The following is a 55642-nucleotide window of genomic DNA, read 5'->3' on the forward strand; positions in this document are numbered from 1 at the left end:
TCGACGCTCTTGCGATCTGCCGAGCCGAGCGGCCCGCCCGCGCCGGCGACCACCGGCGCCTCGCCCCGCGCCGTCTTGACGGCCACCTGCACGGCGGACTCGTGTTCGGCCTCCGACAGGGCGGGGAACTCGCCGGTGCCGCACGCCACGAACACCCCGCCCGGCCGGTGCGCGAGCCCGCGCCTGATGTGCTCGGCCAGCACCTCCTCGGCCAGGCGCCCGGCCGCGTCGAACGGCGTTACCGGGAAGAAGAGGATCCCGCTGAGGTTCATCCGATCTCCAGTTCGGTTCGCCAGTCGCGCTTGGGGGTCCAGCCCAGCAGCCGCTCGGCCTTGGCCGAGGTGAAGGCGGGGGCGGTGCCGGTCAGCGCGGCGGCGGTGGCCGCGGTGGCGGGGTTGACGGCGGGCAGCAGCTCCGCCAGGGGCTCACGGGCGAGGGCGTCGGCGGCTCCGGCGAAGAACACCTCGCCGTTCGGGATGTCCCACATCCGGTCGATCAGGACGGAGAGCATGTCCGAGGCGTCGCGCGCGTCGATGTAGTTGAACAGCGACACCCCGGCGATCTCCGGCCGGTCCAGCCGCTCCGCGATGGTGTGGCCGGACTGGGTCGGCGCGCCGGCCCACTCCTCCGGTGCCACCACGAAGCACGGCCGCACGGCCGCGAACCTCGTCTCGGAGTCGCGCGCGAAGGCGGCCATGGTCTGCTCGGCCACCAGCTTCGACAGGCTGTAGGCGTTCCACGGCTCGGCCGGGTGCTCCTCGTCGATCGGCAGGTAGCGCGGCGCCCAGCCGCGGGGCGCGCCGTAGCCGATGACGGTCGGGCTGCTGGCGATGACCACACGGCCCACCCCGGTGTTGCTCGCCGCCTCGCAGACGTTGAAGGCGAGCTGGGTGTTGGTCCGGTAGATGACGCCCTCGGGCCGGCTGAACGGGGTGGCGATGGCGGCCAGGTGGACCACCACGTCCGGGCGGAAGCGGGCGAGCACGTCGTACGCCTGGCCGAGGTCGGTCAGGTCGGCGGGCAGGGTGGACGCCGCCTCCGGCGGGGTGCCCGGCACGACGTCGACGCCGATCACCTCGTGACCGGCCTGCGCCAATGTGGCGACCACGCTGCGCCCTAGCCGGCCGGCGCTCCCGGTCACCAGTGTTCGTGTCATCGGATCTTTCACCACTCCTGGGGTTCGCGTTCGGCAACCGGTTGCAAAAAGTATTGAGGTTTCGTTCCGGCAACGTCAAGCGGCGGAGGCGCGCCCTCCCCTCCCACTTGGGGGAACATAGGGGATAGGGTGGTGCGCCGGCGGTCCCTCCCGGGCGGCGACGACGCATTGACAGCGATACAAACGCTTGCACTAAAGTACAAGCTGTGGTCGGAGGAGGCCAGGCGTGGCGGTGACGATTCGCGACGTGGCACGCGCTTCCGGCGTCCACGTCTCCACGGTGTCACGTTCCTTCTCCGCGCCCCACCTGGTCAACCCGGAGACCCGCACCCGCGTGCTGGCCGTCGCCGAGGACCTGGGCTACCGGCCCAACCGCGCCGCCCGCGCGCTGACCACCGGCCGCACCCACAACCTCGGCCTCATCGTGGCCGACATCGCCAACCCCTTCTTCCCGCCGCTCATCAAGGCCGCCCAGGCCCAGGCACGGCTGCGCGACTACCACGTGTTCGTGGCCGACACCGACGAGGATCCCAAGGCGGAGGAGGATCTGATCCAGACCCTCACCAAGCAGGTGGACGGCGTCCTGCTGTGTAGCCCGCGGTTGACCAACAGGACGATAGAGCGCCTGCGCGAGGAGATCCCCTTCGTCCTGGTCAACCGGCGCGTCCGGGGCATGCCCACGGTGCTCATGGACGTGGGGCGCGGGGCCCGGCTCGCCGTCGAGCACCTGACGGAGCTGGGGCACCGCCGCCTGGCCGTCGTCACCGGTCCCAGCGGCTCCTGGACCAGCAAGGAGATGCAGGAGGCGGCCGCCGCGATGAGCGAGGTGGACGTCGTCTTCCTCGGCCCCAACCCGCCGACCGAGCTGGGTGGCCTGGCCGCCGCCGCCGACGTGCTGGCCTCGGGCGCCACCGGCGTCCTCGCCTACAACGACCTGGTCGCCATCGGCCTGATCGAGGGGCTGTCCGAGCGCGGGGCCGAGGTGCCGCGCGACATCAGCGTGATCGGCGTGGACGACATCGTGGCCGGCCGGCTCGGCCGTCCCAAGCTCACCACCATCGCCATGCCCACCGCCGCCGCCGGGCGAATCGCCGTCGACATGCTGCTGCAGTCGGTCGACTCCGAGGGGGCCACGGGTGTCACGATGCTGGAGACCACCCTGATCGTCCGAGAGTCCACGGGAGAGGCACACACATGATGTTCGGAACACTGCCGTCGGGCGAGCGCGTCGAGCGCTTCGAGCTGACCTCGGGGCGGCTGCGCGCGGCCGTGCTCAGCTACGGCGCCGTGCTCCAGTCCTTGGAGGTGTCCGGCGTCAACGTGGTGCTCGGACTCGACACGCTCGAGGACTACCTGACCCGCAGCCGCTACTTCGGCGCGGTCGTCGGCAGGTACGGCAACCGCATCGCCGGCGCCGCGTTCACCCTCGACGGGGTCGCCTACACCCTGCCCCGCAACAACGGGCCCAGCAGCCTGCACGGCGGCGTCGAGGGCTTCGACCGCAAGGTGTGGACGGTCGCCGAGGCCACCGGCTCCTCCGTGACGCTCACCCTGACCAGCCCCGACGGCGACCAGGGCTACCCGGGCACGCTCACCGCCTCCGTCACCTACACCGCCGACGGCGACGCGCTGCGCATCGACTACACCGCCGAGACCGACGCGCCCACGGTGCTCAACCTCACCAACCACTCCTACTTCAACCTGGCCGGCGCCGGCCGGGGCGACGTCCTCGGCCACGAGATCGAGATCGGCGCCGAGCACTACCTGCCGGTCGACGACGACAAGATCCCGACCGGTGACCTCGCCCCGGTCAAGGGCACGCCGTTCGACTTCACCACGCCCCACGCCATCGGCGCCCGCCTCGACGGCGCCTACGACCACTGCTTCGTGCTGGACGGATCCGGCGGCATGCGCGTCGTCGAGCCGGCCGGCGGCCTGACCATGGAGGTCACCACCACGGAGCCGGGCGTGCAGTTCTACGCCGGCGGCATGCTCGACGGCGTCGCCACCCCCTTCGGGCCGCACGCGGGCTTCTGCCTGGAGACCCAGCACTTCCCCGACTCGCCCAACCAGCCGCAGTTCCCCTCCACGGTGCTGCGGCCGGGGGAGCGCTTCACCTCCAGCACGACCTACCGCTTCCCGGCCTGACGCCCGGCTTACACCCGTTCGCGAACGGCATCGGCGAGCCTGAGTGCGTTCGCCACCGTCTCGGAAGTACCTTTGGCATCATGGCCACCCGTACGCCGAAAAGCGCATCGAAGGGGCCGGCGAAGCGGTCGACCACGCCGCGCCCGGCCCCCGCGAAGCGGGGATCCACGCCGTCGGGGCGCCCGAGGGCCAGGGGATCATCGTCGGCCCGCAAGGCGTCCCTGACCCATCAGGACCCGATCACCTGGGTCTTCACGATGATCGGCAAGCTCGTCGTCGGGCTGTGGATGCTCGTGGCCAACGGCATCGGCGGCGCGGCGCGGGCGCTCGGCAAGAACGCCCGCGAGCTCGACCCGGCGCACCGGCGCGACGGCGTGGGCCTCGCGGTCCTGGCCGGCGCCATCGTGCTGGCCGCGATGACCTGGCGCGCCTCCGAGGGCACGGTCGCCACCGTGGTCAACGTGGTCGTGCGCGCGATGTTCGGCTCGCTGGCGTGGGCGCTGCCGCTGCTGTTCGGCCTGCTGGCCTGGCGGTACCTGCGCCACCCCGACCAGAACGCCGACACCGGCCGCATGGTGATCGGCTGGAGCGCGCTGCTGATCGGCGTGCTCGGCGTCATCCACGTGGCCAACGACGTGCCCTACCCCAACCCCGCGGGCACCGCCAACGACGGCATGGACCGGGTCTCCCAGGCGGGCGGCCTCATCGGGTTCATCGTCTCGGCCCCGCCCATGAGCATCCTGCCCTCCTGGATCACGATCCCCCTGCTGCTCATGCTGTCCGGCTTCGGGGTGCTCGTGATCACGGCCACGCCGGTCCACCGCATCCCCGAGCGGCTGTCGGAGCTGCGGCACCTGCTGTTCGAGCAGCGGGGCACCGCCCCGGCCGGCGCCTCCAGGCCCGAGGTCCGCCGACAGCGGCGGGTCCGCAAGCCCGCCGAGCCCGGCGCCGAGCGCGAGGGCGAGCCGCCGTACGACACGCCTGTCCTGTCCGACCAGGACAAGCGGGCCGACCACGCGCCGGAGATCGTGCCGGGTCTGGTGGACGAGGAGCCGCCCGCGCCCGAGCCGGCCAGACGGCCCGAGCCGCCGGAGCCGACGCCCGCGCCGCGCAAGGTCGAGCAGCTCGTGCTCTCGCCGCAGGCCGGCCCGTACAGCCTGCCGGACCTGCAGTTCCTCAAGCCCGGCAGCCTGCCCAAGCCGCAGACCAAGGCCAACACCACCGTGGTCAACGCGCTGACCAGCGTGCTGGAGCAGTTCGCCATCGACGCGCAGGTGATCGGCTTCACCCGCGGCCCGACCGTCACCCGCTACGAGATCGAGCTCGGGCCCGCCGTGAAGGTGGAGAAGGTCACCGCGCTCACCAAGAACATCGCGTACGCGGTGAAGTCCGCCGACGTCCGCATCCTGTCGCCCATCCCCGGCAAGTCGGCCATCGGGGTGGAGATCCCGAACGCCGACAAGGACCTGGTGGCGCTCGGCGACGTGCTGCGCTCGCAGGTGGCCCAGGCCGACCACCACCCGATGATCGTGGGGCTGGGCAAGGACGTCGAGGGCCGCACGATCGTGGCCAACCTCGCCAAGATGCCCCATCTGCTCATCGCGGGCGCCACCGGCGCGGGCAAGTCCGTCTGCGTCAACGGCCTCATCACCTCGATCCTCATGCGCGCCACCCCCGACGAGGTGCGCATGGTGCTCGTCGACCCCAAGCGGGTGGAGCTCTCGGTGTACGAGGGCATCCCGCACCTGATCACGCCCATCATCACCAACCCCAAGAAGGCCGCCGAGGCCCTCGAATGGGTCGTGGGGGAGATGGACCGCCGCTACGACGACCTGGCGGCCTCCGGGTTCCGGCACGTGGACGAGTTCAACAAGGCGGTGCGGGCCGGCAAGCTCCAGCCGCCGCCGGGCAGCGAGCGGGTCTACCAGCCGTACCCGTACCTGCTGGTGATCGTGGACGAGCTGGCCGACCTCATGATGGTGGCCCCGCGCGACGTCGAGGACTCGATCGTGCGCATCACGCAGCTCGCCCGCGCCGCCGGCATCCACCTGGTCATCGCCACCCAGCGGCCCTCCGTGGACGTCGTCACCGGTCTCATCAAGGCCAACGTGCCGTCCCGGCTGGCGTTCGCCGTCTCCTCGCTCACCGACTCGCGGGTCATCCTCGACCAGCCCGGCGCCGACAAGCTGGTCGGCCAGGGCGACGCGCTGTTCCTGCCGATGGGCGCGAGCAAGCCCATCCGCATCCAGAACGCGTTCGTCTCGGAGAAGGAGATCGCCGAGATCGTCGCGCACTGCAAGACGCAGATGCAGGCCGAGTACCGCGACGACGTGGCCGCCGCGCCCGTCAGGCGGGAGATCGACGAGGACATCGGCGACGACCTGGAGCTGCTGATCCAGGCGGCCGAGCTGATCGTGACGACCCAGTTCGGCTCCACCTCGATGCTCCAGCGCAAGCTGCGCGTCGGGTTCGCCAAGGCCGGGCGGCTGATGGACCTGCTGGAGAGCCGCTCCGTGGTGGGCCCCAGCGAGGGTTCCAAGGCCCGTGAGGTGCTCGTCAAGCCCGACGATCTGGCGGCTCTGCTGGCCGACCTGCGCGGCGGGTGACCCCGGTGTGCACTCCCTGACGATTACTGGTTGAATAGGACTGATTACGGTTCGTCAGGGGCTGGGAGGCGTGCGCCGTGGAGGACCAGAACGCACAAGAGCAGGACGCGCCGGTACAGGACGCGGACAGGCAGAGCGTCGGAGCCATGCTGTCCACTGCGAGACGGTCGGCGGGCATGACGGTCGAGCAGCTCAGCGCGGTCACCCGCGTTCGCGAGGCGATCATCAACGCCTTCGAGCGTGACGAGTTCGCGCAGTGCGGCGGCGACTTCTACGAGCGGGGGCACATCAGGGCGCTCTCCAGAGCACTCGGCCTCGATCCCGAGGCCATGGTCCAGCGCTACGACGAGTTCAACGGCGGGCGCCCGCCCGCGCTGCAGATGGCCGGCGTCTTTCGGACCGACCGCGTGCTGCGGGCGGCCGAGCGGCGCGGTCCCACCTGGTCGATGGGGCTGGGCGTCGTGCTCAGCCTCGTCGTGATCTTCGGCGTGGTCCGCGTCATGGGCGGAGGGACGCACCCGGCCGCGGTGGAGGACATCCCCGCCGGCCAGGGCGCGCCGGCCGCCGAGCTGCACCAGCGCGCCAAGCCGGCGCCGCCCAGGGCGAGCGCGACCGTCGCCAAAGAGGTGGTCGTCCAGGTCAAGGCCAAGCGCTCGTCCTACGTCAACGTCCTCGACGCCCAGGGGCGCAGGCTGTTCGCCGGGACGATGCAGCCCGGCATGACATCCACCTGGCGGGCTCCGAACCGGGTCGACCTTGAGGTCAGCGACGCCGACGCGGTGTCGGTGCAGGTCAACGGCAAGAAGGTCGGCAAGCTCGGGTCGCGCGGCGAGACGGTGCGCCGCTCGTTCGGGCCGCCGGCGCCACCGGCGAGGTAGCCCGTGCATCGGGTGGTGGCCAACTCCCGATACCGTAGTGTTCACCATGTCATCCCGCCGAACCGCATCGCTGATCACCCTGGGCTGCGCGCGCAACGAGGTCGACTCCGAGGAGCTCGCCGCGCGACTTGAGGCTGCCGGCTGGCAGCTGGGCGACGACGACCCAGACGTCGTCGTCGTCAACACGTGTGGCTTCATCGACTCGGCGAAGAAGGACTCCATCGACACGCTGCTGGCCGCGGCGGACTCCGGCACCAAGGTGGTCGCCGCGGGCTGCATGGCCGAGCGTTACGGCAACGAGCTGGCCGAGGCACTGCCCGAGGCCAGCGCGGTCATCTCCTTCGACGACTACGCCGACATCGGCGGCCGCCTCGACGACGTGCTCGCCGGGCGGCCGCTCAAGCCGCACACCCCGCGTGACCGCCGCACCCTGCTGCCCATCTCGCCCGTCGACCGGGCCGCGGCCCCCAAGGCCGCCATCCCGGGCCACGGCGACCTGCCCGACGGGCTGGCGCCCGCCAGCGGCCCCCGCGTGCTGCGCAAGCGGCTCGACGAGAGCCCGGTGGCCTCGCTCAAGCTCGCCTCCGGCTGCGACCGGCGCTGCACCTTCTGCGCCATCCCGGCCTTCCGCGGCGCCTACGTCTCGCGTGACCCCGAGGAGCTGCTGGCCGAGGCCGACTGGCTCGCCCACCGCGGCGTGCGCGAGCTGGTCCTCGTCAGCGAGAACTCCACCTCCTACGGCAAGGACCTCGGCGACCTGAGGGCGCTGGAGAAGCTGCTGCCGCGCCTGGCCGCCGTCGAGGGCATCGACCGGGTGCGCGTCAGCTACCTCCAGCCGGCCGAGCTGCGACCGGGGCTGCTGGAGGTCATCGCGGGCACCGAGGGCATCGCCCCGTACTTCGACCTGTCCTTCCAGCACGCCAGCGGCACGGTGCTGCGCCGGATGCGCCGCTTCGGCGACCCGGAGCGCTTCCTGGGGCTGCTGGAGAGCATCCGCGAGCACGCCCCCGAGGCGGGTGTGCGCTCCAACTTCATCGTGGGCTTCCCCGGCGAGACCGAGGAGGAGTTCGGCGAGCTGGTCGGCTTCCTGGAGCAGGCGCGGCTCGACGTGATCGGCGTGTTCGGCTACTCCGACGAGGACGGCACCGAGGCGGCCGGCTTCGACGGCAAGCTCGACCAGGAGACCGTGGACGAGCGCGTGCGCGTGCTGACCGAGCTGGCCGAGGAGCTGACCGCGCAGCGGGCCGAGGAGCGCATCGGCACCGAGGTCGACGTGCTCATCGACGACGACCTGGGTGACGGCGGCTATGAGGGCCGGGCCGCCCACCAGGGTCCCGAGGTGGACGGGTCCGTGACCGTGCAGGGCATCGGCCTGGTGCGCGGCCAGATCGTGCGCGCGGTGGTGGTCGACGCCGAGGGGGTCGACCTGATCGCGCGCATCAAGGCCGGTCCATGACGAGGGACGAGCGCCGCGTGGTCAGCCCGTGGAACATCGCCAACGTGCTCACGGTCCTGCGGTTGGTGCTCGTCCCCTTCTTCGTCTTCTGCCTCTTCATGCCGGGCATGGGCTGGCGCCTGGGCGCGCTGGCCGTCTTCGGCGTGGCGTCCATCACCGACCATCTCGACGGCGAGCTGGCCCGCCGCTACGGGCTGATCACCGACTTCGGCAAGATCGCCGACCCGATCGCCGACAAGGCGCTGACCGGGGCGGCGCTGGTGTCCCTGTCGCTTCTCGGCGAGCTGCCGTGGTGGGTCACGCTGGTGATCCTCGGCCGTGAGCTCGGCATCACAGTGCTGCGCCTCATGCTGATCCGCCGCGCGGTCATCCCGGCCAGCTACGGCGGCAAGGTCAAGACCGTGCTGCAGATCGCCGCGATCGTCCTGTACATCCTGCCCGGCGTCTACGACCCGCTCCGCTGGACGGTCATGGGCGCCGCCCTGCTGGTCACGGTCGGCACGGGCATCGACTACGTGGTCCGAGCCGTCAAGCTCCGCAAGGTGGCGCGGCAGGTTCGGGGGGAGTGACCATGGCTGCGGCCGCCGAGGCCATCACGCTGCTGGTGGAGCGGGGGGCCACGCTCGCCGTGGCCGAGTCGCTGACCGGGGGGCTCATCGGGGCGACCCTCACCGCCGTCCCGGGGGCGTCCAAGGCGTTCCGGGGCGGGGTCGTCTCCTACGCGACGGATCTGAAGCAGGCGCTGCTGGGGGTTTCCGGCGATCTGCTGCGACGGGAGGGGGCCGTCCACCCGGACGTCGCGGCGGCGATGGCGGCGGGCGTGGCCAGGGTGTGCGAGGCGACGTACGGGCTGGCCGTGACCGGGGTGGCGGGGCCCGAGCCCCAGGACGGCAAGCCCGTCGGCACCGTGCACGTGGCCGTCAGCGGGCCCGGCGGAGAAATATGGCTGCGGGAGTTGAGACTCCAGGGGTCGCGCGAACGTATCAGGGTAAAGACGGTGGACGAGGCGGTTGATCTACTAACAGGTGTGCTTAAGCCGAACAAGGGGGAACATTCCGGGTGATTACCGTGTTACGTCCCGAGCGAACATGACAGGCACGGTCTGACGCGGTGTCGGTCGATACAGGTACGGTGGAGCTGTGAGTGAGGTCCGAGAGCCAACGTCAAGCAACGAGCGCCCGGCAGGCAGGCCGGGTGCGTCGCATGACGGGCCGGGAGCGACGATCCGGGGACGGCAGGGCCCCATGACGACGGCGAGGAGCATGTACCAAGCGAAGAAGAAGGATGGGCGGCACGATCCGATCGCGCGGGGCGTGGTGAAGTCTTCCACGCCGGGGAGGGAGCGACAGATGATTTTGCTGCGTCAGCTGCTCGGCGATGTGCTGAGGCGGTTGCGCGTGCGGCAGGGACGCACTCTCCGTGAGGTGTCCACGTTGGCGCGGGTCTCGCTGGGCTACTTGTCCGAAGTGGAGCGTGGCCAGAAAGAGGCGTCGTCCGAGTTGCTGGCCTCGATCTGCGGCGCCCTCGGCGTTCCGCTGTCGCAGGTTCTGCGTGAGGTGTCCGACCAGTTCGCCCTGGCTGAGCTGCAGGCTGCCCCCGTGCTCGCAGACGTCCCCGACCACGAGCGCATCCCCCTTGCCGAAACGGTGCCCGGATCGATCTCCGACTCCGTGTTCCCCGAGGTCAAGGACATGGTGGCCGCCTAGCTCGGCTGGCAGGCGCCGCACCACAGGATCAGCCGTTCCTGTGGCTGTGCCCCCATCTCCCCACGGCTGATGCGCGTGCCGCATCGGCGACACGGCCGCCCCGCCCTGCCGTAGACCCAGGTCTGCGCGCCGGGACGGCGATCGCCTGTCGTCACGGTGCCCGCGTGAGCCTTGTTCGCGTTCAGCAGCCGCTGGGCCAGCGTGACCATCCCCTCCAGGTCCGCCACGTCCCCGACCTTCCGCCACGGCCAGACCCCTCTGAGGAACAGCGTCTCGGCGCGGTAGATCGTGCCGATTCCCGCAAGGTTGCGCTGGTCGAGCAGCGCCTCCCCGATCGTCCTGTCCGGCTCCAGCAGCAGCCGCCGCACCGCCTCGGCGGGGTCCCAGTCGTCGCCGAGCAGGTCGGGTCCCAGATGTCCCACCACTCGTGACTCCTCGGCGGTCCGCAGCAGGTCCACCATCCCCAGCCGGTGCCCGACCGCCTCCCACTCCGTGTTGGCCAGCACGAGCCGGACATCGTCGCCGCCCACACCGCGTGCTCCGGGGCTCTGGAGCGCGCCGTTCCGGGTCCGCCTTCCGGCCGGAGCGATGCGCCAGCTCCCGTCCATGCGCAGGTGGGTGTGCACGGTCAGGCCGCCCTCGACGCGGGTGAGCAGGTGCTTGCCCCGCGACACCGTCGTCAGCACGGTCCGCCCGCGCAGGTCGGCGGTGGCGTGGCGGGGCACCCGGAAGTCGGATCTGGTCAGCACCCGCCGGTCGAGCGCGCCCCGCAGCCGGCCGGCGGCACGGTGGACGGCGTCTCCTTCGGGCATGCCCCCAGTCTAGGAACCCGGTGCGGGGTGTCCTGTCGCCGGTCTTGGGACGATCAGTCCCAGGCGGCGGGGTCGGCGGCGAGCTGGCGCACGCGCTCCGGCAGCACACCGCTCGCGACCTGCTCCAGCGTGACCTCTTCGAGGATGGAGCGCTCGGTGGACCGCAACGCGATCCACACCTGCTGCAGCGACTCCGCCGGGCCGCGGTAGCCGACGTGCTCGGGGCGCTCGCCGCGGACGTTGGCCAGCGGCCCGTCGACCGCCCTGATCACGTCGGCGAGCGAGATCTCGCCCGCGGGACGTGCGAGCACGTAGCCGCCCTCGGGGCCCCGCTGGCCGCGGACCAGGCCGGCGCGGCGCATCTGGAGCAGGATGTTCTCCAGGTATTTGGGCGGCATGTCCTGCTCCTTGGCGAGCTCGCCCACGGTGGTCGGTCCGGCACCGGCTGCGGCGAGTTCGGCGGCGGCACGGAGGGCGTAGTCGACCCGAGCGGAAAGGCGCATGTTGTCGATTATCCCTCCTGGTCAACAGTGGTTATGCGCAAGGCCGCCGAAAGCGTGAGGTGATCGGAGACCTCGCAACCGCCCTGCCTGGGCGGACATCCCGTAGACGCGTTTTCGGTCCTTTTCGGGCTCTTCGGCTCGTCCGCCGGCCGGGAGGAAAGGATGGGAGCGTGCCCAAAGGGCCGTTTTTGCGAGGAATCCTCGCGTTCACCTGCGGTGATCAGCGACAGGAGGAGCGCTAAACTTCCAACAACCTTTTCGATTAGACGGTGGGATACAGCGTGGAGCGACGCCCTGGTGTGCCCAGACTGCTCAGGGAGATCAACGACCGGGCCGCGCTCGAGTTGCTGCTCTCCACCGGTCCGATGACGCGGGGGCAGATCGGCGAGCTGACCGGCCTGTCCAAGGTCACCGCCTCCCAGACGCTCGCCCGGCTGGAGGAGCGCGGCCTCGTCGAGGTCGTCGGCGCCCAGGCGGGCGGCCGCGGGCCCAACGCGGCGCTCTACTCCGTCATCCCCTCCAGCGCATACGTGGCCGGGCTGGAGGTCGGGCCGGAGCTGGTCTCGGCGGCCGTCGCCGACATCCACGGCCGCACGGTGGCGGAGGTGACGTTCGCCCCCAACGGCCACGACGACCTCGTCCCCGTCGTCCACGGCGCCATCATGAAGGCGTGCCGCAGCGCCAAGGTCAGCGCGGCCCGGCTGCGCGGCGTCGTGATCGGCACGCCCGGCGTGGTCGACCCCCGCACCGGCGACGTCCGCTACGCCTTCGACCTGCCGGGCTGGCACGACGGCAGCCACGAGGCGCTGGCCGGCGACCTCAAGCGCGCGGTCACCATCGAGAACGACGTCAACCTCGCCGCCGTCGCCGAGCGCGCCGACGGCGCCGCGGCGGGCATCGACGACTTCGTGCTGCTGTGGGCGAGCCGCGGGCTCGGCCTCGCGGTGATGCTGGGCGGCAAGCTGCACCGGGGCCGGTCCGGCAGCGCGGGCGAGATCGGCTACCTGGCGGTGCCCGGCGCGGCGCTGCCCGAGGAGATCCGCACCTCGCCGGGGCGGCTGCCCTCGCTGGCGGGCGGCCTGCAGTCGCTGGTCAGCGCGGAGGCGGTGGCCGAGCTCGCCGCCGGCTACGGGTTCGTGGCGGCGAGCGCGAGGGAATGCGTGGAGGTGGCGGTCGCGGCGGGCGCCCGGGGCGAGCCGCTGCTGGACGAGCTGGCCCGCCGGCTGGCGCTGGGGGTGGCCGCGGTCTGCGTGATCCTCGACCCCGGGCTGGTCGTGCTGGGCGGCGAGGTGGGCCACGCGGGCGGCCGCGCGCTCACCTCCCGGGTGGAGGAGGCGGTCGCCCGCGTCTGCCCGGTACGGCCCCAGGTGGCGACGAGCACCGTGGAGGGCAACCCGGTCCTGCGTGGCGCCGTCCTGGCCGCCCTCCATCAGGCCCACGAGGAGATCTTCGCCTCCTGACGTGGCCCAGGGGTCCGGTCAGGCCGTCAGGAGCTCCATCGCGGCCTGGGCGTTGGCGCGGGCCGCCCCGTACGTCGCGATGTAGGCGGCGCTGCCGGGCCGCCACACCGGCAGGCCCATCTCCACCACGATCGCGTCCGGCCGGGCGGCCACCAGCGCCGAGACCAGGGCCCGGCTGTCGGCGTAGCGGTGGGCGTCCTTGACGACCACGACCAGCGACCGGCCGGCGGCGCGTTCCAGGAGGGCGTCCGCGTCCGCGTCGGCCGGCCGTACCCGGAGGACCTCCGCCTGCGGCAGCCACGGCGAGACGCCCCACGGCACGTCGCCGACCGCGATGGTCGGCGGGGTGTCCACCTCCACCACCAGCGGGTCCGTCAGCGGCCCGGCCGAGCCGTCGAGGCGGACGGCCCGCCTGGCGGCGTGCAGGCCGATCGGCGGCACACCGCCGCCGCGCGTCTCGTCCGGCGCGTCGGCGGAGCGGACCTCGTGGGCCACGCCGGCGCGGGTGCCGAACCAGGTGCGCAGCGCCGTCGTGCGGGCCGCGGCCTCCTCCAGGCGCGCCACCGGCAGACGGCCGTCCCGGGCCGCCGCCACGATCGTGTCGACGATCCACGCGACCTCGTCCGGGCCCGGTTTGGGCCCGAGGCAGAGCAGGTCGGCGCCGGCCGCCAGAGACTGGACGGCCCCCTCGGCCAGCCCCACGCCCTCGGTGATGGCCTGCATGTCCAGCGCGTCGGAGATCACCACCCCGCGGTAACCCAGCTCCTCGCGCAGCAGCCCGGTGAGCGCGGCGGAGGACAGCGTGGCCGGCCGGTCACCGGTCAGCGCCGGCACCGCGACGTGCGCCGTCATGATCGACTTGGTGCCCGCGCCGATGGCCGCGCGGAACGGCGCCAGCTCCCTGGCGCGCAGCACGTCCAGCGGCACGTCCACGACCGGCACGTCCAGGTGCGAGTCCACGGTGGTGGCGCCGTGACCGGGGAAGTGCTTGACGCAGGCGGCGACCCCCACGGCCTGCAGCCCCTCGACGGCCGCCACGGTGTGCCGGGCGACCAGCTCGGGGTCGTCGCCGAAGGCCCGGGTGCCGATGACGGGGTTGTCCTCGGCGGTGTTGACGTCGGCGTCGGGCGCCATGTCGAGGTTCACGCCGCAGGCGACCAGCTCCGCGCCGATGGCCCGGTAGACGCGGCGGGTGAGGTCGGGGTCGTCCACCGCGCCGAGCGCGGCGTTGCCCGGGTACGGGCTGCCGACATGGTACGCGAGCCGGGTGACGTCACCGCCCTCCTCGTCGAGCGAGACGACGGGGTCGCCCGCGGCCCGGAGGGAGGCGGTCAGCTCGGCCAGCCCGGCCGGCTCGGCGACGTTGAAGCCGAAGAGCGTGACGCCGCCGAGGCCGCCCTCAAGCTCTCTCAGCACCCAGCCGGGCGCGGTCGTGCCCGTGAACGCGGCCAGCAGCGTGCCCGCCGCGAGGCGGCGCAGCCCCCGATCACTGTGACTCATGGCTCCTCATCGTGGGATGGGCGGCCCGCGGCACGGCCCGGCGCGTGGAGGAGCGCCGGCCGTGCCGGGGGCCGCGGCGGGGGAAGGTCAGCCCTTGACGGCCCCGGCCACCAGACCGGAGACCATGCGGCGCTGTACCAGCAGGAAGAAGGCGATGACCGGCAGCGTCATCAGCGTGGAGGTCGCCATGATGGCGCCCCAGTCCGTGCCGCGCTGCCCGAAGAAGAACTGCAGGGCCACCGGCATGGTGTAGCCGGAGCTCTCCTTCATCAGCACCAACGCGAAGATCAGGTCGTTCCACGCGGTGATGAACGAGAAGATGCTCGTCGCCACCAGGCCCGGCGCCACCAGCGGGAACAGCACCTTCCTGAACGTGGTGAACCGGCTCGCGCCGTCGATCCACGCGGCCTCCTCCAGCGACTTGGGCACCGCCGCGACGAACGTGCGCAGCATCCAGATGCCGAAGGGGAGGGTGAGGCCCACCTGGATCACGATGAGCCCGAGCAGGTTGTCGTACAGGCCCATCCGCTTGACGTTCAGGAACAGCGGGATGAGCAGCGCCTCGCACGGGATCATCTGCACGACGAGCAGCGTGATCAGGAACCCGGTGCGGCCCCTGAACCGGAAGCGCGCCACCGCCGTCGCCGCCAGCAGCGCGAACGCCGATCCGACGAGCACGGTGCCGAGCGCGACGATCGCGCTGTTGCGCATGTAGATCCAGATGGGGTTGCCCGCCACGCCCTCGGTGAGCACCCGCTCGACGTGGTCGAAGGTGAAGTGCGTGGGGAACGGGACGAAGTCCGTGGTGAAGATCTGGTCGTTCGCCTTGAACGAGGTGGAGATCATCCAGTAGACGGGGAAGACGGCGAAGAGGAAGACCAGCACTCCTGCCGTGTTCAGGGCGGCCCTGGCGAGCCGCTTGCGGGCGAGCGGGTTCATGCCAGGTCCTCCTGCTTGACCATCTGCCGGGTGTAGAAGGCGGTGACGACCAGCAGCATGATCGTCAGCACCACCGCGATCGCCGCTCCCGTGCCCATCTTCGGCGGCGCCTTGAACGCCTCGGCGTAGGAGTAGAGGGACAGGTTGAACGCCTCGCGGTTGGTGGGCCCGTTGAGCAGCACGTAGAGCTGGCTGAGCACCTTGAAGTCCCAGATGATCGACAGGATCGTCAGCACGGCGAAGACCGGCTTGAGCAGCGGGAAGGTGATCTTCCTGAACGTGCGCCACGGGGTGGAGCCGTCGACCCGGGCCGCCTCGTAAAGCTCGGACGGGATGCCCTTGAGCCCGGCCAGCACCGAGACCGCCACGAACGGGAACGACGCCCACACCACGGTCAGCACCAGCACCACGTACACCGACCAGGCGTCGTTGAGCCACGGCTCGCCCGTCCAGTCGGCCCGGCCGAACACCAGCGTCGACAGCCCGTCGGGCAGCAGGTTCAGCGCCCAGTTGATGATGCCCGCCTCGGCGTCGAACAGCCATCGCCAGATCGTGCCCTGCGCCACCGGCGGCACCGCCCACGCGGACATGATGCCGATGATGACGAAGGTGGACATCCGCTTGCTCAGCCGGTGCAGCAGCACCCCGACCGCCGTGCCCAGCACCAGCGTGAGCGCCACGGTGACGACGGCGAAGACGACCGTGTTGCGGAGCGAGGACCAGAAGATGTCGTTGTCGAGGATCTGGGTGTAGTTCTTCAGCCCCACCCATTTCGGCTCGGCGACGCCGCGGATCACCCGGAGGCTGATGTCCTGGAACGACATGAGGACCATCTGGACCATCGGGTAGAGCAGCAGACCCGCGATGACCACCGTGCCGGGGACGAGCAGGACGTACGGCACCGCCCACGCCGGCAGGCCGCCGGCGCGGGAGGGCTTGCGTGAGCCGCGGCCCCGCCGGGGGGCGGAGGTGTCTCCGCCCCTGGCGAGCGTTGAGGTGTCCGTCATGGTCACGACTGGTTCAGGATGTCTTCGAGCTCCTTGTTGGCCTTGGCGAGCGCGTCGTCGGCCGTGGCCTTGCCCTCGATGACCGAGCGGGCCGCGTTCTGCAGGACGGCCTTGGTCTCGTTCGCCTCGGTCCACTGCGGGTCGGCGGGGAACGCCTTGGCCTTGGCGAAGGCGGCGGCGAACGGCGCCTGCGCCGGGTCCTTGGCCAGCTCGGCCAGCGTGTCCGGGTAGACGGGCAGCAGGCCGCCGTCCTTGGCGTACCGGTCGGCCCACTTCTTGCCGGAGGCCAGCTTCACGAACTCGGTCGCGAGCTCCTTGTTCTTGGCGTCGTTCCAGACGGCGATGTCGTTGCCGCCGAAGAACGCCGGTGTCTCACCGCCGGTCTTGGAGGGCAGGGGGAAGAACGCCATCTGGTCGTCCTTGATCTTGCCCTTGCTCTCCTCCTTGATGGTGGCGATGTCCCACGAGGCCGTGAGGTACATGCCGACCTTGCCGTTGGAGAAGCGGGTGCGGATGTCGGTGGTGTTCTGCGTCAGGCGCGACTTGCTCGACACGCCGGAGGTGACGATCCCCGTGTACGTCTCGAAGCCGGCCTTGAAGGCGGGGTCGGTGAGCTTGGCCACCCACTTGTCGCCCTCCTTGACCGCGTACTCGCCGCCCTGCGACCAGGCGAGCGCGCCGAGCAGGTGGTTGGCGTCGGAGCCGCCGTTGAAGGCGAACCCGTCGACGTCCTTGCCCTTCTTGTCCTGGATCTTCTTGGCGGCGGCCACGAGCTCGTCCCACGTCTTGGGGACCTCGATCTTGAGCTCCTTGAACCAGTCCGTGCGGTACATGACCGCGCGGGTCCCGGCGCCCCACGGCATGGCGTAGACCTCGCCGTCGATGGTCTCCAGGCCGAAGAGGTTCTTCGGGATCTGGGCCTGCTCACCGGCGGTGGTGATCGACGTGACGGGGGCCAGGGCGTCCTGGCTCTGCCACAGCGGCACCTGGTCGTTGCCGATCTCCGTCACGTCAGGACCCTCGCCGCCCGCGGCCGCGGCCGTGAACTTGTCGTTGACCTGCGGCCACGGGATCCACTCGACCTTCGTCTCGGCGCCGGTCTGAGTCTTGAAATCGGCGACGAGGTCGTCCATGTACTTCTGCGACGGCTCGTTGGGGTCGCCGAGGCGCCAAACGGTGAGGCTCTGGCCCGCGAACTTGGGCCCGGCCGCCGAGGCGGACTGCGCCGGCTCGCTCTTGGACGGCTCCGTGGAGCCGCCGCACGCCGCCAGGCCCAGGGCCAAGGCGGCCGTGGTGACCGTAGTGGCCGTGGTCTTCGCGATCCTCACTAGGGTTCTCCCTTCCCGGCGAAAACGCGTCGGGTCTGCGCTCATACGGGTGCCGAGCCCGGGGGTCCGCACCTGGCTGATCGTCAGTGTTGAATGGTGGTAAACTAACAAGAAACTTTCTTAAAAGAAACCGGCGTTAGCGTTTCGTGACGAGAGGGGAGGGAGCCCGTGACCCGCAACCCGGGCGTCCCCCGGCTGCTGCGCCGGCTCAACGACCGCAGCGCGCTCGACCTGCTCATCTCCGAGGGCCCGCTCACCCGGGCCGAGCTGGGCGAGCGCACCGGCCTGTCCAAGGTGACGGCCGGCCAGCTCCTCGCCCGCCTGGAGGAGCGCGGGCTCGTCCACGTCGCGGGGGAGCGGGCCAGCGGCCGCGGCCCCAGCGCCGCCCTGTACGGGGTGGTTCCCTCCAGTGCGCACGTCGCCGGGCTGGAGGTGCTGCCCGACGCCATCACCGTCGGCGTGGCCGACATCACCGGCCGCGTCGTCGTCGAGACTGTCGTGGACCCGGCCGGGGGAGAGGACCCGGTCGCCGCCGTTCACGACGCCGTCCAGCGGGCCTGCGTCTCGGCCCGCATCACCCTCGGCCGGCTCCGCTCGTTCGTCATCGGCACGCGCGGCGTGGTGGACCCCGGCACCGGCGACGTCCGCTTCTCGTACGACCTGCCCGCCTGGCACACCGGCGTCCTCGCCAGCCTCCGCCGCACCCTCGGCGCGTCCGTGACCATCGAGAACGACGTCAACCTCGTCGCCCTCGCCGAGCACCGCCACGGCGCCGCCGCGGGGCACGACGACTTCGCCGTCGTCTGGGCCGGCGTCGGCCAGGGACTCGGCGTCATGCTGAACGGGCGGCTGCACCGGGGGATCACGGGCGGGGCGGGGGAGATCGGCTGGCTCCCGGTGCCGGGGGAGCCGTTGCCGGACGACGTGTCCCAGCCGCAGAGCGGGTCGTACCAGCGGCTGGTGGGGCATCGGGCGCTGGTGGCGTTGGCGCGGGAGTACGGGGTCCTCCGGAGGCCGGAGGGTGCGGGCGTCCTCGTCTCTCCCGACGGGACCGACGGGAGCCTCGCCGGCAGCGGTGACACCGGCGTCCGCGCCCTCGCAGGCCATCGCGGCCTTTCCGGCCCTTCCGCGGGCCGCTCAGATGCTCCCGCCGGCCACCACGGCGCGGTGCCGGTCGCCGAGCTGGTCCATGCCGCGACCGCGTCCGGCAACGACGGATTCCTGGACGCGGTCGCCGCCCGTCTGGCCGTGGCCGTCGCAGCCGTCAGCGTCGTCCTCGACCCCGGGCTCATCGTGCTCGCCGGCGACATCGGCAAGGCGGGCGGCGCGGAGCTCGCCGCCCGCGTCGAGGAGGCCGTGGCCGCGATCAGCCCCAGCCGGCCCAGCGTCGTCGCCACAGGCGTGACCGGGAACCCCGTGCTGCGCGGGGCTCTGGTGGCCGCCCTGGAGCAGGCCCGCGAACAGGTCTTCTCCGACACTGTGTGAGAATTGCTGCACATGTGGCACCCAACTGGCGGCATCGTGCTGATCTCCGACCCGCGTGTCGCCGCGACCCTCCTCCACGACAACGGGGAGCCGCTGGCCGACGTCCGCGGCCGGCTCCGGGTCGATCACCGGATGGCCGACCCGGAGGGCGCCTACGCCCACCTGCGCGAGGGCCTTATCGACAGGCTGGAACGTGCCGAGCGATCCCTGCCGGACGGGTACCACCTGCTGATCGTCGAGGGACACCGGTCCATCGCGTCGCAGCGCCAGATCTTCGACGGCTACCGGGCCGAGCTGGCCGAGCGCTTCCCCGGCCTGACGCCGGACGAGCTGCACGCCGCCACCAGCCGCTACGTCTCGCCCATCGAGGTGGCCCCGCACACCGCCGGCGCCGCCGTCGACCTCACGCTGTGCGACCCCGACGGGATCGAGTACGACATGGGCACGGCGGTCAACGACACCCCCGAGCGGAGCGGCGGCCTGTGCTACACGGGCGCGCTGGACCTGCCGGGGGCCGCGCGGCAGCACCGCAAGATCCTTGCGGCGGCGCTGGAACCGGTCGGGCTGGTCAACTACCCCACGGAGTGGTGGCACTGGTCCTACGGCGACCGCTACTGGGCCTTCACCACGGCTGCCCCCCACGCCCTCTACGGCCCCACCTCTCTCTGACGCCCGGCTTCGCCCTCCACGGGACGGCGTCCAGGCGGCCCACGGTGCGCACGTCACGGTGGCCGGCCGGGGAGCCGGAGGAGCGTTCCCCTGGACAGAGCCCGGCCCCGCACGGCGGGTGGGCCTTTCCGTGCCTGCCGTAAAGGGGGCCTGAACGGGAAGATCCGTGGCCCGGTACGCCGTCCTCGGCGTCTACGTCTCGAACTGGGCAAGCGCGGCGAGGATGTGGAAGGACCAGACCTGCAGTGCCGGTCCCGCACGCCCGGCCGTCAACCCTCCCCGCGCTCCCAGCGGCTCACCACCACCAGCGCCCTGGCGAACTGCGCGGCGACGATCGACGCGATCGCCGGGTCGCCGGACAGGCCGAGCTTCTTCAGCACCGCGCGCAAGTCGCTGTGCCGCCCAGCGATATGCTGTGAACAAACAACCAATCTGTTCATATGGAGATAGCATGCCGCCGGCGTTTTCGGAGGAAGAGCGGGCGCGGATCATCGAGCAGTTGCTCGACACCGCCGCTCGACTCTTCTCCACCCAGGGCCTGCGCAAGACGTCCCTGGAAGAGCTGACCGCTCCCGCGGGCATCGCCAAGTCCTCGCTCTACGCCTTCTTCGCCTCCAAGGAGGACCTCTACTTCGAGGCCATGCTGCGCCAGAGCGAGCAGGTGCGGCGGCGGGTGATCGACGAAGGCCTCGACCGCGGCGCCGACACCCGCGACGCGCTGCGACGCTTCCTGCGCGCCACGGTCGCCGAACTCGACACCAACCCGCTCTACCGGCGCCTGGTGTCCCACCCCCAGGAGATGGCCGCGGTCGCCGCCAAGCTCACCCCGGAGAGGATGGCCGCCGCGGTGGACGGCCCGATGGCCGCCCTGCTCCAGTTCCTCAGCACCCATGTGAAAGGCGACCCCCAGGTCCTGCTCGGCGTGCTGCGCGCGGTCCTGCTGACTCCGCTGCACGCCGAACACCTGGGCGCCGAGATCTACCCGGCCGTGATGGACCGCCTGATCGACGCGGTCACCGAAGGGATCACCTCATGATGAACGGCCTGCCGTACCTGTCAGCCGGTACAGGACCACCTCTGGTCGTCCTGCTCCACACCCCGCAAGCGGCCAACCCGACGGGCCTGGCGCGCTGGTCCACGATGCGGATGGTACGACCGTTCAGCGAGCACTTCACCGTCTACGTCGTCAACCGACCACCCGGGCTGCCACCAACCACGACGATGGCCGACCTCGCCGCGGTCTACGCGCAAGCGATCACAACCACCTTCGAGGGTCCGGTGAGAATGCTGGCCATCTCCACCGGCGGCTCCATCGCCCTCCAACTCGCCGCCGACCATCCCGACCTGGTCGACCGCCTGGTCCTGGCCGGCACGGCCGCCACCCTCGGCCCTGTCGGCAGGCGGGCCCAGCGCACCTACATCGAACGCGCACACCAAGGCAGGCGGCCGAGTCCCGCGCTGGCCGAGATCGTCACCGAATCGGAAATCGGCCGGCGACTGCTCAAAGGCCTGCTGTGGCTGTCGGACAGCGGGCAGAAGGACCACACCGACGCCGTCACCGTGCTCAACGCCGAGGACGGCTTCGACCTGCGCGGACGGCTGCACGACATCAAGGCCGCCACGCTGCTGATCCAGGGAGGCAAGGACCTCGTCTACCCCCTGGAACTGGCTCGGCAGACGGTAGAGGGGATCCCCGACGCCCAGCTCATCGTCTATCCGGGCCAAAGCCACAGCGCCACATTCACCGACAAGCGCTTCGCTCCCGACGCACTCGCCTTCCTGACAGACAGTTGATCAACGCTGATCACCGCGCTGCCGCCGGATCTCGTTCCGGGTACCGAGCTGTTCGAGGCTTGCAGTGCTCTGCAGTCCGCCGGCCCTGCCAGATCGCTCCGGTGAACTCGGCCGGCGTCAGCCCTGGCGGGCCCCGGGTGCATCGGGCTTCGGTACACGCGGACTCGGGACTCGCGACTCGGCGGGCTTCAGGTGCAGTGACGTGCAGGTGCCGTGGGATGGCGCGGCATCCTCGAACCTCGCTCAACCTCAGCCCAGCACCGCCCCTTACGGATAGTCCTCCTCCACCTCCACGCCCTCCTGCTCCAACGCCTCCTTGATGACCCGGAACGCGAGGCCGGACGGGTAGCCCTTCCTGGCCAGCATGCCGGCGAGGCGGCGGGTGCGGGTCTGGGGGTCGAGATTCCGGGTGGAGGCGAGCTTGCGTTCCACGAGGCGGCGGGCCGTCTCGGCTTCCTGGTCGGGGTCGAGCCGCTCCACGGCCTCGTTCACCGTCTCCGAGTCGACTCCGCGGTGGCGCAGCTCGGCTGCCAGAGCCCGTTTGGCGAGGCCGCGGCCATGGTGGCGCGAGTCGACCCACGCTTCCGCGAACGCCTCGTCGTTGATCAGGCCCAGCTCCGAGAACCGGTCGAGCACCGCCTCGGCCGCCTCATCCGGTACGTCACGCTTGCGCAGGGCCTCGGCGAGCTGGGCGCGCGTCTTGGGCGCCATCGTGAGCAGCCGCAGGCAGATGGCCCGCGCCACCGACTCGGGATCGGCCGGAGGCGCAGATGCCGCGGGCGACTCCTCGTCGGGCCCGTCGGACAACCAACCCCGGCCCGCGCCACCGGACCGCCTCCCTCGCCCGCCACGCCCAGACCCGAAACGTCCTCCTCCGGAACGGCCTCGCCCGGACCGACGCCCACGACCTGCGGGCCCCTCCTCGGACGCGCCGTCACCCACCCCGTCACCCACGCCGTCATCGGCCCCGCCGCCCCACAGCGACCCTGCGTTGGTGCTGGTGCTGGTGCTGGTGCTGGTGCTGGTGTCGGTCGTGCCGGTGGTGCCGAAGGTGACAGCGCTGATGTCATTGGTGCCAGGGGTGGTGCCAGTGGTCGCGCCCTTCGTGCCATTCGTGTCATTGGGGCCGGCGCCTGTGGTGTCCGCGGGGCCAGCAGTGCCTGTCGTGGTGCCGGTCCCCATGGTGCCGGTCCCCATGGTGCCGGTCCCAGGGGTGCTGGTGTCGTCCTCGGCTCTGTCGCTCCACGGTGACTCGGCGGCAATGCCGTCGCCAGCCGCAGCGCTCCATGGTCCCACTAGGCGCGCGTCGTCACCAGTCCTGTCACTCCACAGCGACCTGCTACCAGCGTCGTCATCGGTTGTGTCGGTCCACGGCGACTTGGCACCGACGCTGTCACCACCCGCGTCACTCCACGATGCTTCGACGTTCGGGCTGTCACCGGCCGTGCCGCTCCACGGTGCTGCGACGCTCGCGACGTCGCCGGCTCCGCTTCTCCACGGCGACTCCGTACTGGCACCCGCATGATCGTCCGGCTCCGACTCCTCCAGCGGTGACCAGGTGCCCGAAGGCGCCGCGGCCATGAACGGATCGTCCGCGTCGGCGGACTGCCCGGTGGTCGCAGGTGCGTCGGCGTTCCCGGAAGGGGTGGTTGGTCCGGCAGCCCAGAAGGGGTGTGTGCGGTCCGATGACTGTGTCGGCCAGGTGGGGGCGCCATCCTCGACGTCATCCGGGTGGCCGGCTTCCGTTGCCTCAGTGAGAGCAGGGGGCTGGGAGTCCTGGTCGTTGAGCTCCTGGGGGCGCTGATCTGTGAGGTCGGATGAGGGGAGGTCAGGCTCCGGGGCGGCGGAGGTGGCGCGTTGTCTGCGTTGTTCGTGCCATTCGGTCAGTGAGGGCCAGCCGTCCACCGACGGCGAGGCATCCCCTCCCTGACCGCGTGAGCCACCCCGCCCCTGGCTCCTCGACGTGTCCGAAGCGTCGTCCGGTGAGAACCCGCGCCTCCGGCGGCCGCTCGCCGCGTCCCGGGTCTGGCCGGAAGCCGCGTCCGAACGGCGGCCGGACTGGGATGTGCCGGACCGGAACGTCGAGGACGAGCCGGACCGGGACGTGGAACTGGAGCCGGACGTGGAACTGGAGCCGGACGTGGAGGCGGAACCGGACTGGCCGCGTCTGCTCGTACGGCCGGCGGATGAAGGCGGGACGTCTGGCCAGGCGCCCCAGTCGTAGTCGTGGGGCGCCTGGTCGTCGCCGCTCATGCCGAGGCCGATGGCCGGTGTTCACTCATGGGAGGCCGATCAGACGTCACCGGGCTTCGGCGCGGCGGCGGCCTTCGAGCCGCGGCCCGTGGGAGCAGCGGCGGCCGCCGGGACGGCAGGGGCGGCCGGGGCGGCTTCGGCCGGGGCGTCGACGCGCGGGCCCACGCCCAGCTTGTCCTTGATCTTCTTCTCGATCTCGTTGGCCATGTCGGGGTGGTTCTTCAGGAAGTTGCGGGCATTCTCCTTGCCCTGGCCGAGCTGGTCGCCTTCGTACGTGTACCAGGCGCCGGACTTGCGGACGAAGCCGTGCTCGACACCCATGTCGATCAGGCCACCCTCGCGGGAGATGCCCACGCCGTAGAGGATGTCGAAGTCGGCGACCCGGAAGGGCGGGGCCATCTTGTTCTTGACGACCTTCACGCGGGTGCGGTTGCCGACCGCCTCCGTGCCGTCCTTGAGGGTCTCGATGCGGCGGATGTCCATGCGGACCGAGGCGTAGAACTTGAGCGCCTTACCGCCGGTCGTGGTCTCGGGCGAGCCGAACATGACGCCGATCTTCTCGCGAAGCTGGTTGATGAAGATCGCGGTGGTGCCGGTGCTGTTGAGGGCGCCGGCGACCTTGCGCAGCGCCTGCGACATGAGGCGGGCCTGGAGGCCGACGTGGCTGTCGCCCATCTCGCCCTCGATCTCGGCCTTGGGCACCAGCGCGGCGACCGAGTCGATGACGATGATGTCGACGGCGCCGGACCGGATCAGCATGTCGGCGATCTCCAGCGCCTGCTCACCGGTGTCGGGCTGGGAGACGAGCAGCGCGTCGGTGTCGACGCCGAGCTTCTTGGCGTACTCGGGGTCGAGGGCGTGCTCGGCGTCGATGAACGCCGCGATGCCGCCCGCCCGCTGCGCGTTGGCCACCGCGTGCAGGGCGACCGTGGTCTTGCCGGAGGACTCCGGGCCGTAGATCTCGACGATCCGGCCGCGCGGCAGGCCTCCGATGCCCAGCGCCACGTCGAGAGAGATGGAGCCGGTGGGGATCACCTCGATGGGAGCCCTGGCGTCATCGCCGAGGCGCATGACGGAGCCCTTGCCGAACTGCCGCTCGATCTGGGCGAGCGCGGTCTCGAGGGCCTTCTCGCGGTCGTTGATAGCCATGGGAGCTCCCTCTGAAGGGTCGTGGTCCGATTCAGTCGAGTGAAAGCTACGGCCTGCCACCGACATTTTTCTGTGGGTCGTCGGGGAGGGCGGAGTCCCCGGCGTCTCTCATGGTAGCCGAACGGCTGTTCGATCACACCGGTAACACGCTGCCCGGGAGCCGCCGATCGCCGTGCCGCCCGGCTGCGCCCTGCCGGCGCCCGGTCGCCCGCGCTGCGTGGTACCGGTCGCCCGCCCTGCCCCGCGTCCGGCTGCTCGCCCTGGTCGGCCGTTCGCGTCGGTGGACGCCGTCGTTGTGCGGCGTGACGGGGCCGCGTACGTGTTCTCCGGCGTGGCACCGGCTGCTCGCCCCGCGTGCAGCCGGCCGTTTCCTGCGGGCAATCGTGAGTGGTCCGGGTCGGCTGCGGGGCGGTCGTTCACGACAGGGACGTGACCGTGGTGGTGGTGTCGTCGGTGTTCGTGGTGCTGGGCGAGCCGTGAAGTCGCACGGCGGCTCTTGAGCGGCGCTCCGGTTGCCGAGGATCGGCCGCCGTCGGCTCTCTCTGTGAGTGCGCCGCGACCGTACGTCCAGATCGACCGGATATGCGGTGGTTTGCGGCATGCGTGTTGCCGGCCGATATGAGCTGGGGAGACTCAAGGGTAGAGGGTTGGAGGCGACGACGTGGCGAACACGTACACCGGTGAACGGCGCGCCCATCTGGAGGCTCTCGCCGAGCTGCTGCCCGAGCAGGGACTGGTGAGCCGCATGATAGGCGGCGACGATCCGATGCTCTGGGTCTGGCATCCGGAAACCGGGCGGCAGACGATCATCTTCGCCACCCCCTCGCGCGGGGGATGGATTTTTCTGTGGGCGCCCGGCGGTCAGGGACGGGTGGAGGAGCTCGCGCGCACGGCAGGGGCGCTGAGGCGGACGCTCGACGCGTCCCCCCGGTGACGTCCTGAGGTCACCGGAGCGACGACGCCACGTTCTCCACCTGGCAGACCGCTCGCCAGACGCTCTTCGCGCTCTCGCCCTCGGCCAGCGCCTGCGTGACCGTGCGGCCGCCCAGGGGCGCCAGCACGTAGTCGCGGGCCCACGAGTCGGCGTAGGTGTCGCCGAAGTGGGCGCGCATCCGCCTCCAGAACTCGGTCAACCGCATCACTCAAGTATGGGACCACCGGCGGCATGGGTAGGACACCCGCATGGCCAAGACTCACAAACCCTCACCCCCGAAGACCAACAAGACCAAGGCGAACCGTGCCAGGCGCCGCGAGTTACGCCTGGCGCAACGTCTCGCCGTACAGAAGGACAAGGCGGAAAGGTCCGAACGGCACGCCGGCATCAGGCAGGCACCCCGCGCGGGCGAGCCGAGGACACGCCGGGCATCGCGGCGGTAGGCCGTCCCGCATCCAAGGAGCGGCGGTAGACCGTCCCGCATCCAGGGAGCGGCGCCAGGCCGTACCGCATCCAAGGGCGCTGGGCCGTACCGCATGGAGAGAGCGGCGATAGGCCGCAGGGCATCGAGACAGCCGCGACACGTCGCGCCCCGTCCGAACGCCGGACGGACATCGGCACGGCGGCTCGAAGCGCGGGTTCCGAGGTGGGTTCAGAGCACGCGTGAGCCGTACATCTCGCCGAGGTGGTCGGCGAGCAGCTCCAGGCGGGCGCCGTCGGGATCACGGAAGTAGATGGAGGCGCCGCTCTCGATCTGGTGCGGCACGCCGGCCACCTCCAGCTTCCCGCGCAGACGCTCCCACGTGGCCGTGTCGACGGAGATGGCTATGTGGTGCAGGCCGCCGAGAACTTCCTGGTACGGGCCGAGGTCGAGCCCCGGGAAGTCGAAGAAGGCCAGCAGGTTGCCGTTGCCGATGTCGAAGAAGAAGTGGCTGGAACCCTTGTAGTCGCGGTTCTCGATGATCTCCGTGAGCGGGAACTCCAGAAGCTCCTGGTAGAACCGGATCGTCCGCTCCAGGTCCGAGGACACCAGCGCGAAGTGGTGCAGCCCGCGAGCGCTGCTGGGTGGCCGGTGCGGTAAGAGGTAGCGCTCCCTGATCTCCTCGCGGCGCGCGTCGATGGCTGCTTGGTCGATGCTCACGGTCGCTCTATGTCCGCCTGTGTGCCCGCTCAATCACCAGGGGCCGCCACAATGCGTTTTCTGTCGGTACGGCGAGGCACTATGGGCAGGTGAGCTCGCTCGACCATTTCAGCCAGGTGACCAGGCAGTGGTTCGCCGGAGCCTTCGTCGCGCCCACGGCGGCGCAGGAGGGGGCCTGGGAGTCCATCGCCCGTGGTGACAACACGTTGGTCGTGGCGCCGACGGGCTCCGGCAAGACGCTGGCCGCGTTCCTGTGGTCCCTCGACCGGCTGGCCGCCGAGCAGTCGGAGCACCTTGAGCAGGTCGAGCGCCCCGAGCAGTCGGAGCGCCTTGAGCAGGTCGAGCGCCCCGAGCCGTCCGCGCCGGCCGAGCCGGGCGGGCGCTCCAGGACGGCCGATGGTAGGAGGGGTGTTTCCGGGAGGACGAAGGGCGCCGGGGGAGCCAGGGCCGCCTCTGGGGGGACGAAGGTGCTGTACGTCTCCCCGCTCAAGGCGCTGGCCGTCGACGTCGAGCGCAACCTCCGCGCACCCCTGACCGGGCTCAAGCAGACGGCCCGGCGGCTGGGCCTGCCCGTGCCGGAGATCTCGGTGGCCATCCGGTCCGGCGACACCCCGGCCCAGGACCGCAGGCGGTTCGCGGCCAAGCCGTCCGACATTCTCATCACGACGCCCGAGTCGCTGTTCCTGCTGCTGACGAGCCAGGCGCGCGAGGCGCTGCGCGACGTGCGCACGGTGATCATCGACGAGGTGCACGCCGTCGCGGCGACCAAGCGCGGCGCGCACCTGGCGCTCAGCCTCGAACGGCTCGACGCGCTGCTCGACCGGCCGGCCCAGCGGATCGGCCTGTCGGCGACGGTCCGGCCGGTCAGCGAGGTGGCGGCGTTCCTGGGCGGCTCCCGGCCGGCGACCGTGGTGCAGCCGCCCTCCGACAAGCGCATCGAGGTGGAGGTCGTCGTCCCGGTCGAGGACATGACGGAGCTGGAGGGCGGCCCGCGCCGGGGCGACGGCGACGACCCGGTGCCCGATCCGGCCAGCCGCTCGATCTGGCCGCATGTCGAGGACCGGCTGTTCGACCTCATCGGGGCGCACAGCTCGACGATCGTGTTCGCCAACTCCCGGCGGCTGGCCGAGCGCCTCTGCACACGCCTCAACGAGCTGGCGTACGAGCGAGCCCATGGACCCGGGACGGCCGACGCGATCGACCTGTCGATCTGGGAGACCGACCCCCACCGCGAAGGTGACAGCGGCGGCGACGGCCACGGTGACGGCGATACACCCGGCCCCCGCTCGTCCGACCCCGGCGCGTCCGACCCTGGCACGCCCCAGTCCCGCACGCCGGACGGTCCCGACGTGGGACGGCTGGTGCGGCGGAGTCCCGCGGAGATGATGGCGCAGGCCGGCGCGAGCAAGGGGGTGGTGACCGAGATCGTCCGTGCCCACCACGGGTCCGTCTCCAAGGAGGAGCGGGCGCAGATCGAGGAGGCGCTCAAGTCGGGCCGGCTCCCCGCCGTGGTCGCCACCTCCAGCCTGGAGCTGGGCATCGACATGGGCGCCGTGGACCTGGTCGCCTGCGTCGAGGCGCCGCCCAGCGTGGCGAGCGGCCTGCAGCGCATCGGCCGGGCCGGCCACCAGGTGGGCGCCGTGTCCAAGGGTGTGATCTTCCCCAAGTACCGCGGCGACCTCGTGCAGACCGCGGTCGTGGCCGAGCGCATGAAGAACGGCGAGATCGAGGAGCTGCGCTACCCCCGCAACCCCCTCGACGTCCTCGCCCAGCAGATCGTGGCGATGACATCGCTCGACGAGTGGACGGTGGACGAGCTGGAGGCCGTGGTGAAGCGGGCCGCCTCCTACGCCACCCTGCCCCGCTCCGCGCTGGAGGCCACGCTCGACATGCTGGCCGGCCGCTACCCGAGCGAGGAGTTCGCCGAGCTGCGCCCCCGTGTCGTGTGGGACCGGGTGACGGGCACCCTGCGCGGTCGGCCGGGCGCCCAGCGGCTGGCCGTCACCAACGGCGGCACCATCCCCGACCGCGGGCTGTTCGGCGTGTTCCTGGTGGGCGAGAAGGCGTCGCGGGTCGGCGAGCTGGACGAGGAGATGGTGTACGAGTCGCGGGTCGGCGACGTGTTCGTGCTCGGCGCGACGTCGTGGCGCATCGAGGACATCACGGCCGACCGGGTCCTCGTCTCCCCGGCCCCCGGCCAGCCGGGCAAGCTGCCGTTCTGGCACGGCGACGCCCCGGGCCGCCCGGCCGAGCTGGGCAGGGCCATCGGCGCGTTCCTGCGCGAGCAGGCCGCGAACGGCTCGACCGAGCGGGCGCGGGCCGCCGGGCTGGACGAGTACGCCGCCGCCAACCTCCAGTCCTACCTGGCCGAACAGCGCGAGGCGACCGGTTACGTGCCCGACGACCGCACGCTCCTGGTCGAGCGGTTCCACGACGAGCTGGGCGACTGGCGGGTGGTCATCCACTCCCCGTACGGCGCGCGGGTCCACGCGCCCTGGGCGCTGGCGATCAACCGGCGGCTCCAGGAGCGCTACGGCGTCGACGTGCAGGCGGTCCACTCCGACGACGGCATCGTGCTGCGCATCCCCGACACGCTGACCGAGCCGCCGTCCGACGTGGCCGCGTTCGACGCGGAGGAGATCGAGCAGATCGTCACCGAGGAGCTGGGCGGGTCGGCGATGTTCGCCTCGCGGTTCAGGGAGTGCGCGGGCCGGGCGCTGCTGCTGCCGCGCCGCACCCCCGGCCGGCGCAGCCCGCTGTGGCAGCAGCGCCAGCGGGCGGCCAACCTGCTGGGCGTGGCCTCGCGGTACGCGTCGTTCCCGATCGTGCTGGAGACGATGCGCGAGTGCCTCCAGGACGTGTTCGACGTGCCGGGGCTCGTCCGGCTTATGCGCGACATCGCCGCCCGCCGGGTGCGGGTGGTCGAGGTGGAGACGTCGCAGGCGTCGCCGTTCGCGGCGTCGCTGCTGTTCCACTACGTGGGCGCGTTCATGTACGAGGGCGACGCGCCGCTGGCCGAGCGCCGGGCCCAGGCGCTGGCCCTCGACACCTCGCTGCTGGCGGAGCTGCTGGGCCAGGCCGACCTGCGTGAGCTGCTCGACCCGGACGTGATCTCCGACACCGAGCGGGAGCTGGCCAGGCTCGACCGGCCGCTGCGCGACGCCGAGGACCTGGCCGACCTGCTGCGCTCGCACGGACCGCTGCTCGCGCCCGACGTGAGCGTGCGCGGCGGCGACCCCGCCTGGTTGGAGGACCTCGAACGGGCACGGCGCGCGATCCGGGTGCGCGTCGCGGGCGAGGAGCAGTGGGCGGCCATCGAGGACGCGGCGCGGATGCGCGACGCGCTGGGCGTGCCGCCGCCGGTGGGCGTGCCGCACGCGTTCCTGGAGCCGGTCGCTGATCCGCTGGCCGACCTGGTGGCGCGCCATGCCCGCACCAGGGGGCCGTTCCACGCGGGCACGGCGGCGGCCAGGTTCGGGCTGGGCGTGGCCGTGGTGCGCGACGCGCTGCACCGGCTGGCGGCGTCCGGACGGGTGGTCAACGGCGAGTTCAGGCCGGGGGGCCGGGGCGAGGAGTGGTGTGACGCGGGCGTGCTGCGCATGCTGCGGCGCCGCTCGCTGGCCCGGCTGCGCAAGGAGGTCGAGCCGGTCGCGCCGGAGACGCTGGCCCTGTTCCTGCCGGCCTGGCACGGCATCACCGGCTCCTCCGGGACCGCCGGGCCGGCAAGGCAAGCGGGGGCGGCGCGGGCGATGGACGCGCTCGTCCACGCCGTCGAGCAGCTCCAGGGCGCCGCCGTGCCCGCCTCGGCGCTGGAGACCCTGATCCTCCCTTCGCGGGTGCCTGGCTACCATCCGGCGCTGCTCGACGAGCTGACCTCCTCCGGCGAGGTGATCTGGTCCGGCCAGGGGTCGCTGCCGGGCGGCGACGGATGGGTCTCTCTCTACTTCGCCGACACCGCGCCGGTGCTGCTGCCGGAGCCGGGCGAGATCACGACGACGCCGGTCCACGAGCAGGTGCTGGAGGCGCTCGGCGGGGGAGGGGCGCTGTTCTTCCGCGGGCTGTCCGAGCGGCTCGGCTCCCTGGACGACGCGGCGCTCGCCACGGCCTTGTGGGACCTCGTGTGGGCGGGCCGGGTGTCGGGCGACACGCTGGCGCCGCTGCGGGCCACGCTCGGCTCCGGGCGTCCCGCCCACCGGCCGGCCACGACGCGCCGCCGCCGGGCCGTGCTGCCCACCCGGAGCGGGCCGCCGACCGTGGGCGGGCGGTGGTGGCTGTTGCCGTCACCGGCCGGCGACGCGACCCAGCGGGCGCAGGCGCAGGCCGAGGTACTGCTCGAACGCCACGGGGTGCTGACCCGCGGCGCGGTGACGTCCGAGCGGCTGCCCGGCGGGTTCTCGCCGGTCTACCAGGTGCTGCGCGCCTACGAGGAGAGCGGCCGATGCCGGCGCGGCTACTTCGTGGAAGGGCTGGGAGGCGCCCAGTTCGCGCTGCCCGGGGCCGTCGACCGGATGCGGGCCATGGCGCCCTCGAGCGCCCCGGCCGTTCCCCCCGCCGAGCTGTCCACCGGGACGGCCGGTGGTGCGGGGACGCGGCGGGCGGTGGTGCTCGCGGCGGCCGATCCGGCGAACCCCTACGGAGGCGCCCTGTCGTGGCCGGCGCACCCCGGCGACGTCGCCCACAAGCCCGGACGCAAGGCCGGGGCGCTGGTGGTGCTCGTCGACGGGTTCCTCGTGCTGTACGTCGAGCGGGGCGGCAAGACGCTGCTGTCGTTCACCGACGACGAGCGGCTGCGGCCCGCGGTGGACGCGCTGGCGCTGGCCGTGCGCGACGGCGCCCTCGGCAAGCTGACCGTCGAGCGCGCCGACGGGGCCTCCATCACCGAGTCGCCGTTGGCGGAGGCCCTGGAGGCCGCGGGCTTTCACCCGACTCCCCGGGGGCTGCGCCTGCGTGCCTGAGGGACGAAATGGGTTTCCGGCTTTCAGTCAGGTAAGCCCCATTGGGCCCCCGTCGGGGGCGAATGCCGGGACACATGTGACTTGTGGGGTTTATGGGATTGACTGGAGGGGAAAGAACGCGCCCGTGCCCCGCCGGCACTGCCGGGACGTGCGCGCACGGGCCCAGGGCGCGGCTTGCCGTACGCCTGCCATTTCCGGGATCGCACCATATCCGGGCGAATCACGAGAAGCCATCCCGTAAGACACGCTTGATAACCCGTTTGCTTGCTCGTGACTTCTCCGACGCATAACCTCGACGGCAGTGAGGAGTTACTCCGCGCTGCGCGGATTGTCATACCGGTGAAGTACGGACGAACGAGCTTGTTCCATCGAGGCGGGCGAGGCCCTGGCTGTCCCAGTCGGTGCCCGGCCGAGCTCGGCCTGGCTTTCGTCTCGGCGAGACAGCCTCGGCGAGACCTCCGTCGTCGTGACGACGCCGATCGGCGTTCCGCGCCGCGCATGTGACCCCTCGCGTTCTGTGGCCACGTTTACGGGTGTTGACGACGCGAGGAGGGCGGGGAGCACATGGGGCCGCTTGTCGTGGTGCTGTCGGTGGCGGTGCTCCTGCTCACGTTCGGGATGATCGCCGCGCTGCTCATAGTGGTCCGCCGCACCTCGGGGCTCCTGCCGCAGTCTGCCAAGCCGTCCCCCGAGCAGGTTGAGGCCGTGCACGAGGAGCTGGAGCAGGCCCGCCAGGAGGCGGGTGAGATCCGCGGCAAGGCCGAGTCCGACGCCGAGGAGATCCTGCGCCGGTCCGAGGCCGCGGCCGAGAGTGCCGCGCGCATGCGGCGCGAGGTCGAGGAGGAAGGCCGGATCCTCAAGTCCGAGCTGAAGGAGCTGCGGGCCGACCTCGAACGCCGCGAGACCCGCCTGGCCGAGCGCGAGGAGCGCCTGGACGAGGAGGCCAGGCGGCAGTCCGAGCTCCAGCGCAAGCTGGGCGAGGCCGAGGCGCGCCTGTCGGAGCGGCGGGCCGAGCTGCTCCAGGTCGAGGAGGAGCGGCGGGCCATCCTGGAGCGGGTCGCCGGGCTGACCGCCGACCAGGCCAAGGCCGAGCTCGTCAGGCAGATAGAGAACCAGGCCAAGCGCGAGGCCGCGCTGATCATCCGGGAGATCGAGGGACAGGCCCGCAAGGAGGGCGAGAAGCGCGCCACCAAGATCGTCACCCTGGCGGTGCAGCGGGTGGCGGCCGAGCAGACGGCCGAGTCCGTGGTCAGCGTGCTGCACCTGCCGGGCGACGAGATGAAGGGCCGCATCATCGGCCGCGAGGGCCGCAACATCCGGGCGTTCGAGTCCACGACCGGCGTCAACCTCATCATCGACGACACCCCCGAAGCGGTGCTGCTGTCGTGTTTCGACCCGGTGCGGCGGGAGACCGCCAGGCTGACGCTGGAGAAGCTCGTCCTCGACGGCCGCATCCATCCCCAGCGCATCGAGGAGGCGCACGAGCGCAGCCGCGCCGAGGTCCAGGACCTGTGCGCAAGAGCCGGTGAGGACGCGCTGGTCGAGCTGGGCATCACCGACATGCACCCGGAGCTGACGCTGCTGCTCGGCCAGCTCCGCTACCGCACCTCCTACGGCCAGAACGTGCTGAAGCACCTCATCGAGTCGGCGCACATCGCCGGCATCATGGCCGCCGAGCTCAAGCTCGACCAGCGGCTGATGAAGCGCTGCGCCCTGCTGCACGACATCGGCAAGGCACTCACGCACGAGGTGGAGGGCAGCCACGCGCTGATCGGCGCGGAGATCGCCCGCCGGTACGGCGAGTCGGAGGACGTGGTCCACGCCATCGAGGCGCACCACAACGAGGTCGAGGTCCGCACGGTCGAGGCGGTCCTCACCCAGGCGGCCGACGCGATCAGCGGCAGCCGCCCCGGCGCGCGCCGCGAGTCCCTGGAGGCGTACGTCAAGCGGCTGGAGCGGCTGGAGGAGATCGCGCAGTCGTACGAGGGTGTGGAGAAGGTGTTCGCCATGCAGGCGGGCCGGGAGATCCGGGTGATGGTCAAGCCGGACGCGATCGACGACATCCAGGCGCAGGTGATCGCCAGGGACGTGGCCAAGCAGGTCGAGGAGGAGCTGACCTACCCGGGCCAGATCCGCATCACGGTGGTCCGCGAGTCCCGCGCCACCGAGTTCGCCCGCTGAACCACCGCCCCGTGGGTGGTGGGCGGCATGTCCCCAACGGTGTCCGGGTCCGCGGGCATCCACCTGGCAGCGACCTGGCATCCACCTGGCAGGAGGATGGAGCGGGCTGAGGGGTGGAGGGGCTCGTCGCGGGCAGGGGGCCGGAGGGCCGCCGCCCGGCGCGCGAGCCGCGCCACCCGGGCGGGGCCCGGCACGAGCCCGCAACCGACCAGGGGAGAGTCATGACCGAGGGGTACGACCGGGTCGCGATCATCACGGGAGCCGACTCCGGCATCGGCAAGGCCACCGCTGTGATGCTGGCCGAGCAGGGATTCGACGTCGGGATCACGTTCCACTCCGACAGCGACGGCGCCGAGGACACCGCCGGGCAGGTGCGCGAGCTGGGCAAGGCCGCCGCGGTGCGCCGCCACGACCTGACCGACCCCGAACGCGCCGCGGCCGTCGTCGACGACCTCGCCGAGGAGCTGGGCGGTCTCGGCGTGCTGGTGAACAACGCCGGCACCGGCAGCTCCGAGCCGCTCATCGACATGGACTACGAGCGCTGGCGGTCGGTCGTGGCGGTGGATCTCGACGGCCCGTTCCTGTGCTCGCAGCGGGCCGCGCGGCGGATGGCCAGGACGGGGCGGGGCGGGCGCATCGTCAGCGTGACGAGCGTCCACGAGGAGTACCCGCGCGTGGGCTCAGGCCCGTACTGCGCGGCCAAGGGTGGCCTGCGCATGCTCAGCCGCGTCCTGGCCCTGGAGCTGTCGGAGTACGGCATCACGGTCAACACCGTGGCGCCCGGCGAGATCGCCACGCCCATGACCGGCCAGGACGATCTGCCGCCGCAGATCGGCACCAGGCCCGGCTACCCGATCAACCGGCCGGGTGACGCGCACGAGGTTGCCGCCGTGGTGGCCTTCCTGGCGAGCCCGGCCGCGTCGTACGTGACCGGCTCGACGGTCTTCGTCGACGGTGGGCTCGGCCTCATGGGGCCGCAGGCGGCGGGCGCGCTCGGGTCGGGGGAGTGGCGCAAGGGCTGACGGCGCTTCGCGTCAGCTGAAGATCTGCTGGTAGAAGGCCAGCTCGGCGGCGAGGGCGGTCGCGACGGTCTCGGTGCGGCGGAACCCGTGCGACTCGCCCTCGAACGCCAGGTACGTGCACGGCACCCCGCGCTCCGCCAGGGCGTCGGCGAACGCCTCCGACTGCTCGGGCGGCACGGCCGGATCGTCGAGCCCCTGGAGGAGCAGCATGGGGCAGCTCACCCCGCCGACCAGGGCCAGCGGCTCCCGTTGGGCGTACAGCTCCGGGTCCTCCGGGCCGACCAGCCACTCCACGTACCGCGACTCGAAGTCATGGGTGTGGGCGTTGAGCGGGGCGAGCGCGCTGATGCCGTAGTAGGACACCCCGCCCGCGAACACGCCGGACCGGCAGCAGGCCGCCATCACGGTCCAGCCGCCCGCGCTGCGGCCCCGCACCGCGACCCGGCCGGGGTCGGCCAGGACCTCGCTCGCCAGCCACTCGGCCGCCGCGACGACGTCCTCCACGTCCACCACGCCCCACCGGCCCCGCAGCAGCTCGCGGTAGGCCCGGCCGTAGCCGGTGGAGCCGCCGTAGTCCACGTCGAGGACGCCGATGCCGCGCGAGGTGAGCAGGGCCTTCTCCAGGTCGAGCGCGGTCCCGGCGTGCGCGGTCGGCCCGCCGTGCACGAAGACCACGTACGGCGGGAGCGTGCCGGGCTCGCCCGCGGTGGGCGGGTAGAGGTGGGCCTGGACGCGGCGGCCGTCGCGGCCGGGCAGCTCCACCGCCCGCGGCGACGGCAGCAAGGCGCGGTCCGGCAGCCTCCCGGCGTCGCGGGCCAGCGTCTCGGCCTTCCCCGTCGCCGTGTCCACCCGCAGGACGGTCCGCGGCGCCGTGGGACCGTACCCGACCCCGACCAGATCCCCGCCGTCCACGGCCAGCGCCGGGTCCCACCCCTTGCAGGGGACGTCCAGGTCGCGCAGCAGCCCGGACCCCGGGTCGAGCACACCCAGCCGCAGGTCGCCGCGCCCGTGCAGCACCGCGAGCCGCCCGTCCCCCAGCACGCCGTACGGCAGGCCGCCCAGCCGCCACAGCGGCCCGGCGAACTCCTCCTCGGCCGGGTACAGCGCCCGGCAGGGGCCGCCGGCCACGGGGACCTCGTGCAAATTCCACCAGCCGGAGCGCTCGGAGACCAGGTAGAGGTGGCCGTCGTCCTTCCACTGGGGCGCCAGGACCGACTCGGACGGCCCGCCCGCGACCGTCCACGAGACGCCGTCGGCCAGGCGGGTGACGCGCAGCTCGGTGCCGTGCCACGGCATGCGGGGATGGCTCCAGCAAACGCAGGCCAGGTGCCGCCCGTCGGGGGAGAGGGTGGGGAAGGCGTAGAAGTCGGCGCCGGTGACGTGCTCGCGCGGATCGCCGGGCCGGTCGAGGGGGAACGAGACGACGGCGCGCGTCACCTTGCCGTCGTGGTGGCGCTCGCGCACGCACCACACGCGGCCGTCGCGGACCAGCAGGTCGGCGTAGCGGGAGCCGTCGTCCGCCGGGGTGAGCGGCACGGGGTCGTCATGGCCGAGGTAGAGGCGCTGGTCGGCGAGGTTGCAGAAGACCACCTCGCCGGCGGGCGTCACCGTGTAGGGCCGGCCGCCGTACTCGTGGACCCGGGTGCGCGCGCACCACGGCGCGGCCAGCAGCTCGCGGCGCGTGCCGTCGGCGGCGCGGCGCACGATCGTCGTCCGGCCGCCCTCGTCCGGCCGGTCCTCCGTCCACCACACCTGCCCGTCCCGCGCGGCGGGCCAGGCCGGCCGGAGCCCGGACCGGGCGACGTCGGTCGTGGAGATGGGGGAGCGCCAGAAGGGCATAGGGGCATCCTGCCGGAAGATCAGAGACAGTGAAGGGCGGTCACCCGACCAGGTGACCGCCCTTACCCGTGCTGCCGGAGTGATCAGTCGATGATGACCCCGCCACCGCCACCGCCACCGGCGGGCGCGCCGGCCATCGCGCTGGGCGGCTCGACCGGGCCGGTCGTCAGCTTGCGGCTGCGCCGCGTGCGCCGCTCCAGCAAGTTCGCCAGGTAGCTCAGCGACATGTTGAGCGCCACGTAGATGATCCCGATGACGATGGCGGCCGGGATCAGCGACCCGAAGAACACCGCGGGCAGGATCTTGAAGCCGGTGTTGAGCAGGTCGACGTAGGCGATGATGTAGCCGAGCGCGGTGTCCTTGAGCAGGACCACGAGCTGGCTGACGATCGCCGGCATCATCGCGGTGACGGCCTGCGGCAGCAGCACCATCCGCATCACCTGGTTCTTGCGCATGCCGATGGCGTAGGCCGCCTCCGACTGCCCCCTCGCCACCGACAGCACGCCGGCCCGGACCACCTCGGCCAGCACCGAGCCGTTGTAGAGGGTCAGGCCGAGCACCACCGCGAAGAAGGCGTAGTCACCGCCGCCCATCACGTTGGGCGCCAGGTAGAAGATGAAGAAGATCAGCAGCAGCAGCGGGATGGCGCGGAAGACCTCCACGACCAGGCCCGCCGGTACGCGGATCCAGGCGTGGTCGGACAGCCTGGCCAGGCCGAACACCGCGCCGAACAGCATCGCCAGCACCGCGGCCGCCGCCGCGGCCTTCAGCGTGCCGATCAGGCCCGGGATGATGAACTCCTGCCAGGTCGAGGCCTGGAGGAACGGCTCCCAGATCTTGCCTTCCCACTGGCCCTTGGCGTCGAAGCCGCGGTAGACGCCGTAGAGCGCGGCGGCCACCAGCACGACGCTGACGACCGTGAGCAGGTGGTTGCGCACCCTGGCGCGCGGGCCGGGCGTGTCGAACAGGACGGCCGTGCTCATCGGACCACCGCCAGCCTCCGGGACAGCCACCCGGTGAAGTAGCCGATCGGCAGGATCAGGACCATGAAGGCCGCGACCACGCCGAGGAAGATCGGGATGGAGGCGCCGGTCGTGTCGAAGACCTCCTTCATGTTGGCCGCGACATCGGCGAGGTAACCGCCGGCGGTCGCGACCGTCGTGTTCTTGATCATGGCGATGATCACGCTGCCCAGCGGGGCGATGACCGCCCGGAACGCCTGCGGCAGGATGATCATGGTCAGGGTCTGGAAGAAGGTCAGCCCGACCGCGCGGGCAGCCTCGGCCTGCCCCATCGGCACCGTGTTGATGCCGGCGCGCAGCGCCTCACAGACGAAGGCCGCGGTGTAGGCCGAAAGGCCCAGCGCCACGATCCAGAAGGAGTTGGTCCGCGGCACGTCCGAGAAGACCAGCCCGAGCTGGTCGCTCAGGCCGAGCGCCGAGAAGGCCAGCACCAGCGTCAGCGGGGTGTTGCGCACCACGTTGACGTACACCGTCGCCGCCACGCGCAGGACCGGTGTCGGCGAGACGCGCATCGCCACCAGGACCGTGCCGAGGATGACGGAGACGACCAGCCCCACGAGCGCGAGCTTGACGTTCTCCAGGAACCCCTCGGCTAGCTGGGGCGCGTATGTGATCAGTTCGTCCATCGTGCTCCACCGCATAGGACGGCGGCGGCCGGTGTGGTGCCGGCCGCCGCCTCGGACGTGACTAGGCGCAACCCTCGGCCGGCGGCGCGGTCTCGGACAGCTTCAGACCCTCGATGCCGCCGAACCACTTCTGCAGCAGCTGCTTCATGGTGCCGTCGTCCCACAGCTTCTTCACCGCGGTGTTGACGGCCTCACAGGTCTTGGTGTCGCCCTTCTTCAGGCCGATGCCGTACTTCTCGTCCGTGAAGCCCTGGCCCAGCACCTTGAAGTTGCCGCCCGCCTGCTTGGCGAAGCCCGCCAGGATCAGGTCGTCGGTGGTGACCGCGTCGAGGTTGCTGCCGCCCAGCTTCTGCACGCACTCGGAGTAGTTGGCGGCATCGACCGTCGTCGCGTCGAGGTCGAGCTGGCCGTCCGGCGGCGGGTCGGTGATCCGCTTGTAGGAGTTGGAGCCCGCGGCCTTGCAGATCTTCTTGCCCTTGAGGTCCTGGGGCGTGTTGATCGAGGTGTCGTCCTTGCGCACCATCACGTCCTGGTGGGCGATGACGTACGGCCCGCCGAAGGTGACCTTCTTCTTGCGCTCCTCCGTGATGGAGTACGTGGCGACCACGAGGTCAACGGTGCCGTTGGCCAGGAACGGCTCGCGGTTGGACGACGCCGACTCCTTCCACGTGACCTTGACATCCTTGCCACCGGCCAGCTCCTTGAGCACGGCCTTGGCCACGTCGACGTCGAAGCCCTCGGGCTCGGCGCCCTTCTTCAAGCCCAGGCTCGGCTGGTCCCACTTGGTGCCGACGACGACCGTCCCGCCGTCCTTGACCTTGTCCGCCAGGCTGGCGTAGCTCTTGTCACCGCCTCCACAGGCGGCCAGACCGCCCACCATGGCTGCAAGCGAGAGCACCGCTCCGGTTCGACGCATGTGCATGTGTACCCACCTCAATAGTCAGTGCGTGAGAATCTTCGACAGGAAGTCACGCGCTCGGTCGGTCTGCGCGTTGGTGAAGAACTCGTCCGGGGTGTTCTCCTCCACGATCTGCCCGTCGGCCATGAACACCACCCGGTTGGCGGCCTTGCGGGCGAACCCCATCTCATGCGTGACGACCACCATCGTCATCCCGTCACGTGCCAGCCCGACCATGACGTCGAGCACCTCCTGGACCATCTCCGGGTCCAGAGCGGAGGTCGGCTCGTCGAACAGGATCATCTTCGGGTCCATCGCCAGCGCCCTGGCGATCGCCACCCGTTGCTGCTGCCCGCCGGACAGCTGCGCGGGGTACTTGTCCGCCTGGGCCGCGATCCCGACGCGCTCCAGCAGCTCCATCGCGCGCTTGTCCGCCGCGTCCTTGGCCACCTTGCGGACCTTGAGCGGCCCCAGGGTGACGTTCTCGCGGATGGTCTTGTGCGCGAAGAGATTGAACGACTGGAACACCATGCCGACCTCGGAGCGAAGGCGGGCCAGCGCCTTGCCCTCGGCCGGCAGGGGCTGACCGTCGAAGATGATCTGTCCGCTGTCTATCGTCTCCAGCCGGTTCATCGCCCGGCAGAGCGTTGACTTACCGCTACCCGACGGGCCGATCACCACGAGGACCTCGCCACGGGAGACGGTCAGGTTGATGTCCCTCAGGACGTGCAACGTCCCGAAGTGCTTGTCGACGTTCTCCAACTTGACCAGTGGAGTGACGTCCCCGTTCTCCGTCATGGGTCAAAACCTAGGGTGCGTTAGGACGCTGCGCACTAACCAGGTGGTACCGATCCGATCACATCATGCCGTCGAGCTGGACTTTTGGCCCCGTTCGGTATCTGGTGGCCCCACAACGACTACCCTAGAACCCGCCATGACTGTGACCCACGAGAGCCCCCGCACGTACGAGGTCCGCACGTACGGGTGCCAGATGAACGTGCACGACTCCGAGCGGCTCTCGGGCCTGCTGGAGGACGCGGGCTACGTGCGCGCGGCCGACGGCGACAGCGCCGACGTGGTCGTGTTCAACACGTGCGCCGTCCGCGAGAACGCCGACAACCGCCTGTACGGCAACCTCGGCCATCTCCGCCCCGCCAAGGTCGCCAACCCGCGCATGCAGATCGCCGTGGGCGGCTGCCTCGCGCAGAAGGACCAGGGCGAGATCGTCCGCAAGGCGCCCTGGGTGGACGTGGTGTTCGGCACCCACAACATCGGCTCGCTGCCGGTGCTGCTGGAGCGCGCCCGCGTCGCCGACGAGGCGCAGGTGGAGCTGAAGGAGTCGCTGGAGGTCTTCCCCTCGACGCTGCCCACCAAGCGCGAGTCGGCCTACGCCGCCTGGGTGGCCATCTCCGTCGGCTGCAACAACACGTGCACCTTCTGCATCGTGCCGTCGCTGCGCGGCAAGGAGAAGGACCGGCGTCCCGGCGACGTCCTCGCGGAGGTCGAGACCCTGGTCGGGCAGGGGGTGCTGGAGGTCACGCTGCTCGGCCAGAACGTCAACACCTACGGCGTCGAGTTCGGCGACCGGCTGGCGTTCGGCAAGCTGCTGCGGGCCTGCGGCACGATCGACGGGCTGGAGCGGGTCCGCTTCACCTCCCCGCACCCGGCCGCGTTCACCGACGACGTCATCGCCGCCATGGCCGAGACGCCCAACGTCATGCACCAGCTCCACATGCCGCTCCAGTCCGGCTCCGACCGGGTCCTGAAGGCGATGCGCCGCTCCTACCGCGCCGAGCGCTACCTCGGCATCATCGAGCGGGTCCGCGCCGCCATGCCGGACGCGGCCATCTCCACCGACATCATCGTCGGCTTCCCCGGCGAGACGGAGGAGGACTTCCAGGCCACCCTCGACGTCGTACGGCAGAGCCGCTTCGCCAACGCCTTCACCTTCCAGTACTCCATCCGCCCCGGCACCCCGGCGGCGACCATGGACGACCAGATCCCGAAGGAGGTCGTCCAGGAGCGCTACGAGCGGCTCGTCGCGCTGCAGGAGGAGATCTCCTGGGAGGAGAACAGGAAGCAGGTCGGCCGGACACTGGAGGTGCTGGTCGCCGAGGGCGAGGGCCGCAAGGACGACGCCACCCGGCGGCTGTCCGGCCGCGCCCCCGACAACCGGCTGGTCCACTTCGCGGCCGGCGAGGAGACGCCGCGGCCGGGCGACATGGTGACGGTCGAGGTCACCTACGCCGCGCCGCACCACCTGGTGGCCGACGGCGCGGTCCTCGGCCTGCGCCGCACCCGGGCCGGCGACGCGTGGGAGGCCCGCCAGGGCGCGGCGGCGGAGGCCGCCAAGGGCGTCATGCTGGGCATGCCGTCCATCGGGCGCCCGGCCGTCGCGCCGGCCGCCTCCGTCGGGGGCTGCCCGGCCTGAGCCGGGGTCACCGGCCGCCGAGGAGGCGGTAGCAGTAGTCCCGGCGGAAGTCGGGGAAGGTGGCGCACGGGTCCGGCGCGGGAAGCGGGTCGCCGGTGACGGCGCTCGCCGTTTCCGGCTCCTGCCGGCGGCGCTCGGCGGGCCCGGCCGGGACGTCCGGCTCGGCGGGCGCGGGAAGCGTACGGGGGTGTGGGGGCGCGGCCGGAGCGGGCGACGCGGCCACCCGCGCCGCGGGCGTCGAGGTCTCGCCTTGCGAGTCGTCCGTCTGCGGAGACGGGGACGGCACCGGCCCGGATGGGGCGGTCTCCTGGCGACTGTCCAGGGCCTCGGGGAGGGCGGTCCCCGGACGGGGGGCGGGAGCGGGCTGCCGGGGGGACTGCGCCGGCGTGACCCAGGGGGACATCACCGGCGGGAGTCCCAGCATGGGCGGCTGCGGTTGCGGCTGCGGTGCCCGGTCCCGGTGTCGGGCCGGCGGACGGACGGGTTCGAGCCAGCTGTCCGGGTCCAGAGGACCCGGGGCCCGGGCGAGCGCCGGGGTGGGGCCGGGCGCCTGTTCCGGCCGGCCGTTCCCCCAGCCGTTCGCCCAGCCGTTCGCCCAGTCCGTCGGCCAGCCGCCGGGCCTCGGCGCGCGGGCCCGGGGAGGCGCCGGAATGCTGGAGACAGCGGTAAGCCGGCTTTTCTGATCATTTGACGATGCGCTTTTCTGGACGGGCCGTGGCGTGCCGATGAATGCCAGCAGAACCCCCATTCCGGCGATCATGAGCACTCCGGCCACACTCGCCGCCGGCGCCATCCGGTCCTGACTACCTGCGCGAATGCACTCAAGGCGGGACAAGTCGTGATTCCTTTGTGATTGATGCTGTGAATGGTGCGCGAGCATTCCACTGATGCCGCTAGTGTGGTCCATCACCCGCGGAAGCCGGCGAGCTTTCCCGATACGACCGCAGGGAGTTGTGGCGCCATGCAAGATCCGAACGAGCCGGATCGCCAGGAGATCCTCGCAGGACCGGGCGACGACCCCAGACCGCCCAGGTCTGCTCGTACCACCCGTAGGAGCCGCAAGACCATCCTCATCGCCGCGTCCGCTCTCGTGGCGGTGCTCGGGGCGGGCGGCGTCGGGTTCGCCCTCGCGGGCGGCGGCTCACCGGCCACGCAGCAGAGCGGGCCCGCCCAGAAGGGCTCCCCGGAAGCCGACGCCGGCCTGGCGGGCGACGAGGAAGCCTCCATGGGCGACGCGGTCACGGACGACCCCGGCGACGGGGGCACGGCCGCGGACGCGGACGCGGACACCGCCACCACCGGCACCGACTCGGCCGCGGACCCCGGCGCCGACTCCGGCATCGACTCCGGTACGACGGACACGGGCGCGGCCGGCAAGGACAGCAAGGACAGCAAGACGGCCACGGGTTCGGCGAAGAAGCCCACGGACTCGCCGGCCAAGCCGGTGCAGAACCAGCCGGCCGACCCCTCCGACGGCGCCGCGGACGGCCCGGCCGGTCAGGTCGCGGGCCAGTGCGCCACGAGCGGCTGCTGACGCTTCCCCTCCCCGAACTGGTTCGGCCCTTCACGCTCCCAGTGGACCTGTGACCCGGTCCGCCGCCGCCCTAGGGTCGGCCCTATGACGAGCGACGAAGAGACCGTCGGCGACGACCGGCCGCCCGCCCCGGGGAAGGCCGCGACCCTGCTGCGGAGTCTGCACGTGCCGGGCGACCCGCTGGTCCTGCCGAACGCCTGGGACGCGGCCTCGGCGCGGGCCGTGGTCGAGGCCGGGTTCCCCGTGGTGGCCACGGGCAGCGCCGCCGTCGCGCCGGTCCTCGGGTACGAGGACGGCGAGGGGACGCCCGCCGCCGAGATGATGGCCGCGATCGGCCGCATCGCCAGGGCCGTCCCGGTCCCGGTCACCGCCGACGTCGAGCGGGGCTACGGCCTGCCGCCGGCCGAGCTGGTGGAGCGGCTGCTGGCCGCCGGGGCCGTGGGCTGCAACCTGGAGGACTCCGACCCGCGTACCGGCGAGCTGGTCGATCCGGGCAGACAGGCGGACTTCCTGGCCGGGGTGCGGGCCGCCGCCGGGCCGCGACTGGTGATCAACGCGCGGGTGGACACGTACCTCGCCGGCGACGGCACCCGTCAGGAGGCCGTGCGGCGCGCGCGGCGCTACCTCGACGCGGGCGCCGACTGCGTCTACCCGATCGGGGCGAACGACGAGAAGGAGATCGAGCGCCTGGTCGCGGAGGTCGGTGCGCCGGTCAACGTCCTGTTCCGGCCGGGCACCCCTCCTCTGTCCCGGCTCGCGGAGCTGGGCGTGGCCCGGGTCAGCTTCGGCCACGGGCTTCACGGGGCGGCGCACGCCTACACGAAGCGCCTCATCCAGGCCATCGCCGAGGGCCGCGACCCGTACGCGTGACCGCCCCCTGCGCTCTGTCCCGTGCCCAGGGGGGCGTACGGGTGGGCATACGCTGGGCGTGTGCTTGTCGCCGCGGCGGTCTGCCCGCATCCGCCCTTGATCGTCCCCGAGCTGGCCGGCGCGGCCGCCCACGAGCTGGACGGCCTGCGCGCGGCCTGCCGGGAGGCGCTCGCCGAGCTCGACGCCGCCGCCGCCGACCGGCTCGTCGTGGTGGGCGGAGCCGAGTCGGCCGGTTCGTACGGCGGCCGGTCGGCGGGGACCCTCCGGCCCTGGGGCGTGGACGTCACCGTGGGCGAGGGCGAGCCGGTGCTGCCGCTGTCGCTGACCATCGGCCGCCGGCTGCTGGGCGAGCGGCGGGCGGACGGGTTCGAGGCCGTGGCGTTCGACGCGGAGCCGGCCGCATGCCTGGCGCTGGGGGAGGCGCTGGCGCGGGAGGGCAGGGTGTCGCTGCTGGTCATGGCGGACGGCTCCGCCCGGCTGACCCCGAAGTCGCCGGGCTACCACGACCCGGCCGCCCAGCCGTACAACGACCTCGTCGTCCGGGCGGTGGCCGACGCCGACGCGGCGGCGCTCGCCCGGCTCGACCCGGGGGAGGCCGCGGAGCTGTGGGTGGCCGGGCGCGCCGCCCTCCAGGTCCTCGCGGGCGCGGCGGGCCGGGAAGGCTCCGGAGGGTTCAAGGGGCGGCTGCTGGCCGATGCGGCCCCCTACGGCGTCGGCTACTTCGTGGCCACCTGGACATGACCACGGCTGCCCCGGACCTGACCCTGGTCGCGGCGCCGCGCTCGCGCGCGCGGCGCTAGGTTGATGCGATGCCCCTCGTCGCGATCACCTACGCCCCGCACGTCGCCGAATCCACGCTGCGCGAGCTCGCGTCGGCGCTGCCGCACCTGGTGTCGAAGGCCGTGGAGTGCCCCGAGGAGCCCTATGACGGCGACCTGCGGCCCGGGGACGTGGACCTGAGGTTCCGGCCGTACGGCCCGCTGGACCGCGGCGGCCTGGACATCGTGATCGAGGTGCGGTCGAAGTGGTTCGAGAGCAGGGCCGCGAACCGTCAGGAACGCGTGGACCTGCTGCACGAGAGCATCGCCGCCGCTACCGGGCTGGACGACTTCGGCGTCTACCTCTCGCTCCCCGTGGCCGCCTGGTCGCAGGGCGGCTGACCGGCGCACCGGTGAGGGTCCGCCGTCACCGGACGGTCAGGTGGCGGGGGCGGCGGGGGACGGGGACGGTCGTCAGGTCACGGGCGAGGACGACGTCGCCGTCGTAGTGGCGGCGCGCCTCGGCGAGGAAGACCGGCTCGTCGGCGAAGCCGTACCGCTCCGAGAAGTGGGTGAGGACCAGGCAGCGGGCGCCCGCGCGGGCGGCGACGAGCCCGGCCTGCTCGGCGGTGAGGTGGCCGTACTCCCGCGCGAGCGACTCCTCGGCCGACAGGAACGTGGACTCGACGACGAGCAGGTCGGTGCGGTCGGCCAGCTCGAAGACGGCGTCGCACAGGCGGGTGTCCATGATGAAGGCGAAGCTCTGGCCCGGCCGGACGACGCTGCACTCGTCGAGGGTGACGCCGCGGACCGACCCGGTGCGCTGCAGCTCGCCGATCTCCGCGCCGCGGATGCCGTGGGCGGCCAGCCGGTCGGGCAGCATGCGCCGGCCGGTGGGCTCCTGGAGGCGGTAGCCGTAGGACTCGACGGGGTGCGACAGGCGGCGGGCGGTGAGCTGCCCCAGGACGGCGTGGTCGCCGTCGAGGGGGTGCTCGGCGATGACGTCGGTGTCGGCGAAGGCGGCGGCGTGACGCAGTCGCTGCCAGTAGGTACGTCCGGAGGCCGGGAACAGGGCCCGTACCGGGTGGCGCACCTTGTCGCGGGCGATGCGCTGGACGACGCCGGGCACGCCGAGGCAGTGGTCGCCGTGGAAGTGGGTCAGGCACAGCCAGTGCACGTCGCTCGCGCTCAGCCCGGCGTACGCCATCTGCCGCTGCGTGCCCTCGCCCGGGTCGAACAGGTAGCCCTGACCGTCCCATCGCAGAAAGTACCCATTGTGGTTACGGTGGCGGGTAGGCACGGCGCTGGAGGTGCCGAGGACTACGAGCTCGCGGTTTGACACGAGCGTGATGCTAGACGCTCGATGCGGCTATGTGGCGATTCCTGCCCCAAGCGACGCGGCATCCGTCAGGCCGTGGTGAGCGAGTGCTTGATCAGGGATCCGTCGGCTCAGCTCGTCCATGGTGTAACGGCCACTGCGCAGCACCGCGTCGACGTCGACGAAGTCACGGACTTCGGCCTGGCTGTAGAGAGCGGCCACCTTGTTCGCGACAGCGTCGTCCTGGTGCAGAACAGGGCCGATCTCCAAACGGACCGGTGGATGGGCGCGCCAGTCGACTGCCATTTCGACCTTCGCGGAACGCCCCACATCGTCCATGACCAAAAGGCGGGCGAAGCCGGGACAACCCGATCTTGGTTGCCCGTACGTGTAGAGGGTCCATGGTGGCTACGCGGCCCGCACCAGATGACGGAAGCGGGCTTCCCATGTCTGCCTCGCCAGGACGGGGAGGAAAAGGCGCGGCCAGACGCGGATCAGGATTGAAGCGTTCAGGTAGGTACGTAGGTCGTCGATGTGAGCCGCCTCACGGATGACACGCTCGTACATGAGGCCCAGTTGGGCATCGTCATCCAGGTCGTGAACCCGCTGCTCCGACCAGTCGAGGTGGGTGGGCAGCTCCGCCACGCCGGCGACCGGCCCGACCAGCTCGTCGAGACGAGCGGGAACGAGATACGACCGGCGGCTTGCGTATCGAGACCGAGAATCCACACCTACGGTCTGCCCATTTCGAGACACCTCCGCAGCTCATCACCGGCTCGTCCGTTGGTGTAACTCGAAAGAAATTTCTACCCATTGTGGTTACGGTGACGGGTAGGCACGGCGCTGGAGGTGCCGAGCACCACGAGTTCACGCGAGGACATGATGACCACAGTGGCGTTCGCCGAGGTGTCGACCCCGGTGGGGACGCTGGTGCCCGCCGTCACCGAGGAGGGGCTCGTCGCCCTCGGTTGGGGCGGGGCCATGGCGGCGCACGAGCGCCTGGGGCCCGGCCTGGCTGAGGTTCATGACCCGGATCGTACGGCCTTGGTGGTCTCCGAGCTGAACGCTTATTTCGCCGGAGAGCTCCGGGTCTTCGAGACCCCGATCGACTGGCGGCTGACCTCGGGCGCGCGGCGGGTGGTGCTCCAGGCGCTCCACCGGGTGCCCTACGGCACGGCCGTGACGTACGGGGAGCTGGCCGCGCGCAGCGGTTCGGCCGTGCCGGCCCGCGGGATCGGCTCCATCATGGGCTCCAACCCGATCCCGATCGTGGTGCCCTGCCACCGCGTGATCGCGGGCAACGGGCTGGGCGGGTTCAGCGGCGGCGAGGGCGTGGAGACGAAGCGCCGGCTGCTGACCCACGAGGGCTATCTGCAGCCGATGCTGCTGGACCTCTAGCCCGCTCCGCCGGCTCGGCCGTCCCGGGGCCGAGGGTCAGCCCTCGGTGCCCTCGGCGGGGCCGTCCTGGTCGCCCATGTCCTGGCCGGGGCCCGCGGTGGTGCCCCCGGGGCCGCTCGTGGTGCCGCCGGTGGGGCCGCTCGTGGTGCCGCCCGCCGCGTCGGCCGGGCGGTCGCGCAGGCCCTCCATCGGATCGCCCTGCGGTGGTACCTGGTGGTGCTTGCCGTGCGCCCCGAACATGTCCTTGATCTTCTCGATGATGGACATCTGATCCCCCGATCAGTGATCCCCCGGACGGTGCCGGGGGCCGTCGGTCATCCCATACCCCGACAGTTGACACACTTATCGGTGTGCGCCAGCAGCCAGTCATCGCCGTCGTCGGTCCTACGGCCGCCGGGAAGTCCGACCTCGCCGTGGACATCGCCCTGCGGTTGGGGGGCGAATGCGTCAACGCCGACTCCATGCAGCTCTACCGGGGCATGGACATCGGCACGGCCAAGCTGACTCCTGAGGAGTGGCGCGGCGTCCCCCACCATCTGCTGGACATCTGGGACGTCACGGTCACGGCGAGCGTCGCCGAGTACCAGAAGCTGGCCAGGGCGCTGCTCGACGCGCTGGCGGTGCCCGTGCTGGTCGGCGGCAGCGGCCTCTACGTGCGGGCGGCCGTCGACGACCTGGAGTTCCCCGGCACCGACCCGGTGATCAGGGCCCGCCTGGAGGCGGAGCTGGCCGAGACGGGCCCGGCGCCGCTGTACGAGCGGCTGACGCGCGAGGACCCGGTCGCCGCCGCGGCGATCCTGCCCAGCAACGGCCGTCGCATCGTGCGCGCGCTGGAGGTGATCGAGCACTCCGGCCGGCCGTTCTCGGCGACCATGCCGTCCTACGAGGGGGTCTACCCCTGCGTGCAGATCGGGCTGGAGGTGCCGAGGCCCGAGCTGGACGAGCGGATCGCCCTGCGGGTGGAGCGCATGTGGGCGGCCGGCCTGGTGGAGGAGGTGCGGGGCCTGCTCGACCGGGGGCTCGCGCGGGGCCGCACGGCGAGCCGCGCCCTCGGGTACGCCCAGGTGCTGCGCTTCCTGGAGGGGGAGTGGACGGAGGAGCAGGCGTTCGCCGAGACGGTCCGGGCCACCAGGCGCTTCGCCCGCCGCCAGGAGTCGTGGTTCCGCCGTGACCCGCGGGTCCACTGGCTGCCGTACGACGCACCCGACCTGCTCGACCGCTCCCTGTCGCTCATCGCGGGCGGCGCCACGGCCTGAGAGCCCGCACCCACGGAATCTCGTCCGTGACACCTGTCATCCGAACGCGCCTCCCAGGCGGTAGTCATCGCCGGAGACGACGATACGGAGAAGGTGGATGGACGAAGAGTTCGCCGCATACGTGGCACAGCGGCACTTACGGCTGTGCCGTATGGCCTACCTCCTCGCCCGGGACTGGGGCACGGCCGAGGACCTGGTGCAGACGGCACTGGCGAAGGCGTGGGTCGCCTGGCGGCGGATCGAGGGCAACCCCGATCCGTACGTCTATCGCATCATCGTGAACACCCACGCCTCATGGTGGCGCCGGCGCTGGCGCCGCGAGGTCCCGGCCGAGAGCGTCCCCGAGACGGCCGACACCCGTGACCGGGCCGCCGAGGTGGACGACCGGACGGCGCTGTGGAGCGCGATCGGCACCCTCTCCCCACGCCAGCGCGCGGTGATCGTCCTGCACTACTTCGAGGGACGGACGCTCACCCAGGTCGCCGACATCGTCGGCTGCTCACTCGGAGCGGTGAAGAGCCAGCTGAGCCGGGCCCTCACCCGTCTCCGCGTCGATCCGGACATTCAGACCATGAACCTGGAGAGGGTCCAGCGATGAGGCACACCGAGAGCGACCTGCGCGACTTCCTGGCCGAGCACGCCCGGCACCGGACCGGCGGCGAGCCGTCCCCCCATCTCGACGCGATCGTACGGCGGGGCCGCCGCATGCGGCGTACCCGGCGGGCGGCGACGGCCCTGACGGCGACGGCGCTGGCCGTCACCGCCGCGGGACTGGTGAACGGCCTGGTGGCGGGGCCACCCCGGGCGCAGCATGCGGCGGTCGCGCAGCGTCCTGTGGACAAGGCCCAGGTCGAGACGGGCCCGGAGCTGCCCGGGGAGTTCCACGTGATGCTGGGGGCCGAGGAGTACGACCTCCCCCTCCTCCACTCCGAGCGGTTCGCGACGACGGGCGTCGGCCGGACGGTGACCTTCGCTCCGACCAGCTTCTCCACCGGGTACAAGGTCGTCTGCGACGATCCTGGGGCTTGGGTGGTCACGGTGCTTCCGCTCAAGGGCGGTGAGACGGGCGGTACGGCCGGGCGGTGCACGGGAAGAGGGGGCGGGCACCACGACGAGCTCTCGGCGCCCTCCGGCTGGCTGAAGGGTCCGCAGTCCCTGCAGGTCTGGGTCTTCCCGGCTGACGCTCCGGTGCGGGAGGCGGCGAAGGCTCTCACAGACTGCAGGCCGGCCCCCAAGTCCAGGTCGAAGGGCTGTGACGACGAGTCGGCCCAGGCCCGGGCGCTGATGCGCCCCGGCGTGCGCGAACGGCTGTCCGCCCTGGTCGGCGAGCGGCCGGGCAGGTGGGCCGTCGGCGTCTATGACCGGCCCGCCGGAGCCACGCCTTCATCAAGCGCCGAACCTGGACCGAGGGGCGAACCTTCGGCGCAGCCCGAGACCTCGGCACAGGTCGCGACTCCGTCGGACGGCGCCTTCGGCCCCGAACTCGGCGCCAGGACGCCCTGACGACAGGGCGCGACGGGCGCGGGCGGGTCCAGCCGCGCCGCCGCGCCTCCCGCTGAACAGCTGGTCCCCGGGCTGGGCATAAAATTGCTCAATGCGCTTTCTCAAGGGGCACGGCACCGAGAACGACTTCGTCATCCTGCCCGATCACGACGGCGAGCTGGACCTGCCGGCCTCGCTCGTGGCGACCATCTGTGACAGGCGCGCCGGCATCGGCGCCGACGGCGTGCTCCGCGTGGTCCGGACCAAGCTCAGCCCGGAGGTGTCCGACCTGGCGGGCGAGGCCGAGTGGTTCATGGACTACCGCAACGCCGACGGCCACGCGGCCGAGATGTGCGGCAACGGCACGCGCGTCTTCGCCCGCTACCTCGTCGACGCCGGCCTGGCCGAGCCGGGCGAGTTCGCCGTCGCGACCAGGGGCGGGGTCCGGAGGGTGGCCCTCGACGTCTCCGGGGACGTGACGGTCGACATGGGCCTGCCCGTCGTGCACGGCCGCAGCGTCGCCACCGTGGCGGGCCAGGAGTTCGAGGGCCTGCACATCGACATGGGCAACCCGCACCTGGCCTGCGCCACCGGCGAGCCGGTGGTCCAGCTCGACCTCAGCCACCAGCCGGCCTTCGACACGTCGATCTTCCCCGGCGGCGTCAACATCGAGCTGTTCAACCCGGTGGGCCCGGCGCGCGCGGTCATGCGCGTGTACGAGCGCGGCTCGGCCGAGACCCGCTCGTGCGGCACCGGCGCGGTCGCGACGGCCGTGGCGGCGGCGGCGCTGAGCGGCGACATCACCGGCACCTGGACCGTCGAGGTGCCGGGTGGCACGCTGACCGTCACGCTGGGCGTCGAGACGAGCTACCTGGCGGGCCCGGCGGTCATCGTCGCGGCGGGGGAGCTGATGCTTGCAGAATGATGTTCTCCTGAGGGATGCTCGGTTCACTTTTCGAACCGAGAGGGGTGGACCATGGCGGATCCACGTACCACCGCGCGGCTGGTGAAGGGACCCATCGGTCAGTACGGCGGCGGCTTCATGGTCTCGCGCGAGGCCAAGGCGCTGTGCGAGAAGCTCGGCCTGGGCGCCCGCGAGCTGTACTTCCGAGGGCGCTGCGGGGTGCTCGGCGAGTGCGCGGCCGACGTCGTCGCCTCGGTCGCCGTGTTCTTCCCGCGCGCCCACGTCGAGGAGAGCTGGAACAGCGGGCGCCGGCTGCCCGTCGGCGAGGCCGTCGCGCTCTACGCCGGCGCGTGCCACGCCTGGGGGCGGCGCCGGCTCGGCGACCACGACGGCTGCGGCCGGATCGCCGAGCTGCTCGAACGGGTCGTCGAGCACGCCCCCGCGCCCGGGGCGCCGCTGTTCGCCGGATGGCGGGCCGTGCCCCTGCCGGACGATCCGCCCGCGCGGGCCGCGCACCTCATGCACGTCGTCCGCGAGCTGCGCGGCGGCCTGCACGCCAACGCGGTGATCGCGGCGGGCATGGACCCCCTCGACGCGATGCTCGCCGCCGGGCACGACGGATCGCCGTTCGGCCAGGTGACCGGTGAGGCGATGGCCGCGTTCTTCCAGTGGCCGGAGCCGTATCCGCAGCCGGGGCCGGAGCTCGTCGCGCGCCGAGCGGCCGTGGAGGACACGACGGACGATCTCCTGGCACCGGTTTTTTCCGTGCTGAACAGTGACGAATCGGACGAGCTCATCGAGCTTCTGCGTTTTGGGCAGGCTCGTTGACCTGGCAGACTGGCTTGCCATGGACGTGGACATCTGGGCCTGGGTCGGCGATACCCAGCAGCAGCTTTCTGAGGCGGGCAACGTGGGCCTCGCCATGGCGCTGGGAGACCTCCCCGCACAGGCCTACGAGGGCCGGTACCCGCAGCTCGACGTCATGGCTCCGGCCATCGCGCAGCAGGCGGAGACCCTGGAGTTGCCCTGGCTGGAGTTCTACGCCCGCTACTGGCACCTGATCGGCCGCGTGGGCGACCGCGCCCAGGGCGCGGTCGCGGTCGGCGACGCCGAGCAGCTTCTCGCGTTCGCCGAGCGCGAAGACGTCCGCGACTGTCCGGCGGCCCCGGCGGCCGTCGAGGCGCTCGCGCTCGCCTGGGCCAACGCCGACGGCCCCGGCTACGCGCCCCAGCGCCTGGAGAAGCTCGGCGCGGCCATCGAGGCCGCCGACCCGGCCGGCCCGGTCTACACCGGGCTGGTCACGCAGTACGTCTCGGCCCTCACCGACGCGGGCCGGGCGGGCGAGGCCGTCTCCTACGCCGAGGCCGCCGTCGAGCGGCTGAGCGCCGCCGGCCGCCAGGCGACCTGGGAGCTGGGCGCGGAGAGCGCCCGCGCGCTGCTCGCCGCCGGCCGCGCCGAGGACGCGCTGAACGCGCTCCAGGCCGCCGCCGACTTCCAGGCCGACGACCCGGTGGCCAAGCCCCACCGCGACGGTGTGCGCCGCGCGCTCATCCTGGCCACGCTGGGTCGCGTCGCCGAGGCCGTCGACGCGCTGCCCGACCTCGACGTGGTGGGCGAGCACCCGGGCGACTGGGTCGAGTGGACCCGCGCCGTCAGCCTGCTGGCCGGCTCCTCCCAGATCACCAACACCTGGCAGCTCGGCCGGGTGATCCGCCAGTGGATCGACTACTTCGGCATGATGGGCGGCTACCGCTCCCGCGTCGAGCTGGCCCTGATCGCCGGCGACCTGGCCATCGCCCGGCAGGGCGTGTGGCAGGCCCGGCTGCTGGCCGGCCTCGCCGAGTCCGGCACGGTCGAGCTGCGCGACAGCACCGGCCTGGCCGAGCGGATCGCGGCCCTGCGCGCCGCCGCCGACGCGACCCCCGAGCCGCCCGCGCCGGGCCCCGTCGCCGAGCGCGTCGCCTACTTCGACGCCGCCGACGGCCACAACGCCGACCCCGAGCGCTGGGCCGGCTGGCTCTCGCCGCTGTCCGGCCAGGACCTCGAGACCACCCGCCGGCACGCCACCACGCTCGGCTACCTCGGCTACCCCGCCACGGGCGCCGACATCTACTGGAAGCTGCTCGTCGACGAGGGCGACGTCGCGACCGCCGACGCCGATGACATCGCCTACCTGACCACGCTGCTCGTCGAGGCCCGCCAGGACGAGCGGCTGGAGCAGATGGCCGCGATGCTCCCGCACGACCAGCAGCAGCTCACGCTGGCCCGCCTGCACATGGCCCGCGAGCGCTGGCCGGAGGCGCTGGAGGCCGCCGAGCACGCCGTCGCGGCCGGCTCGGGCATCGAGGGCCGCCGGATCGTCGCCGCCGCCGCCCAGCAGCTCGACGACAACGCCAAGGGCGCCCAGGCGCTGCTCGCCATCCTCGACGAGCTCACCGAGGAGGACACCTGGCGCATGGTCGTCATGGCCACCTCCGCCGAGGACTGGGACACCGTCCGCAAGGGCGCGGCCAAGATCGGCATGCCGATCAAGACGACCACGGGGCCGATCGAGGAGGAGATGGGCCTCATCCGGGTCATCCTCCCCGCGCCCGACGGCGGCCAGCGGCAGGTGCTGTCCATCCGCACCGGCCCGGCCACCGCCCGGCTCGCCCTGCCGCAGCCGCGCGGCATGGACTACAACGCGGGCGACCTCGTGGTGTTCGACCCGCAGCTGCTGGAGCCGGTCCCGGACGACCCCCAGGAGGCGCAGAACTTCGTGCCCCCGTTCGCGGCGGTGCGCATCCTGCGGCCCGGCGGCTACACCAGCTACTTCTTCGACGGCGCCGCGCCGAGCGAGGAGGACTGGGCGGAGTTCACCGAGGTCATGGCCGAGCGCGGCTGGCCGATGTGGGTCTACAGCGACGACAACTACACGATCACCCACCCCACCAGCGGCGAGCCGCTGCCCGGCGTCTTCGGCTGGGTGGCGGTCCCGCCCGGTGTGTCGGCGGTCGAGGTCGACGCCCTGCTCGACGACGCCACCGAGCGCTGGTCGCACCCGCTGGCCTGGCTCGACCTGGCGCGCGAGGTCGACGTCGAGGTGGAGCGGCACGAGCGCATCGTGAAGGAGTACGGCCTCTAGCCGAGGTCACGCGGTCTCGGGTGCCCGCGCACGGGCGCCCGGGTCGTGGTCGCGGGTCGGGTGGTCCGGTGAGGGTGATCCGCCGGGGCGTGGGAATGGATCACCTGGTAACTTGCGCTCCGGATCGGAGAACGGCCCGCGACGCGCCCCGGGCCCTCCCCGATGCCGTGAAACCTCGCGCGGGGGGCACTGCCCGCGCGACAGACGTGGAGGGGACGATGCAGGACATCGACAGGCTGGCCGCGGTCATCCGGGACGAGCGCCCGTGGGGCGGCTTCGAGCGGTTCACGCTCAACGAGCCGTCCACCGTGAAGATCATCGAAGTCCTGCCCGGGGAGCGGCTCAGCCTCCAGCGGCACGAGCACCGCGACGAGCTGTGGGTGGCGCTCGACCCGGGCAGCGTGTTCGAGGTCGACGGCAAGCGCCTGGAGCCCGAGGTGGGCGAGCGCATCCTGATCCGGCGCGGCCAGACCCACCGGCTGAGCTCGTCCGGCCCGGCCACGCGCATCCTGGAGATCGCGTTCGGCCACTTCGACGAGGACGACATCGAGCGTCTCGAGGACTCCTACGGCCGCTCCTGACGTCCCGCAGCGGCCGGCGGCCTTTGTTCGGCGAGCCATCGTCGCCGGCTGATCCGGCGCTTGCCGCGTAATAAGAACCCAGAGGACGCATGGTGGGCCGGCCGCGTCTGGTGATCCACGGAGCCGGCATCGTCGGCTGTGCCCTGGCCGACGAGCTCACCGAACGCGGCCGGACCGACGTCACCGTCGTCGAGCAGCGCCCGCTCCACGCCACCGGGGGCTCCGGCTCCCACGCCCCCGGCCCGGTCTTCCGGACCGACCCGTCGAAGGCCATGACGAAGTTCGCCGCGTACACGGTCCGCGAGTACGGAGGGCTGACCCCCGGCGGGCGGCCCTGCTTCGACCGGGTCGGCTGACTGGACGTGGCCACCACCCCCGAGCGCCGGGCCGAGGCGTGAGGGGTCCAGGCCGAGCTGGTCGACCCGGCGCGGTCCGCGCGGCTGTGGCCGTCGCTCGACGCGGGCCGGGCCCTGGGCGTTCTCCATGTGCCGCGCGACGAGCCGGCGGCGGTGGCGTGCG

General features: G+C 72.0%; 53 protein-coding genes and 1 pseudogene. 32 read left to right on the forward strand and 22 right to left on the reverse strand.

Annotation, left to right across the window (positions count from 1 at the left end; translation table 11 throughout):
* The coding region (locus ABZS51_RS27920) for a dihydrodipicolinate synthase family protein (protein WP_355446872.1) at positions 1-272 on the reverse strand (272 nt) is incomplete at its 3' end.
* Entirely contained in the window at positions 269-1156 is an 888-nt protein-coding gene (locus ABZS51_RS27925; protein WP_310710485.1) for an NAD(P)-dependent oxidoreductase, read from the reverse strand. The genes ABZS51_RS27920 and ABZS51_RS27925, both read right to left, overlap by 4 nt.
* A gap of 226 nt (positions 1157-1382) precedes the next feature.
* On the opposite strand from ABZS51_RS27925, the gene ABZS51_RS27930 reads away from it, so the two are divergent.
* From ABZS51_RS27930 to ABZS51_RS27965, 8 genes are all read left to right on the forward strand, one after another.
* On the forward strand, positions 1383-2354 hold the full coding sequence (locus ABZS51_RS27930; protein ID WP_310710484.1) for a LacI family DNA-binding transcriptional regulator: 972 nt from the start codon (positions 1383-1385) through the stop codon (positions 2352-2354).
* Positions 2351-3304: an aldose epimerase family protein gene (locus ABZS51_RS27935; protein ID WP_355446876.1), complete on the forward strand. Its 954-nt coding sequence runs from the start codon at positions 2351-2353 to the stop codon at positions 3302-3304. Before ABZS51_RS27930 ends, ABZS51_RS27935 begins: the two co-directional genes overlap by 4 nt.
* A gap of 80 nt (positions 3305-3384) precedes the next feature.
* On the forward strand, positions 3385-5910 hold the full coding sequence (locus tag ABZS51_RS27940; RefSeq protein ID WP_355446879.1) for a DNA translocase FtsK 4TM domain-containing protein: 2526 nt from the start codon (positions 3385-3387) through the stop codon (positions 5908-5910).
* Between the two features lie 146 nt (positions 5911-6056).
* Positions 6057-6788: a RodZ domain-containing protein gene (locus tag ABZS51_RS27945; RefSeq protein ID WP_355446882.1), complete on the forward strand. Its 732-nt coding sequence runs from the start codon at positions 6057-6059 to the stop codon at positions 6786-6788.
* Between the two features lie 46 nt (positions 6789-6834).
* Entirely contained in the window at positions 6835-8244 is a 1410-nt protein-coding gene (gene rimO / locus ABZS51_RS27950) for a 30S ribosomal protein S12 methylthiotransferase RimO (protein WP_310710480.1), read from the forward strand.
* Entirely contained in the window at positions 8241-8813 is a 573-nt protein-coding gene (gene pgsA, locus ABZS51_RS27955; RefSeq protein ID WP_310710479.1) for a CDP-diacylglycerol--glycerol-3-phosphate 3-phosphatidyltransferase, read from the forward strand. Before rimO ends, pgsA begins: the two co-directional genes overlap by 4 nt.
* 2 nt (positions 8814-8815) lie before the next feature.
* The gene (locus tag ABZS51_RS27960) at positions 8816-9307 is read left to right on the forward strand and encodes a nicotinamide-nucleotide amidohydrolase family protein (RefSeq protein ID WP_355446887.1); all 492 of its coding nucleotides are present in this window, start codon (positions 8816-8818) and stop codon (positions 9305-9307) included.
* 286 nt (positions 9308-9593) lie between these two features.
* Positions 9594-9950, forward strand: a complete 357-nt coding sequence (locus ABZS51_RS27965) for a helix-turn-helix transcriptional regulator (protein ID WP_355446995.1) — start codon at positions 9594-9596, stop codon at positions 9948-9950.
* On the opposite strand, the gene ABZS51_RS27970 is transcribed toward ABZS51_RS27965, so the two are convergent.
* Both ABZS51_RS27970 and ABZS51_RS27975 read right to left on the reverse strand, forming a co-directional pair.
* Positions 9947-10762: a DNA-formamidopyrimidine glycosylase family protein gene (locus tag ABZS51_RS27970; protein WP_355446890.1), complete on the reverse strand. Its 816-nt coding sequence runs from the start codon at positions 10760-10762 to the stop codon at positions 9947-9949. The genes ABZS51_RS27965 and ABZS51_RS27970 overlap by 4 nt on opposite strands.
* 53 nt (positions 10763-10815) lie before the next feature.
* Positions 10816-11265: an Rrf2 family transcriptional regulator gene (locus ABZS51_RS27975; protein WP_310710476.1), complete on the reverse strand. Its 450-nt coding sequence runs from the start codon at positions 11263-11265 to the stop codon at positions 10816-10818.
* A 281-nt stretch (positions 11266-11546) separates the two neighbouring features.
* On the opposite strand from ABZS51_RS27975, the gene ABZS51_RS27980 reads away from it, so the two are divergent.
* Entirely contained in the window at positions 11547-12725 is a 1179-nt protein-coding gene (locus ABZS51_RS27980) for an ROK family transcriptional regulator (protein WP_310710475.1), read from the forward strand.
* Between the two features lie 18 nt (positions 12726-12743).
* Here the strand turns inward: ABZS51_RS27980 and ABZS51_RS27985 are convergent, their stop codons facing one another.
* From ABZS51_RS27985 to ABZS51_RS28000, 4 genes are all read right to left on the reverse strand, one after another.
* Entirely contained in the window at positions 12744-14225 is a 1482-nt protein-coding gene (locus tag ABZS51_RS27985; RefSeq protein ID WP_355446894.1) for a glycoside hydrolase family 3 N-terminal domain-containing protein, read from the reverse strand.
* A gap of 87 nt (positions 14226-14312) precedes the next feature.
* The gene (locus tag ABZS51_RS27990; protein ID WP_310710473.1) at positions 14313-15164 is read right to left on the reverse strand and encodes a carbohydrate ABC transporter permease; all 852 of its coding nucleotides are present in this window, start codon (positions 15162-15164) and stop codon (positions 14313-14315) included.
* Positions 15161-16171, reverse strand: coding sequence for a sugar ABC transporter permease (locus tag ABZS51_RS27995; RefSeq protein ID WP_355446897.1), 1011 nt, complete (start codon positions 16169-16171; stop codon positions 15161-15163). The genes ABZS51_RS27990 and ABZS51_RS27995 overlap by 4 nt, the downstream gene beginning before the upstream one ends.
* A 2-nt stretch (positions 16172-16173) precedes the next feature.
* The gene (locus ABZS51_RS28000; RefSeq protein WP_355446901.1) at positions 16174-17499 is read right to left on the reverse strand and encodes an extracellular solute-binding protein; all 1326 of its coding nucleotides are present in this window, start codon (positions 17497-17499) and stop codon (positions 16174-16176) included.
* Between the two features lie 168 nt (positions 17500-17667).
* Between ABZS51_RS28000 and ABZS51_RS28005 the strand changes: the two genes are divergently transcribed.
* The 4 genes from ABZS51_RS28005 (at position 17668) to ABZS51_RS28020 (ending at position 21447) form a co-directional block, all read left to right on the forward strand.
* Positions 17668-18984: an ROK family transcriptional regulator gene (locus ABZS51_RS28005; protein WP_355446904.1), complete on the forward strand. Its 1317-nt coding sequence runs from the start codon at positions 17668-17670 to the stop codon at positions 18982-18984.
* Positions 18985-18996: 12 nt separating this feature from the next.
* On the forward strand, positions 18997-19653 hold the full coding sequence (locus ABZS51_RS28010; RefSeq protein WP_355446907.1) for a M15 family metallopeptidase: 657 nt from the start codon (positions 18997-18999) through the stop codon (positions 19651-19653).
* Positions 19654-20104: 451 nt separating this feature from the next.
* Complete coding sequence (locus tag ABZS51_RS28015) at positions 20105-20689, forward strand: TetR/AcrR family transcriptional regulator (protein ID WP_355446910.1); 585 nt, start codon at positions 20105-20107, stop codon at positions 20687-20689.
* Positions 20686-21447 carry an alpha/beta hydrolase gene (locus tag ABZS51_RS28020; protein WP_355446913.1) on the forward strand — a complete coding sequence of 254 codons (762 nt, stop codon included), beginning with the start codon at positions 20686-20688 and terminating at the stop codon, positions 21445-21447. The genes ABZS51_RS28015 and ABZS51_RS28020 overlap by 4 nt, the downstream gene beginning before the upstream one ends.
* Before the next feature lie 267 nt (positions 21448-21714).
* Here ABZS51_RS28020 and recX read toward each other — a convergent pair whose 3' ends face one another.
* Positions 21715-23028 carry a recombination regulator RecX gene (gene recX, locus ABZS51_RS28025; protein ID WP_355446916.1) on the reverse strand — a complete coding sequence of 438 codons (1314 nt, stop codon included), beginning with the start codon at positions 23026-23028 and terminating at the stop codon, positions 21715-21717.
* Positions 23029-23410: 382 nt separating this feature from the next.
* Between recX and ABZS51_RS28030 the strand changes: the two genes are divergently transcribed.
* Complete coding sequence (locus tag ABZS51_RS28030) at positions 23411-23671, forward strand: hypothetical protein (protein WP_355446919.1); 261 nt, start codon at positions 23411-23413, stop codon at positions 23669-23671.
* A gap of 191 nt (positions 23672-23862) precedes the next feature.
* On the opposite strand, the pseudogene recA reads toward ABZS51_RS28030, so the two are convergent.
* Positions 23863-24849: pseudogene (gene recA / locus ABZS51_RS28035) on the reverse strand (recombinase RecA); the annotation flags it as partial.
* Between the two features lie 661 nt (positions 24850-25510).
* On the opposite strand from recA, the gene ABZS51_RS28040 reads away from it, so the two are divergent.
* On the forward strand, positions 25511-25783 hold the full coding sequence (locus tag ABZS51_RS28040; RefSeq protein ID WP_355446922.1) for a hypothetical protein: 273 nt from the start codon (positions 25511-25513) through the stop codon (positions 25781-25783).
* A 10-nt stretch (positions 25784-25793) separates the two neighbouring features.
* Here ABZS51_RS28040 and ABZS51_RS28045 read toward each other — a convergent pair whose 3' ends face one another.
* On the reverse strand, positions 25794-25988 hold the full coding sequence (locus tag ABZS51_RS28045; protein WP_310710463.1) for a DUF3046 domain-containing protein: 195 nt from the start codon (positions 25986-25988) through the stop codon (positions 25794-25796).
* A gap of 447 nt (positions 25989-26435) precedes the next feature.
* Entirely contained in the window at positions 26436-26924 is a 489-nt protein-coding gene (locus ABZS51_RS28050; protein ID WP_310710462.1) for a VOC family protein, read from the reverse strand.
* 89 nt (positions 26925-27013) lie between these two features.
* Between ABZS51_RS28050 and ABZS51_RS28055 the strand changes: the two genes are divergently transcribed.
* From ABZS51_RS28055 to ABZS51_RS28065, 3 genes are all read left to right on the forward strand, one after another.
* Complete coding sequence (locus tag ABZS51_RS28055; RefSeq protein WP_355446926.1) at positions 27014-31879, forward strand: DEAD/DEAH box helicase; 4866 nt, start codon at positions 27014-27016, stop codon at positions 31877-31879.
* Positions 31880-32443: 564 nt separating this feature from the next.
* Positions 32444-34060 (forward strand): ribonuclease Y, encoded by a 1617-nt coding sequence (rny, locus tag ABZS51_RS28060; protein ID WP_310710460.1) that lies wholly within the window; start codon positions 32444-32446, stop codon positions 34058-34060.
* Positions 34061-34281: 221 nt separating this feature from the next.
* Positions 34282-35082, forward strand: coding sequence for an SDR family oxidoreductase (locus ABZS51_RS28065; protein WP_355446929.1), 801 nt, complete (start codon positions 34282-34284; stop codon positions 35080-35082).
* A gap of 12 nt (positions 35083-35094) precedes the next feature.
* On the opposite strand, the gene ABZS51_RS28070 is transcribed toward ABZS51_RS28065, so the two are convergent.
* From ABZS51_RS28070 to ABZS51_RS28090, 5 genes are all read right to left on the reverse strand, one after another.
* Entirely contained in the window at positions 35095-36921 is a 1827-nt protein-coding gene (locus ABZS51_RS28070) for a prolyl oligopeptidase family serine peptidase (protein WP_355446932.1), read from the reverse strand.
* 83 nt (positions 36922-37004) lie between these two features.
* Positions 37005-37904, reverse strand: a complete 900-nt coding sequence (locus ABZS51_RS28075) for an amino acid ABC transporter permease (protein ID WP_355446935.1) — start codon at positions 37902-37904, stop codon at positions 37005-37007.
* The gene (locus ABZS51_RS28080; protein ID WP_355446938.1) at positions 37901-38569 is read right to left on the reverse strand and encodes an amino acid ABC transporter permease; all 669 of its coding nucleotides are present in this window, start codon (positions 38567-38569) and stop codon (positions 37901-37903) included. Before ABZS51_RS28080 ends, ABZS51_RS28075 begins: the two co-directional genes overlap by 4 nt.
* Positions 38570-38630: 61 nt before the next feature.
* The gene (locus tag ABZS51_RS28085) at positions 38631-39491 is read right to left on the reverse strand and encodes a glutamate ABC transporter substrate-binding protein (protein WP_355446941.1); all 861 of its coding nucleotides are present in this window, start codon (positions 39489-39491) and stop codon (positions 38631-38633) included.
* A gap of 18 nt (positions 39492-39509) precedes the next feature.
* Positions 39510-40238, reverse strand: a complete 729-nt coding sequence (locus ABZS51_RS28090) for an amino acid ABC transporter ATP-binding protein (RefSeq protein ID WP_355446998.1) — start codon at positions 40236-40238, stop codon at positions 39510-39512.
* Positions 40239-40401: 163 nt separating this feature from the next.
* Here ABZS51_RS28090 and miaB point away from each other — a divergent pair, with 163 nt between their 5' ends.
* A complete protein-coding gene (gene miaB / locus ABZS51_RS28095) occupies positions 40402-41898 on the forward strand; it encodes a tRNA (N6-isopentenyl adenosine(37)-C2)-methylthiotransferase MiaB (protein WP_355446944.1) in 1497 nt (498 codons plus the stop codon).
* A gap of 7 nt (positions 41899-41905) precedes the next feature.
* On the opposite strand, the gene ABZS51_RS28100 is transcribed toward miaB, so the two are convergent.
* Positions 41906-42184 carry a hypothetical protein gene (locus tag ABZS51_RS28100; RefSeq protein ID WP_355446947.1) on the reverse strand — a complete coding sequence of 93 codons (279 nt, stop codon included), beginning with the start codon at positions 42182-42184 and terminating at the stop codon, positions 41906-41908.
* Positions 42185-42859: 675 nt separating this feature from the next.
* Between ABZS51_RS28100 and ABZS51_RS28105 the strand changes: the two genes are divergently transcribed.
* The 4 genes from ABZS51_RS28105 (at position 42860) to ABZS51_RS28120 (ending at position 45462) form a co-directional block, all read left to right on the forward strand.
* Positions 42860-43432, forward strand: coding sequence for a hypothetical protein (locus tag ABZS51_RS28105; protein ID WP_355446950.1), 573 nt, complete (start codon positions 42860-42862; stop codon positions 43430-43432).
* Between the two features lie 84 nt (positions 43433-43516).
* On the forward strand, positions 43517-44302 hold the full coding sequence (locus ABZS51_RS28110) for an isocitrate lyase/phosphoenolpyruvate mutase family protein (RefSeq protein ID WP_355446953.1): 786 nt from the start codon (positions 43517-43519) through the stop codon (positions 44300-44302).
* 60 nt (positions 44303-44362) lie between these two features.
* Positions 44363-45043: a hypothetical protein gene (locus ABZS51_RS28115; RefSeq protein WP_355446956.1), complete on the forward strand. Its 681-nt coding sequence runs from the start codon at positions 44363-44365 to the stop codon at positions 45041-45043.
* A gap of 68 nt (positions 45044-45111) precedes the next feature.
* Positions 45112-45462 (forward strand): hypothetical protein, encoded by a 351-nt coding sequence (locus ABZS51_RS28120; RefSeq protein WP_355446959.1) that lies wholly within the window; start codon positions 45112-45114, stop codon positions 45460-45462.
* Between the two features lie 25 nt (positions 45463-45487).
* Here ABZS51_RS28120 and ABZS51_RS28125 read toward each other — a convergent pair whose 3' ends face one another.
* The 3 genes from ABZS51_RS28125 to ABZS51_RS28135 all read right to left on the reverse strand — a co-directional run bounded on the left by ABZS51_RS28125 (position 45488) and on the right by ABZS51_RS28135 (position 47023).
* Positions 45488-46402, reverse strand: a complete 915-nt coding sequence (locus tag ABZS51_RS28125) for a ribonuclease Z (RefSeq protein WP_355446962.1) — start codon at positions 46400-46402, stop codon at positions 45488-45490.
* A 27-nt stretch (positions 46403-46429) separates the two neighbouring features.
* Entirely contained in the window at positions 46430-46717 is a 288-nt protein-coding gene (locus ABZS51_RS28130; protein ID WP_355446965.1) for a hypothetical protein, read from the reverse strand.
* 69 nt (positions 46718-46786) lie between these two features.
* Positions 46787-47023: a hypothetical protein gene (locus tag ABZS51_RS28135; protein WP_355446967.1), complete on the reverse strand. Its 237-nt coding sequence runs from the start codon at positions 47021-47023 to the stop codon at positions 46787-46789.
* Positions 47024-47257: 234 nt separating this feature from the next.
* On the opposite strand from ABZS51_RS28135, the gene ABZS51_RS28140 reads away from it, so the two are divergent.
* Positions 47258-47776, forward strand: a complete 519-nt coding sequence (locus ABZS51_RS28140) for a methylated-DNA--[protein]-cysteine S-methyltransferase (protein ID WP_355446970.1) — start codon at positions 47258-47260, stop codon at positions 47774-47776.
* 36 nt (positions 47777-47812) lie between these two features.
* Here ABZS51_RS28140 and ABZS51_RS28145 read toward each other — a convergent pair whose 3' ends face one another.
* The gene (locus ABZS51_RS28145) at positions 47813-48043 is read right to left on the reverse strand and encodes a hypothetical protein (protein WP_355446972.1); all 231 of its coding nucleotides are present in this window, start codon (positions 48041-48043) and stop codon (positions 47813-47815) included.
* A gap of 83 nt (positions 48044-48126) precedes the next feature.
* On the opposite strand from ABZS51_RS28145, the gene miaA reads away from it, so the two are divergent.
* The 8 genes from miaA to ABZS51_RS28185 all read left to right on the forward strand — a co-directional run bounded on the left by miaA (position 48127) and on the right by ABZS51_RS28185 (position 55479).
* Entirely contained in the window at positions 48127-49032 is a 906-nt protein-coding gene (gene miaA, locus ABZS51_RS28150) for a tRNA (adenosine(37)-N6)-dimethylallyltransferase MiaA (protein WP_355446975.1), read from the forward strand.
* Positions 49033-49129: 97 nt separating this feature from the next.
* Entirely contained in the window at positions 49130-49630 is a 501-nt protein-coding gene (locus ABZS51_RS28155) for a SigE family RNA polymerase sigma factor (protein ID WP_355446978.1), read from the forward strand.
* A complete protein-coding gene (locus tag ABZS51_RS28160; protein WP_355446981.1) occupies positions 49627-50535 on the forward strand; it encodes a hypothetical protein in 909 nt (302 codons plus the stop codon). Before ABZS51_RS28155 ends, ABZS51_RS28160 begins: the two co-directional genes overlap by 4 nt.
* 91 nt (positions 50536-50626) lie before the next feature.
* The gene (gene dapF / locus ABZS51_RS28165) at positions 50627-51439 is read left to right on the forward strand and encodes a diaminopimelate epimerase (protein ID WP_310710434.1); all 813 of its coding nucleotides are present in this window, start codon (positions 50627-50629) and stop codon (positions 51437-51439) included.
* 51 nt (positions 51440-51490) lie between these two features.
* On the forward strand, positions 51491-52246 hold the full coding sequence (locus tag ABZS51_RS28170) for a hypothetical protein (protein ID WP_355446984.1): 756 nt from the start codon (positions 51491-51493) through the stop codon (positions 52244-52246).
* Positions 52247-52265: 19 nt separating this feature from the next.
* Positions 52266-54542 carry a tetratricopeptide repeat protein gene (locus tag ABZS51_RS28175; protein ID WP_355446987.1) on the forward strand — a complete coding sequence of 759 codons (2277 nt, stop codon included), beginning with the start codon at positions 52266-52268 and terminating at the stop codon, positions 54540-54542.
* Between the two features lie 218 nt (positions 54543-54760).
* Positions 54761-55123, forward strand: coding sequence for a phosphomannose isomerase type II C-terminal cupin domain (locus ABZS51_RS28180; protein ID WP_310710431.1), 363 nt, complete (start codon positions 54761-54763; stop codon positions 55121-55123).
* A gap of 92 nt (positions 55124-55215) precedes the next feature.
* Positions 55216-55479 (forward strand): FAD-dependent oxidoreductase, encoded by a 264-nt coding sequence (locus ABZS51_RS28185; RefSeq protein WP_355446992.1) that lies wholly within the window; start codon positions 55216-55218, stop codon positions 55477-55479.
* The last annotated feature ends 163 nt before the right edge of the window (positions 55480-55642 follow it).

Origin of the sequence: Nonomuraea sp. NPDC005501 (assembly GCF_040605905.1) — a bacterium.
GTDB lineage: Bacteria > Actinomycetota > Actinomycetes > Streptosporangiales > Streptosporangiaceae > Nonomuraea.

Coding starts and splice junctions, on each gene's coding strand:
- ABZS51_RS27975 (WP_310710476.1), bottom strand. CDS start 11,265: ATGCGCCTTTCCGCTCGGGTCGACTACGCCCTCCGTGCCGCCGCCGAA.
- miaB (WP_355446944.1), top strand. CDS start 40,402: ATGACTGTGACCCACGAGAGCCCCCGCACGTACGAGGTCCGCACGTAC.
- ABZS51_RS28080 (WP_355446938.1), bottom strand. CDS start 38,569: ATGGACGAACTGATCACATACGCGCCCCAGCTAGCCGAGGGGTTCCTG.
- ABZS51_RS28070 (WP_355446932.1), bottom strand. CDS start 36,921: ATGCCCTTCTGGCGCTCCCCCATCTCCACGACCGACGTCGCCCGGTCC.
- ABZS51_RS27995 (WP_355446897.1), bottom strand. CDS start 16,171: ATGACGGACACCTCAACGCTCGCCAGGGGCGGAGACACCTCCGCCCCC.
- ABZS51_RS28120 (WP_355446959.1), top strand. CDS start 45,112: ATGCCCCTCGTCGCGATCACCTACGCCCCGCACGTCGCCGAATCCACG.
- ABZS51_RS28045 (WP_310710463.1), bottom strand. CDS start 25,988: ATGCGGTTGACCGAGTTCTGGAGGCGGATGCGCGCCCACTTCGGCGAC.
- ABZS51_RS28065 (WP_355446929.1), top strand. CDS start 34,282: ATGACCGAGGGGTACGACCGGGTCGCGATCATCACGGGAGCCGACTCC.
- ABZS51_RS27935 (WP_355446876.1), top strand. CDS start 2,351: ATGATGTTCGGAACACTGCCGTCGGGCGAGCGCGTCGAGCGCTTCGAG.
- rny (WP_310710460.1), top strand. CDS start 32,444: ATGGGGCCGCTTGTCGTGGTGCTGTCGGTGGCGGTGCTCCTGCTCACG.
- dapF (WP_310710434.1), top strand. CDS start 50,627: ATGCGCTTTCTCAAGGGGCACGGCACCGAGAACGACTTCGTCATCCTG.
- ABZS51_RS28020 (WP_355446913.1), top strand. CDS start 20,686: ATGATGAACGGCCTGCCGTACCTGTCAGCCGGTACAGGACCACCTCTG.
- ABZS51_RS27965 (WP_355446995.1), top strand. CDS start 9,594: ATGATTTTGCTGCGTCAGCTGCTCGGCGATGTGCTGAGGCGGTTGCGC.
- ABZS51_RS28130 (WP_355446965.1), bottom strand. CDS start 46,717: ATGGACGATGTGGGGCGTTCCGCGAAGGTCGAAATGGCAGTCGACTGG.
- ABZS51_RS27960 (WP_355446887.1), top strand. CDS start 8,816: ATGGCTGCGGCCGCCGAGGCCATCACGCTGCTGGTGGAGCGGGGGGCC.
- ABZS51_RS27990 (WP_310710473.1), bottom strand. CDS start 15,164: ATGAACCCGCTCGCCCGCAAGCGGCTCGCCAGGGCCGCCCTGAACACG.
- ABZS51_RS28105 (WP_355446950.1), top strand. CDS start 42,860: ATGCAAGATCCGAACGAGCCGGATCGCCAGGAGATCCTCGCAGGACCG.
- ABZS51_RS28010 (WP_355446907.1), top strand. CDS start 18,997: ATGTGGCACCCAACTGGCGGCATCGTGCTGATCTCCGACCCGCGTGTC.
- ABZS51_RS27970 (WP_355446890.1), bottom strand. CDS start 10,762: ATGCCCGAAGGAGACGCCGTCCACCGTGCCGCCGGCCGGCTGCGGGGC.
- pgsA (WP_310710479.1), top strand. CDS start 8,241: ATGACGAGGGACGAGCGCCGCGTGGTCAGCCCGTGGAACATCGCCAAC.
- ABZS51_RS28180 (WP_310710431.1), top strand. CDS start 54,761: ATGCAGGACATCGACAGGCTGGCCGCGGTCATCCGGGACGAGCGCCCG.
- ABZS51_RS28085 (WP_355446941.1), bottom strand. CDS start 39,491: ATGCACATGCGTCGAACCGGAGCGGTGCTCTCGCTTGCAGCCATGGTG.
- ABZS51_RS28015 (WP_355446910.1), top strand. CDS start 20,105: ATGCCGCCGGCGTTTTCGGAGGAAGAGCGGGCGCGGATCATCGAGCAG.
- ABZS51_RS27985 (WP_355446894.1), bottom strand. CDS start 14,225: ATGAGTCACAGTGATCGGGGGCTGCGCCGCCTCGCGGCGGGCACGCTG.
- ABZS51_RS28145 (WP_355446972.1), bottom strand. CDS start 48,043: ATGTCCATCATCGAGAAGATCAAGGACATGTTCGGGGCGCACGGCAAG.
- ABZS51_RS28110 (WP_355446953.1), top strand. CDS start 43,517: ATGACGAGCGACGAAGAGACCGTCGGCGACGACCGGCCGCCCGCCCCG.
- ABZS51_RS28170 (WP_355446984.1), top strand. CDS start 51,491: ATGGCGGATCCACGTACCACCGCGCGGCTGGTGAAGGGACCCATCGGT.
- rimO (WP_310710480.1), top strand. CDS start 6,835: ATGTCATCCCGCCGAACCGCATCGCTGATCACCCTGGGCTGCGCGCGC.
- ABZS51_RS28175 (WP_355446987.1), top strand. CDS start 52,266: ATGGACGTGGACATCTGGGCCTGGGTCGGCGATACCCAGCAGCAGCTT.
- ABZS51_RS28155 (WP_355446978.1), top strand. CDS start 49,130: ATGGACGAAGAGTTCGCCGCATACGTGGCACAGCGGCACTTACGGCTG.
- ABZS51_RS27940 (WP_355446879.1), top strand. CDS start 3,385: ATGGCCACCCGTACGCCGAAAAGCGCATCGAAGGGGCCGGCGAAGCGG.
- recX (WP_355446916.1), bottom strand. CDS start 23,028: ATGGCCGCGGCGCCTTCGGGCACCTGGTCACCGCTGGAGGAGTCGGAG.
- ABZS51_RS27945 (WP_355446882.1), top strand. CDS start 6,057: ATGCTGTCCACTGCGAGACGGTCGGCGGGCATGACGGTCGAGCAGCTC.
- ABZS51_RS28140 (WP_355446970.1), top strand. CDS start 47,258: ATGATGACCACAGTGGCGTTCGCCGAGGTGTCGACCCCGGTGGGGACG.
- ABZS51_RS27925 (WP_310710485.1), bottom strand. CDS start 1,156: ATGACACGAACACTGGTGACCGGGAGCGCCGGCCGGCTAGGGCGCAGC.
- ABZS51_RS28160 (WP_355446981.1), top strand. CDS start 49,627: ATGAGGCACACCGAGAGCGACCTGCGCGACTTCCTGGCCGAGCACGCC.
- ABZS51_RS28075 (WP_355446935.1), bottom strand. CDS start 37,904: ATGAGCACGGCCGTCCTGTTCGACACGCCCGGCCCGCGCGCCAGGGTG.